Here is a 57,671-nt window from a genome sequence, read left to right on the forward strand (position 1 = left end):
AACCATTATGAACCCGGGCCTGATTCACATAAGAGGCCCTCTGCATCGCATCACTTTCCTTCTCGACGATCAAAACCTTTTTATTTAACTTTGCAAAATACTCTGCGATATAAAGCCCAAAAAAGCCACCACCAATAATTGTAATATCTACCGTTTTATCCATTTTAATTTTTTTCAATTTGCAGTCAGGGCAACAACGCCCAAAATAATCAACCCTATACCGACTATATTAATCAATGCGAGATGCTCACCAAAAATAAGGACAGATGAAATTGCAACCACAGCAATAGCACCACTGGTTAGAACTGGGTGTGCAATACTGAGGGGTAAATATGTTAATGCAACGGCGTACAAAACAAAAGCAATACCATAAAGAGCGACTCCGCTTATCAATGGTAAGTTCAGCAGAATACTCAACGGATGACTTAATTGTATGGGCTTCTCTTTTGATGACATGGCCACTTTAATCAGGACGCTTGCCGAAGCATTCGATAAAATACCTAAAACAAGAATCAGCCACTTCATTTCGATAATCCCAGATAAATCGTTTTTATCAACAGCACGGCCTGCTCAATTTCAGTGAGTGCATTTTCCCGTGATGAAGTCAGCATCTCGATCGCCAGTGGATAATCCGGTAAATAACGCTGAATCGCTTTGGCTGCCTGTAAATGATAGCGATTGTCCTGATTCAAAGGTGCCAGCTGAGGTTCGCTGATATGAATATGATGAACCCAGGGCGCAACTTGTTGGAGCACTTCATCAGGAGATTCCTGATTAATACACATCGCACCAACATCTAATTGCATCCGGATATTTGGATGATCAATAGCTGCCACGACCTGTGCTGTTTCCAGACTGTCAGTCATGAAATTGGCGTGATAGCAGACCGGATTGGGTTCCAGACAAATCGTGACATCATGCTGCTTCGCAATATCTCCTAAACTACGGAAAAAGTGTCTGGCAATACAAGATGTATCGGCATCATTCAGATGCGAACGATCCCGGTTCCGAGGAGAACCAAAGACTAATTTCCTCGCCCCTAATCCATCACCAATCCGGCAGATATGCCCCAAATGCGCCAGCATTTTTTCCTGTACCTCTTCACCGGCAAATACATTCAATCCCTGCGTTCCGAAAAGTAAAGATTGCATCCCCAACGGGGATATATTTTTTTTCTGCCAGTATTGTCTGACCTCATCTAACGACTGGTCTGTCACCAGAGCGGGTTCAGGGAAATACTTCGGTGGTGCAATATCAATATAACTAACATCGTGTGTGTGCATCAGACTGGCAATATCATGATCAATCGCAATATCCCAGGCAATATTAGAAATAGAAATCATCAATCATCCTGCTTATTTTTTAGGCTCAGACTGGGCATATGCCCGAATAGCTAACAACGCTTCTTGTTTTGAATACTGATATGGCAGGTCAGTATGATTATATAATGCATGATGCTCAGTTCTGAAATCATAAACCGCTGGCGTATCGACGATATGTTGCTCAAATTCAAAACCAAACCCGTCTTTGGCAATATCATGCACTGATAAAGGTTCAGCCGTCAGGTGAATTAAAGATAAATTTTCTGATAAAGCAATCTGAATATCAGGCCATAAATTCACCATGGGATAAAACTGAAAAATGCCCCGGCTATCAATAGCATTTAAATTATTATCATTCAGAAAATCATAGATAACATTCTTCTTCAGTCCGGGACCAACCAGTCCGGGTAAACGAACGATCAGATGGTTCTCAAAATGTTTTTTAACAAATTCTTCAAGCTGATAACGATGCAGGCCGTAAGGGTGCAGGTTTTCTGTATCAACCGGCGTTGATTCAACCGCCCCTCCCGGCTCTTTAAATACATCAACCGTACTGATGAGAATAAACTGCCGGCACTGAATGGCAGATAAATGTTCAATCAAAGCATCAATAGACGCTTTATCCTGCTCCGGCTCTTTATTCGCTAACCATTTTACAGCAGAGACACCGGCGCAGACGATTGTATTAAATGACTTACCTCTAATCTCAGAAATATTTGTTGACCGGTACAGGTCTTCAAATGGTGCTTGTTTTAACAAAGTTTGCCCAACAAAGCCCGAAAATCCAATCAGTGCATTTCTTTCCATCATATTTCAACTCTTCATCACCCAAGACAGGATCATATAAAAAGACAACTCAAAAGCTGCCTCAATATGTACATGATGCGAATCATACACGTTTGTCAGAGTATTTTCACTTGATGGACCAGGGTCAAACCACTTCATATTGACAAAGAAATCCAGATAAATGAGTCAAAAACTTTGCTAAGAGCTCAATATGATTTAATAAATTCTACTCATGTGTTTTTTTAAGCCTTTAATGATATTATATATATATAACCAATATAAGTGGATAATTATTCATCAGCAAAAGAACTGATGATTACTTTTTAAACATTCATTTTTATCTTTTAAATCATCATCTTTTAAACAAATCACAGAAAATTATTATTGATATTATTATGTCACAAAAAATTGTCACAAAAATGTTATAAAACATGTAAGACACTGTTTTTAAATAATTTAATCTTTTAATTAATGTTAAAATTGTATCGATTACATATAATTCTACGTCAATTAAACTAAACATCGATTAAAAACTATTTTCCCTGAAGCTCTGGATCATTTCTCCGATGTCATGGATGGTTATTTCCGCGAATGATCGCATTTGGTGTTAATTACTGTTTTGTCAGAAATTAACTGTAAAAAATAATCTCCAGGATTGAGAAATGAATAAAACACAACGTCATATCAACTGGCTTCTTGCCGTAAGTGCAATGGTTACACTGCCAGCAACAGCAGCAGAAAAAGTAACAGTTAATGATTCAGTCATGCTTGAGCAAGCGCTTGCATTGCAGTCTCTGAGTATTGCACCGACAGAAACCGGTTTTAAAGCAGTAACGCACGCCACATTACCAAACGGTAAAAAGAAAATTCGTTATCAGCAGACCTATCATGGTATTCCTGTTTTTGATACTTCAGTTGTTGCGACAGAAACAAAAACCGGAAAAAGAGATGTCTATGGTGTTATGGCAAAAGGCATCGCTAATGATGTCTCAACAATCACGCCAACAATCGATCAAAAACAAGCGCTGTCGATTGCCAAAGAACATTTCAGACGCGATAAAAGCCTTTTATCTACACCAAAATCTGAGCATGAAAACGCTAAACTGATGGTTCGTCTTGATAAAAATAATCAGGCACAATTGGTGTATATGGTTGATTTTTTTGTGGCTGATGATCACCCAACCCGTCCATTTTTCTTTATTGATGCTGAAAGTGGAGACATTCTCAAGTCATGGGAAGGTTTGAATCATTCTGAAGCAGAAGGTGAAGGCCCGGGTGGAAACGGAAGAACAGGTAAATATGTCTATGGCGAGAATGGAAAATCTAAGTTTGCCATCGATAAAACCGGCACAACCTGTACGATGAATACTGACGAAGTCAAAACCGTCAATCTGAATGGTGGCAGCTCAGGTACAACTGCATATAGCTATAAGTGCTCAGATTCAACAAACTACAATGACTATAAAGAGGTCAATGGTGCTTACTCGCCTCTCAATGATGCTCAGTATTACGGGCATATGATTGTTGATATGTACAACGACTGGCTGAATACCGATCCCCTGAGCTTTCAGTTGGTCATGCGGGTCCACTATGGCAGCAGCTATGAAAATGCCTTCTGGGATGGTTCAACCATGAGCTTTGGTGACGGTGCCAGCTATTTTTATCCACTGGTTGATATCAACGTCAGTGCACACGAAGTCAGCCATGGATTTACCGAGCAAAACTCAGGGCTTGTATACAGTGGTCAGTCCGGCGGTATTAATGAAGCATACTCTGACATTGCAGGGGAAGCGATGGAGTATTACGACCGCGGTAAAGTTGACTGGCTGGTTGGTGCCGATATTATGAAATCCGGTGATGCTTTACGTTATTTTGAAAAACCTTCTAAAGATGGCAGCTCTATTGATAACGCATCACAATACACCAGCAGCCTGAATGTTCACTACTCAAGTGGTGTTTTCAACCGTGCCTACTACCTGTTGTCTACAACATCAGGCTGGAATCCGAAGAAAGGCTTCCAGGCATTTGCCTATGCCAACAAGCTTTACTGGACATCCAACGCAACGTTTGATTCTGCAGCTTGTGGTGTCGCAAAAGCAGCTAAAGATTTGGGCTATTCAGAAAGCGATGTCGTCAGTGCATTTAAAACCGTTGGCGTCAATGCAGATTGCGATTCTACAACCAGCAGCAATGTGTTAGTGAAAGGAACACCAATTACAGGCTTATCCGGCTCAACCGGCTCCGCTAAATACTACACATTTACGGTTGATTCACTCACATATTCAACAGTATCCACTTCAGGTGGCAGTGGTGATGTTGATCTCTATGTGAAAGCAGGAAGCCAGCCAACAACCAGCTCTTATGACTGCCGTCCATATAAGACCGGTAATAGTGAATCCTGTCAAATTCTGACTAAGTCAGGTGAAACATATCATGTCATGCTTCGTGCTTACAGTTCGTATTCTGGTGTAACATTAAGCCTTAAATAAATCAGCTTGTGTTTCAACAAACAAGAGCCACCGCTTCAGGCGGTGGCTCTTTGAAAATAACGGGTAAAAGGCACTTCATGTGCTTTTTATTCGTTTGAAAGTTTCTTCTGCCATGGCAGGGGCAGATGAATATATACTTTTATTTTTCTCTCTGAGTTTACTTGTGCATTTTGTAGCCCGGTGATGACGTCAATCTCTTTACCGGAAACACCATCGGCTCCGACAATGACAGCAATATCCGGATCAAAGGCACGCTGGTTCGCCTCATTTCTGTCAGCTTCTTCAATCAGTTCAGATAAAAACCAATACGATACAGAAACCACTATATCCGGGCGCAGTTTATTTAACTGCGACATCAACTTTTCATTTCCTTTCAGATCGGTATCCAATGGAATGGTCAAAGGTGATGCTATACATTCCTGCCATCCTCTTTCTCCGGAGAGAGACTGACCATCCGGATGCTGTTCATCCCCGCTCAACATCATCCGAATGCCTTGTATTCTCTTTTCAGACAGTAAATCATTTGCTGTTGCAAGCAAACAAACTGTTCCTCCATCCGGTAAAACACGCTGAATCAGCTCTCCGAGATGTATGCCAAAGCCAAGATTTTTGATAGCGGCTTTCTCTGACGCAGAATTGCGGTAATACTGATCAATATCATCACTCACCGCGATCATCGGTATATTCATCATCCGGAAGTGTTCAATCATTGTATCAGGATCATGGACTGATACAGATTTAACATCCGGACGGTGAGCGCTGCTGACATCAGCCGGGGACGTGGCATCAAGGTGAATACAGCGGACTTTATCCGGATCACTGCCCTGACAACCCTGTGTTGTCGTCACGACACTTTCCTCATTCACCGTCGGGCCAACAGACAGATGACTGGCTCGGGCAACACTGACGCCTGCTATCGCAGGAAATAAAAAAAGGCTGACCGGCAGCAATGAATAAACGTAGCTTTTTACGAAATAACTTTTTGTAAGATGGCAGACCATATGCACACTGTCACTAAGTTGTCAGAATGCCTCAAGCATAACGAAAGAAGCATAATTTTTTTCGCCAGAATCTCACAAAATACTCAAACAACCATAATCATGAAAAGACACAAAATATCCTGACATAATGCATGTTTTAAGCACCTCAGAAGTATGGACAAAAAACTTTTCACTATACTTAAGTAACTTATGCAGAGACAGGCAAATTATTCAAGTTATGCAAGCAGAAAAACATAACGATATTCAAGTGCTTAACCCTTTGAAAAGTTATCTGGGACGACGAATTATTCAGATCCTGGTACTACTGAGTGGCTCGATCACACTTTTAGTCACATTAGTTCAGCTCTTCTTTGACTACAACCAACAGTTCAGTGAAGTGGATAAACGGCACCATGAGATCCAAACTGTTCATACAAAATTAATTGCATCTTCGCTTTGGGATCTTGATTTGCTCGAACTCCAGCGAAATATGGACGGGTTGATCCGGTTACCTCATATTGATTATCTCCAAATCAAGTCAAATAAGTATAAATTCGAATCAGGAACGCCGGTCACTGGCAGTACCGTCAGAGCAACCTATCCTCTGACATATACCGATCCTTATGGCATGGTCGAAACGGTTGGTTCAATTTATGTAGAATCGAACGCTTCCGCGATTTACGACACCCTCATCCATAATTTTCTCACCACATTAGCGACGAACATGGTGAAAACAGTGATTGTCTGTTACGTCATTCTGGTCATCTTTAACCGGAGTATTAACCAAAGAATATTCACGATTGTTCACTATCTCAGGCAGTACAATCCAAGCCATGAAAATAAACAACTGGAACTGAAAAACATTCGCTGGATTACCAGTGATGAAGACGAGCTGTCCTGGCTGGCAAACGAAGTCAATAAGCTGACACATGACCTGACAACCAATATCCGTGGATTACACGATACCCGCCTTGAACTTGAAGATTTAAACAAGAATCTGGAGCAAACCGTTGTAGACAGGACAAAAGATTTAGAACAAAGTCTGGAGCAATTAAAACGAACTCAAAATCAGCTGATCGAATCAGAAAAACTTGCGGCCTTAGGTGGTTTGGTTGCAGGTGTGGCCCATGAAGTCAATACCCCTCTGGGGATTTCAACGACTGCGGCATCGATGGTTACAGAAGTGATTACAGAGTTGAATCAGGCGTTCGAATCACAGAGCCTGACCAGCACCCAGTTTGCCGATTTGATGCAAAAAATGGCAACAAGCAGTGAACTGCTGGAAAATAACCTGAGCCGTGCCAGTAAACTGATTAAAGACTTTAAGCAGACAGCTGTTGATCAGGTTTCTGAGAGTCGTAATCATTTTAATATCTCTCAGGTATTGCACTCTTTACTCTCAAGTCTTCATCCGGAAACCAGAAAAATTCCGGTTCACCCGGTGATATCCGGTGATACAACACTGGAAATGAACAGCCTGCCCGGCGTTCTGACGCAAGTGATATCCAATCTGGTTCTCAATAGTGTTAATCATGCTTTTGAACATTGTGAACAGCCGGAGATTCATATCAGATTCCATGAAGAGAATGAAAATATTATCTTTGTCTACACAGACAACGGTGCGGGTATTCCTAAAGAATTACATCAAAAGATTTTTGAACCATTTTTCACCACGAAACGCGGCAAAGGCGGTTCAGGGCTTGGATTAAATCTGGTATTTAACCTCATCAGACAAAAACTGAAGGGACAACTCGATTTTGAATCAGAACCAGGGGAAGGCGTACAATATACATTAACTATCCCAAAAGAATTAACCATCCCAAAAGAATTGAATCACTAACCTGATGACAAAAAAGAATGCCTTCGTTCAGAAAAACAATGAGAGCAAAACAACCTGACAGGAACCGGGCCGGGTATAAGCGCAAGTAAAGCAGATCTGTCATACACCAAAATGTCAGACAAGCAGTGTGACATCATCGTCAGCGTAAGAAGCGTCGCTCGTCTCATTGTCAGACCGGGAAACAACCTTGTGGGAGTAGACTTCCCCAATCCGGCTCACAGCAGCACAACCCGCTGAAATTGCAGTATTGACAGCACTCGTCTCCCCTTCAAACTTCACTGTAATCACACCATTGCTCTTAGTGAGTTCATACCCTATCAGGACGATATTCGCTGATTTAATCGCTGCATCAGCCGCTTCAATTGCGGCGGTTAATCCTACCGTTTCAATCATACCCAAACTTTGTACAGACATATGTTTTTCCTGTTTATATACTCAATTCCTTCACTTCCTGATTCGGTCCTGTCCAGCATCAAAACCACCCGAAAAGTGAGCCACTACCAGTGTTCAGGGCTTTTAAACTATCATGGTTATTTTTGTTTACCCTATGCGCATTTATATATTCAACAGACCAACAGATTGACCTCTGCTGAAAACAGATCATCACCGCAAGACACAAAACACATAAACTATTAGTCGAAAAGTTCCTCCGTCGCCAACTTTCATCCTACGTCAGAACAAATGTGTTTCATTTTATTAACTTAAATCAAAATCAGAGCGGATAAGCATCTGTTTTTGAATGAATTCAATCCACAGAAGCAATACATTCATCACGTTGAATCAGAATCAGTCAGGTCTGTTAATCTTTGGTTTCAGTTTCCGGCCGGAATCAGCGATGCAAGGCATTAGACGAAATACTGTGAAATCACAATATTGAGCTGAAATCAGTTTTTACCAGTACATGCAAAGTAAGCACTCTGAAAGGCTTGTACCAGTATGTATATCCTGTAGCAATACGCATGTCATTTAATATATATCTAACCTATTGCAGATGAAATAATAAATCTCTTTCTAATTACTGATTTTTTGTATGTCATCACACTATTACAACCCGTTACATACAATATCGTGTCGGGTATAGATAAATTCGTGAATAAGTTTGTAAGAGCATCTTGTTAGGCTTTGACTTAATGGACCTGTTTGATTATTCTCATAGGATTATACCTTTTATTGGTATAACAAATTATCACTATCACTTCGGGAGCGGAGCCATTATGGATACAAGCTGTAAGCTATATCACAAGATTGCTAACGTATTTAAGCAGGAAATTCAGGAAGGCAAATATCAGGTTGGTGATATGTTACCCGCTGAAAGAGTCATCTCTGAACAAATGAGTGTCAGCCGTACAGTTGTCCGTGAAGCCATGATCATGCTCGAAGTTGAAGGTTTTGTTGAAGTCAGAAAAGGTTCTGGTATCCGTGTAAAAAATCAGCGCGGGAATATGAGCGTCCCGGCGGAAGATGTGACATCAAGTTTCTTCCTGAGTTGTGGTCCTTTTGAATTACTTCAGGCAAGACAGCTTATCGAAAGCAATATTGCTGAGTTTGCAGCCATTCAGGCCAGTAAGCAGGATCTGGTGTCCCTGATGCGAATTCAGGAACAGGCGAAAGGCGAAGACAGAGCCAGAGACTCGCACTGGGATAAAGAATTTCACATTCAGCTTGCCCGTTGCACACAAAATTCTGCCTTGGTGCATATTGCAGAATTACTCTGTGAACAACGGGAAAATAATCCTTACTGGAAAAAAATGCATGAACACATTCATGATGAATCTATCAAAAGTTGGTGTGATGAGCATGATGAAATTCTGAAAGCTTTGATTCAGCGTGATCCAAAAGCAGCTAAACTGGCCATGTGGAAACATCTTGAAAATACCAAAGAGATGCTGTTTAACGCAACCAATGATGATTACGATCGCTTCCTTTATTCTGAAAGCCCGATTCTGGATATCACCGAATAATCCAAACCAGAGTCAAAAACACTAACCAGCGAGAAAAGCACTCAGGAAACCACATCACAGCGGGTTAACTCATTCTTCTGTCCCGGTCACCAGCACTCATCCTGTAATGATGCCGGCAAAATGCAAAACGTCATTTTTACATACAAAATAAAAACACCCTGCCTGTCATACCGGATATACCTGTATGACCGCAGAGTGTCATATTAAATAAAACATCAGTTCCAATGAAGGCCCTTAAAGTGTTACACCACTTTTGAACACTGCAATTTCACGGAAATTGTTTTTCTCATTACGTGTTGGTTCACCGTTCACATGCGTGACAACGACCTCAATGAAACGGTTGAGCAGCGCATCCATCGACTCGCCTTCTACCAGTGTGCCAGCATTAAAGTCAATCCAGTGTGGTTTACGCCCGGCCAGATTGCTATTGGTTGCAATTTTCATTGTCGGAACCGGCCCGCCATAAGGTGTTCCCCGCCCGGTCGTAAATAAAACCATATGACATCCGGACATAGCCAAAGCACTGGTGGCAATCGCATCATTGCCCGGTGCACTGAGCAGATTCAGCCCCGGTTTCCGCAGGCGTTCCCCATAGCGAAGCACATCAATCACATTACTTTGACCTGCTTTTTGTGTACAGCCTAACGATTTCTCTTCCAGCGTTGAAATTCCCCCGGCTTTATTCCCCGGAGAAGGATTCTCATAAATCGGCTGACGGTGGTCGATAAAGTACTGTTTAAAATCATTGACCATCGAGACTGTATGATGGAAAACCTCTTCATTTTCACACCGGCTCATCAGAATTCTTTCCGCACCAAACATTTCAGGGACTTCGGTCAGGACACTGGTTCCGCCATGGGTGATCAGATAATCCGAGAACTGCCCCAGAAGCGGATTCGCTGTGATTCCGGAAAAACCATCAGAACCACCACACTCAAGACCAAATTTCACTTCACTCAGTGTGCCAGGCTCGCGCTGATCTGTTTTCATCACAGCCAGCAACTCTTTCATTAACGCGATACCATGCTCTGCTTCATCATCATGCTTCTGGCACACCATGAAACGAACCCGTTCACGGTCAAATTCACCCAGTGTTTCTTCGAACACAGATACCTGATTATTCTCACAACCCAGTCCGACAACTAAAATTCCGCCGGCATTCGGATGTTTCACCAGATTCTGTAACAGTGTCCGGGTATTCAGATGATCATCTCCCAGCTGGGAACAACCGTATTGGTGTGTAAAAACATGGATACCGTCAATGGCTGAGAGATCTTCTTCCTGCTCCAGCTCACGCTTCATCATATTCGCGATGGCGTTCACACAGCCTACCGTCGGAATAATCCATAGCTCATTACGAATACCAATATCACCATTCTTCCGCCGGTATATTGAAACCGGCGCATTCTCTATTTCAGAAGAAACAGACTGGAAATCAGGCTGGTATTCATACTCATCAAGATCATTCAGATTCGTTTTTATATTATGGGGTGAAACATGTTCACCCACACTAACAGAGGAAGTTGCATGTGCAATTGGTGAACCATATTTGATCACCAAATCACCCTCACTGAAATCCTTCAGAGCCACCTTATGGGCCTGTGGAATATCCTGCTTCAGATGAACTAATTCACCTTCAACGGTTATCTCTTCTCCGGCTTTCAAATCACATAATGCAACTGCAACATTATCGCCGGGATGAATTTTAAATAATGATGCCACAATCAATCCTCAATCTGACTTAAAGCCTGACGAACACCAGACTGCCTGATCGCTTCGATATTCGCAGTCACCTGTTCTGTCAGCCCTTCAATTAATGACAAATTTTGTCCCCAGTGTGATGTATTTGCCAGAACCTGCTCCACTAAAGCTTTCACTTTCAGATCACCTGCATTTACTTTCGCCCAGATATCTGCATAAAAATCCAGCCAGTGTTGGTCATCAGCAAGAGGAAACTCTCCATCTTCCCGCTGACCATTATAGAAACTGATAAGTGCAGCCAAAGCGAAAGTCAGACGTGCAGGCAAGCGGTTATATTTCTGCTGGAACGACACAAGCTGAGGCAGAATACGTGTCTTATATTTGGTCATACTGTTCAGAGCAATCGACAACAGCTGATGCTTAATATATGGATTACGGAACCGGTTCAGTACATCATTCGCAAATCCTTTCAATTCATCTTCAGGCAGAGATAATGTTGGAATAATCTCATCAAAAATGAGTGACTGAAGGTAAGCTTCCATCTGTTCATCCGCCAGACTCTCACCAACCGTATCAATACCAGCCAGAAATGCCACAGGGACCAAAGCAGTGTGCGCACCATTCAGGATCGCAACTTTTCGCTCTTTGTATGGTTTAATGTCATCAACAACTTTGATATTTAATGCCTGTGATTCATTCAGCTGATCAAGACAAAGCATCTGATTCAGTTCCTGTGGTCCCTGAATCACAAACAGATAAAAGTGCTCCGCACAAACCATAAAGGTATCCTGATAGCCAATCTGTGCTGTCAGTGCTTCACTTTCATCTCTTGGATAGCCTGTCACAATCCGATCAACCAGTGTTGAACAAAATGTATTGGCTTCGTTGACCCATACGGCAAACGCAGCAGGCAGATCCCATAATTCAATATATTGATGAATGATTGCTTTTAATGCATCGCCATTGTAGTCAATCAGTTCACATGGCACGATGATCCAGCCTTTGTCTTCTGCGCCATCAAAATGAGTAAAACGCTCAAACAACATTTTTGTCAGTTTAGCCGGGAAACTGCTTGGTGGTGTATCTGCCAGCTTATCAGAATCGACATAAGCAATACCCGCTTCCGTCGTATTAGAAAAGATAAAACGAATCTCTTCATTCTTAGCCAGATCCAGCAAGGTATCAAAATTTTTATACGCTGAAATTTCCCGCGTAACACTTGAGATAATCCGGGTATCAGAAACAGCTTTGCCCTGTTCATTCAACCCGCGGATAAATGTGGTATACAACCCATCCTGTGTATCCAGGCTTGGTGGAAAATCACTATCAATCGGACGAACAACAACAACACCGGCATTCAAATCTGTCAGTTCATTGAGGTGGTCGATTTGCCAGTCAAGGAAAGCCCGTAAAAAGTTACCTTCCCCGAACTGGATAATTTTTTCAGGATAATTGCGATTTTCAAAATCGGTTCTGTTCAATTGCTTCATTTGTGTTATTCCAATCAGGTTAAGGTTACTTTTTATTTTGAATACCAAAGTACTGTTTTGCATTGTGGTAACAGATATCTGAAACCATCTTGCTTAATAAATCGAAGTCATTCGGCGCTTCACCATTTGCAACCCAGTTACCAATCATTTCACACAAGATACGACGGAAATATTCGTGACGGGTATAAGACAAGAAGCTACGGCTGTCCGTCAGCATACCGACAAACCGGCTCAGCAGTCCCAGCTGCGCAAGCTGTGTCATCTGACGTTCCATGCCATCTTTTTGATCATTAAACCACCAGCCGGAGCCAAACTGAATTTTCCCTGGTGTGCCACCGCCCTGGAAGTTACCGCACATCGTAGCCAGTACTTCGTTATCACGCGGATTCAGGCAGTAAAGAATGGTTTTAGGCAGCAGGTCTTCACGATCAAGCGCATTCAGCAGTTTTGCCAGCGGCTGAGCAACCAGTCCATCATTAATCGAGTCAAAACCAGTATCCGGGCCCAGCAAGTCAAACATGCGCTGATTGTTATTTCGCATTGCACCGATGTGATACTGCTGTACCCAACCCCGTTTCGCGTATTCTTTACCAAGGAAAACCAGTACAGCCGTCTTAAACTGAGCCGCTTCAAACTCAGATACATCACCACCAGCCAAACGCTTCTTCAGAATCGTATCCAGTTCTTTATCTGTCGCTTCTTCATAAACAACCGTATCCAGTGCATGATCAGAAATACAGCATCCATGCGCCGCAAAATGCTCCAGACGTTTTGTCAGCGCATCACACAGACTGTCAAAGGAATCGATTTCAACATCCGCGACCGAACCCAGCTGATGCATATAATCGGCAAAAGTATCCAGATGGATGTTGAATGCTTTGTCAGGACGCCAGCTTGGTAACATCTGCACTGAAAATGCCTTATCAGCAGCAACGGTTTTATGTGCAGACAGATCATCCACCGGATCATCCGTGGTGCCCACCATTTCCACATTCATTTTCTGCATGATAGAACGGGCTGAAAACTCAGGCGTTGCCAGCATTTCATTACATTCATTCCAGATGCGCCCGGCTGTATTTTCGTTCAGGTTTACACCTGTTATACCAAATGGTCGACGCAACTCAAGATGAGTCCAGTGATAAATTGGATTTCCTAAAGTTGCAGGCACTGTTTTTGCGAATGCAAAGAACTTCTCTTTGTCACTGGCATCCCCGGTACAAAAGCGCTCATCAACACCATTACTACGCATCGCCCGCCATTTATAATGGTCACCACGCAGCCAAATATCAGTCAGATTTGTAAACTTGTAATCATCTGCGACCTGAAAAGGTGGTAAATGACAGTGATAGTCAATAATTGGAAGGTCAGCAGCAACATCGTGATAAAGACGCTGCGCTAAATCAGTTGTGAGTAAGAAATCAGAACAAAGAAAAGGTTTCATAATCTACAGGCCCATTTGTCATACCAATAGTGTTAATTTACAATCAAAGGGATAATTAATCAAATATCTTTAAAATTAAAACAAACACTTAAAAACCATATAGTTAGAATAACAATCAAGTTTTTGTATGTTTTATAAGCACAAATCTGTTAATCTGATCATATATATTTTTATCAAAATTCTACCGGGATCTCATAATTTGATAAGAAAGAAGCACGAAGTTATCACACCAATGATTTATTAAAATGAAAGTACGTTCTTTTTTGTATACCGAAAGGTGAAAATAAGAAAAGGATATGATCTTTTGCCTGATTGCAGATAAATACGCCCCAGGCAAAAAGTAAAGACATGCATCCCGCCGACGTAAGATGAGGATGAATCAAAAAGAAAGGATTACTTCCAGAGCTGCCTTGACACAGGGGCAACAGGTTTTTCTGCAGCTAAGCTACAGCGAGTGAGCGCTTCATAATTTGCAATCTGACTTTCAGTGTCTGCGTTTATATCAACAGTCATTATCCCAGAGTTAGCATATGCAACAAAAGCACGGATGCAACACGATTGATCGTTCTGACGCACCGTCGCCAGAAACGGGGGAAACATCCCTTGCACTGACAGCAAATACCGCCCCTCAGAATCAGTCAGGACCTTTGTTGTTTTGCCGCAACTATCAGTCACAACGACATGGGCAGGAAAGCTCAGATCGGGCAAAGAAACGGTACCTTGCAGCACATATTGATCTTCAGCCTGACTTTCTGGATGCCATCCAGACAAAATCGTATCAGCAGTATAGCGTTTCATCTGATCAGGGCTGAGCTGAGGACGCCCCTTATCAGAAACCACACCGGGCCCGGTATTTCCGTACTCCCAAAAACGGGAGTCTTCAGGATAGAACCAAATCGTCTCCTGATTTTTATTCCGTCCGCCCATTTTATCCCAGCCGTATAAATGCTTATCGACATCACAGCAGAGAAAAGCAGCATGACCTACTGCATCCGGGTCAGCATAGTGACCATCATCAAACTGAGTGGTCGGATGCCATGGGCGGCCCAAACCATAACTTCCATCAGGCACCCGCTCTTCTCTGGAAAGACAGCAGCCTTTAAATACAAAACCAAATTCCTGATCAATAGATGTACAAGGTGCGACAAGATAACCATATGGCTCGTCAGAGCTCACATCATCCCGGTTTCTGGCGACGATTTGACAATCTTCAAATAACGCCGTTCCACCGCCAAAAATGAAATCTACAGTGCCTGTGATGAATGATTGATGAATATATGTCCGGCCGGCATAAAGGTATAAAGTGTCGTGATAACTCACCAAGCGAATATTGTGTAAATGAACTCTGTCTCCCCTGTGTGCAACGAGTAAAGCAACGGCTTGAGTATGCGTCAGCTTCGTCGGATCACCATCTGATTTTTTCTGATTCCCCGGAAAATCAAACCCATTTTCAATCGTCAGTGTACGGGCTGAAAAATCTGGCGCATTGACACTGATGGTCCGGCTGCCAAAGGTCGCAAATTTTCTTCCGGACGAGTCAATCATACCATTCGCAACCGATGCCGTAATAATGGTCCGGTCGCGATCTTCTCCCACTAAAACAACACGGGGACGGTTAATTTCAAAGCTTTCCTGATAAATCCCTTTGCGGATAAAAATGACATATTCAGAACTATCCTGAGGCGCATGTTCAAGGGCTTGCCGGACAGAAGAAAAGTCACCTTCTCCATCCTGAGAAACAATCACATCATAAAATGAAAATAAGCTCATAGACTATCCGGTTTTGTTATTTTTGAGTGAAGTGATGACAGAACATCACGCTCTAAACAGCTATTACGCGCCACGCTGGTAACGAGGCAGATTTCGATAAGCAGACCTTCCGCGCCGTGAGGACGCGGCGGAGCCTCAGGGTTGGGGTCATGCGTGCAGTGTTCGATATCTGCCGGAGTACAATCAGGAACAGGTATTAGTGGAAATAATCCACCTGCATCTTCAGATCTTCGGCATCCTTCTCCAGAGACTCAGCACTTTCTGAAGTTTTCAGGCTGATATCCCGGCTTTCCTGATTCAGCTGGCTAATTGCTGAAGCACTATTTGAAACCTGCACAGAGACCTGAGCCTGTTGGTCGACAATGGTCGTGATCTCTTCAGCCTGAGAGGCGATCGCATTGACCTGCATCGCAATTGACTCAAGTGCAGTGCCGGCTTCCCGGGATTCTTCCAGCACTTTATTCGCCTGCATCTGACTTTGTTCAGTGGATGCAACAGCATCACTGGTTGAAGTTTTAAGCTGATTAATGATATCAACAACATTTTGCACTGATGTCTGTGTCCGCATCGCCAGAGTTCTGACTTCATCTGCAACAACAGCGAACCCCCTTCCCTGATCTCCGGCTCTTGCCGCTTCTATTGCTGCATTCAGTGCCAGTAAGTTGGTCTGCTCAGCAATTTCATCGATCATTTGTGTCACACTATGAATACTCTCACTTTCTTCACTCAGTTTTTGAATGACCTGAGATGAACGCGTGAGCTGTTCATTCAATGCGGCAACGTTATCACAAACAGAACCAACAACCGAAAGACCGGACTGCGTATCCTGATTCGCTTCCCGGACATTTTCAGCTATGGATTCAACCTGTTGGGAGACAGATTCAGCCGATGCAGCCATCTCTTCAATCGCAGTGACAACCTGTTCCACCTGTTGCTGCTGAACATCCAGCTGTTTTAAGCTTGCACCCGCATCATGGGCGACACTCAGTGACTGCTGGCTGACTCTGCCACTGGTTTCCCGTATTTGTGCCACAAGCTGATTGAGATGAGCCGCCATCCCTCTGACGCCCTGAGATAAAATCGTCATCTCATTATCAGACGGTTTTTCATCAACAGCGATGTTTAAACTGACCTCACCTTCACCAAGTCGCTCCATATATTGAGTTAATTTTTTCAGAGGTCTTAATGTCCGGTGAATAATCAGGGTCATCAGGATATAGGTTGCAAATCCAACGCCAACTGAAATTGCAGCAATAATAATGAGCAGTGTCCGGCTATCCTGCGTAATTTCGCTGGTCCATGTGCCGCCAAGCAACACCCAGTTCCAGCCCGGAACCTGCCGGTAAACCATGTATCTTTCTTTTTGTTCTCCGTTGATTGCAACCGGAAAACGTAAAATACCTTCCTGAGACCCCTGAATCGAGGTAAATGGTCTTTTTCCATCGGCATCAATAAAGTCTGTCATCTTCTTCTGAGTCCCCGTCCCGTCAACAGAGCCCAGTAAATAGGTACCAAATCGCGCAGTATGATTGTCAGCAACAACCGTCTCACCGGTGTCTCCCCAACGCACATTTTTCAATGAATTCAAAATCGCTTCGGTTGCTTTTTGAACCGGTAATGCAATCATGACAATTGCACCAACAGTATTATCTTCGTCCACAATCGGATCATAATAAGTCATATAGGTATGACCAAACATTGACACCTGCGTAATATATGGCTGGCCACTCTTCAGCTTTTGATACCCCGGATAAGATGAATCTAAAATTTTATTAATATTTCTTTTGTCTTCACCATCCTTCTGCGAACTGGCAATACTGAACCATGCATCGCCGGTTGAAGAGTACAAAGTAACGAAAGCGCCGGTGTCTTCGGTAAAGATATCAACTAAATCAGTATTATTGACTAGTGGCAAACCATATAAATCGATGTTTCTTATTTTCTGGCCGGCATAATCAATGATCTCTTTCTGGACTTCAAAACCAGCCAGATAACCATTCTCAAATGTTGAGCTCAAAATCCGGGTGGTTTCAACATAAGCATTAAACTGTCCGCTGACAGTTTCAGCGACTGCGTTCAGTTTGGATTGTTGTTCACTGAGAGAGGATTGCAGCAGGATTTTCGATGCGTTCTGGTAAACAATTGTCGCGGTGAAACTGAAACCAATGAGTAAGCAAAAAATAATAGCAAGCTTAAGCTGAAGACCAACACTTCTGTTCTGGTAAGATGAAATCATAAATTGCCTCCATAATTCAATTTCGACACATCACACCAACTGCTCACCTGTAAAACTTCATTCCATGAAGTGACAGATGATTCTTGTATCCTCACCCCGGAAAGTACAACAATCATTTCCTGTATTACAGGCACATAATGCATCATTTATGACTTAAATTTCAGTAAACTCTGTTTTTTTTATTATCAGCAAAGGGCTACTTCAAGTCATTGAAGCAGCCCCCAGATCTACAATGACTTAATTGAGATCGCTATCATTTTCGATAATTTTTTCTATCTTCTGTACCGCTTTGCTGTAAGCAGATGCAGTGCCGGATGAAACATACGCTGCTTTTTTCAGCTTATTCAGTTTCATTGCCGGAATTTCGTGGCCGTTTTCATCTGTGGTATGACCTTTAGAAATAAAGTGGTTGTGCTCTTTCTTAAACGCATTCACAACATCACTATACTGGCTGGTCACATAGAAACGATAAGAACGGTTGTTCTCAAACGTACCCTGTTTAACTTTGCTTGAATAAGGACTCTTACGGAACAGGAAGTTGAAACGCTTGTTATCGATTGAAACGTTGTCATCGACAGTAAACGTCCCTGGGTTAAAGTTATCTGTAAATCCGTCCATGCTGTTATGGAATGACAGATTACCTTTCACCACATGTGGTACAGGCAGACCTTCCCCACCGAGTTTGAAACCGTTTCCTCTCGTTCCGCCTTTTTTGTTCTTCATCTTCATGGTTTGACCATTCATATAAGCAACAGAGTCAATAATAGTCACCGCACCATTCGGACCATCTTCCACTTTGTTGAATAAATCATAACCATCATCGATGTTATGGTGTGAGACACAGCGAATCAGTGTATTACCTTCACCCACACGCATTTTCACAGCAAAACCATCAGCGTTGATTTGTGGTTTATCCATGTTGTTATAGCTTTCACTGTCACGAACCACGTTGTAACTCGCCCACAATGCTTTACCGACCTTCTTCGTGGAAGAAATCTGAAAACCTGTATCCGGTGAGTTATGTGTCAGCATGTGATCAAAGTTGTTATGACTGCCATGGACGATTGTTCTGGCACCATCAACCTCGAGTTCAGATACATTCCAGTAGTTCCCTTCATGCATGTAAGTCCCGGTTAGTTTTACACCTTTCCGGGCTTTCAGGGTTTTACGGGCATTGGCTGTCCCACTGGCAGAAACAGGAATAGTCAGTTCATCAGTATAAACACCAGGCTCCATAACAATGGTGCCACCCGGAGGTAACAACTTCACGGCGGTGGCCAGGTCCAGACGACCTTTGGTTCCTTTTGGATTTACGACCAAACGCATTGGATTAGCAATCACTTTTCTGACAACCGTATATTCATCTGTGATAGTTTTATCAGAAGGCCCTTCCGATGGTGTAAACGTCACAGCGACTTTCGTTTTTGTCCGGGTCAGCTTCGTCGGATAACTAAACATTTCTCCGGCTTTAACTGCCTGATCTTTTACCAGCACCTTGCCATTTTGAGTCGCAGAGAATGAACCTGAATAATTTGCACGAGCCTGAATAACATATTGATTCACTGTAGAAACAGAAGATGAGGCACGTTGCATTAATGGCGCAACCGCTTTAGGCACATACCGGGGAGTCTCAACAGTATGTGCTTCGGAAAGCTTCAGTTTCACATCACTGACATGAATTTTTGCATTCCGGGAAGCAAAGAAGCCGACATATTGATAATCCGGATCCTGCATCTCAACAATGTTTGCATCTGCGCCTTTCACATTGTAACTTTTGTTTACCGTACCATTATCATAAGTCACTTGATAACCGGTATCAGTCCGGGTCAGCGTCATGTGATATGGTTTATTTTCTCCATAAGTGACGCCTTTGATGAACTCTTTTTTGCTCATCTTGTTATGCGCAGTTCCCCATGGTTGGTAAATTCCCTCACGATAGGCAGCGTTAATATTGATTAAGCCATTATTCGCTTTTTTGTTGGCCCGCAGCAGGTTCATCACCATATTGGATGCGGCAGGAAATTCTTCCAGTCCTTCTGGTTGAGGATTAAGTCTTGGCTTACCCAAAATATCACGCACCATCAGACCTGCACCTTCCTGACGGTTCGGTCTTGAACCGGTTTCAGGCCCGAATTGCTCCAGAACAACCGTTGCAGATAATGTAAAATTCACATCCGTAGGCAATTTGGTGTAATAGAAAGTTACACCTTCATGAGAGTTGGCGATTTTTCCGCCACGACTTTCAATGGTAAATTGGTTCGCAACCGGACCAGCCTGTACCGGCTTACCATTGACAGTCACCTGATTTGTCCCGACTTTTTCAGGCAAAATCGTTGAACCGAAGTTTAAATCCGTTGATTGCCCGAATGTGATTGCCTGCCAGGTCAGGTTATCACTGTTTTTGATATAGTCCGCTGTTGATTGATGAGTACTACATGCTGCTACAACAAGAACAGATGAAAGTACTAATGGGACTTGTGCTATTTTCATAATCAGCCACCTTGATGAGAACTGGCTTATTCCGGAAATCAACCAGAATAAGCCATGAAGAAATGAGAAAAAGAGGTTTGCTTATCAGAAGTTATATTTCACACCGACACGGAAACGAGGACGCCATTTGTCATTCGCACTAACCATATCACCGTTGAACTCATATTTATCGCCAGATTTATAGGGTTTGAAACCAATCTCGGCATATGGACGCCAGCCACTCTCAAGACCTTTATATTCCCCTTTGAAGTTCAGCTCAGAGAACCAGGATTTTTTGTCTTCCCAACGAGGACCAGAGGCATCTTCGTTAAATGTGTAATCAAGAGATGCACCAAATTTCCAGTTTTCAACACCACCGTAACCCGCGCCAAATGTCCAGCGGTTGTAATGACCGTTACGTGCATCGACTTTGTTTTCATAGTGGTAACGGTGACGGAACGAAACTGACCAGTCGCTGTTGACTTTATAGCCCAACGTTAAGTTAAACTGATGACCCACACGATCAGACTTAGATTCCCATTTATACTGAGGCTTCAATGACCACTTATCATTAATTTTGTAAACGTAACTGACATTGGCCTGGTTACCATTACCTTTTTGTTCACCAAAAGCATCTTCATTACCGCTTGACCACTTTGCTTCAAGCCCAAACCCAATCCCGTTTTTAAAACGATGAGTAACCTGAAAACGATCAGCATGTGATGCTTTCTGGCCATCATATCTCGGCACAAATTCATGACGAACATCTAAAGTTGCAGCCTGAGCAGCTAAACTAGTTAAACCGAGTAACACTGCGGACACTAAAATTTTTCTTTTCATAATGAAACACCATTTCACTTTATCGGATTCGAGATTTCAATTTAATTAAATTCTTAAAAAATCAAACACCCGGAGACAAAATATGTGATCCAGAGTTCATTGTCAGAATTAAAAAAAAGTTGAATTGTGATCAACCTTAAATACAGCTCGGGATGATATAAAACATATGGCATATATTATATATAAATTACATTCATTCAGATGATTTCATTTTTAGTGATGTTGATAGTAAAAAAACAACGTAAGTCAGACTAAGCTATAAAGACAAATAAAGCAGGGGATGTGATATTTAATAATAATATCAATAAAAACAGAAGATTAGGATAAAAACCATGACGTTGCAATACGTGGATTTAGTTGTTATTTTACAACGTTTTTCATGGTTATTAATAATTCAATCACTAAAAATTTGATTAATTTTTTTGATTTCAATCAAGTTATTTATATTTTTAATATCTATGTCGATATTAGAAAAACACACCTTGTTCTTTTGAAAAGACCTTGATATGCAACCACATTATAATTAATAAATTGACCTGAATCACTATTGGTTTTCATTTTTATATGAGACCAATATAAAAAGATAAAACTGCGTTTCATTATTTTTATTGATAATTTAAAAAAAATATAATTATCGATCACAATTATTACATGAATCAGTGGAAGTTAATATTTCATCCTAGTTTAATGAACACAGAAACTGAAATGTGACCCGGTATTTGTTTCCTACTTTTCAGTAAGTAATCTTTAATTAATCGAGGATAAGAAAATGTATGAAAGTCGCAAGCTGGGATTGGCATACTTATCACCCTTCATAATAGGGTTGGTATTGTTTACTGCCTTTCCATTTGTGTCATCGTTTTTGATGAGTTTTACCAATTACGATCTGATGACAACCCCGGATTTTATTGGTCTCGAAAACTACCAATATATGCTTTTTGAAGATGATGTCTTCTGGAAATCAATGAGTGTGACGTTCATGTACGTTTTCTTAACGATTCCGGTCAAACTCGCATTTGCTCTGTTTATTGCGTTTCTTTTGAACTTCAATCTCAAAGGTATTGGTTTTTTCCGGACTGCATATTACATCCCGTCTATTCTGGGAAGTAGTATTGCAATCGCCGTTTTATGGCGCGCCCTGTTCGCCATTGATGGTGTCCTCAACCAGTTTTTGGGCTTCTTCGGTGTTGACCCGATTAGCTGGCTGGGTGAGCCGTCTTTTGCACTGTTTACAATTACGTTGTTACGTGCGTGGCAGTTTGGCTCTGCGATGGTGATCTTCCTGGCAGCATTACAAAATGTCCCGAAATCACAATACGAAGCAGCCATGATTGATGGTGCAAGTAAATGGCAAATGTTCATGAAAGTAACAGTGCCACTGATCACACCGGTTATCTTCTTTAACTTTATCATGCAAACGACTCAGGCTTTCCAGGAGTTCACCGCACCATATGTTGTCACTGGTGGTGGTCCGATGAAATCCACCTATCTGATTTCACTCTATATTTATGAAACTGCCTTTAAGTTCTTTGATATGGGCTACGGTAGTGCGCTTGCATGGTCGCTGTTTGTTGTTGTGGCAATATTTACTGCCATCACATTCCGGTCATCCAAATATTGGGTGTTCTACTCTGGCGACAAAGGAGGTAAATAATCATGACTTCAACTACAGTTTCCTCAAATCAGGCTGTCATTGAGCGCAACCTGGAAAATGAACGAACAATACGCCGCGAGAAAATTAATGCTTTTGTTCGTTATACAGTTCTTCTGATTGTTGGTCTTCTGATGTTATATCCGCTTTTATGGATGTTCTCAGCTTCAATGAAGCCCAATCATGAAATATTTTCGTCCATGAGTTTAATTCCGGAACATATCAGCTGGGAAGGTTTTATCAACGGCTGGAAAACCGGAACGGAATTTACTTTCGGACACTACATCATTAACACGTTTGCCTATGTAATCCCTAAAGTCGTATTGACGGTAATTTCTTCAACAATTGTTGGTTATGCTTTTGCACGATTTGAAATTCCCTGGAAAGGATTTTGGTTTGCAACACTGGTTGCCACTATCCTGCTTCCACAGTCAGTATTATTGATTCCTCAATATCTGATGTTCCGTGAAATGGGTCTGTTAGATAGTTATCTGCCACTTTATTTGCCAATGGCATTTGCAACACAAGGCTTCTTTGTCTTCATGCTGGTTCAGTTCCTCCGGGGTGTACCAACAGATATGGAAGAAGCTGCCATGATCGACGGGTGTAACTCATTCCAGGTACTTTGGTATGTGATTGTTCCTGTGATTCGTCCTGCAATCATTTCCGTTGCATTGTTCCAGTTCATGTGGTCAGTCAATGACTTCCTCGGTCCGTTGATTTATGTCTCCAGTGTAGAGAAGTATCCAATTGCTCTTGCACTGAAAATGTCTATCGACGTCACAGAGGGCGCAAAATGGAACGAGATTCTGGCAATGGCCTCTATAGCAATTATTCCTTCAATCATGGTGTTCTTCATGTCACAGAAATATTTTGTTGAAGGTGTCACTAGCAGCGGTATTAAAGGTTAATTTTGGGGAGATAACACAATGGCTGAAGTAAAATTTAATAAACTAGAGAAAACATATTCAAACGGATTTAAAGCAGTTCACGGTATTGATTTAACCATCAACGATGGTGAGTTCCTGGTCATCGTCGGACCATCTGGCTGTGCAAAATCGACAACATTACGGATGTTAGCCGGGCTGGAAAATATCACAGGTGGTGAGATTCTGATTGGCGGGCGTGTCGTGAATAACCTGCCGCCGAAAGATCGGGGTATTGCCATGGTATTCCAGAACTACGCACTTTACCCACACATGACTGTGCGTCAAAACCTGGGCTTTGGTCTGAAGTTACAAAAGCTGCCGAAAGAAGAAATTAACCAGCGAGTCACTGATGCGGCAAAAATTCTTGAGATTGAAGAGCTGCTGGATCGTCTGCCAAGACAACTTTCCGGTGGTCAGGCACAACGGGTTGCTGTAGGACGAGCTATCGTCAAAAAACCAGAAGTCTTCCTGTTTGATGAACCACTATCCAACCTCGACGCAAAACTTCGGGCTTCAATGCGGATTCGGATTTCAGATCTGCACAAGCACCTGAAAGCAGAAAAACGTCCGGCAACAGCTGTTTATGTGACACATGACCAGACAGAAGCCATGACAATGGGTGATCGTATCTGTGTGATGAAACTTGGCGAAATTATGCAGGTTGATACTCCGGAAGAACTCTACAATAACCCGGTTAACATGTTTGTTGCAGGATTTATCGGTGCGCCTGAAATGAACATGAGTGATGTAAACCTGATCGAGGAAGATGGTGACTTAGCCATTGATATTGCCGGGCAAAAGCTGCATTTACCCGCAGATAAAGTACAAAACATCCGCAATAATGGATTCGGTAAAACCGTCTTAGGTATCCGCCCTGACAACATCACACTGTCATTAGCAGAAGAAACTCACCACGAGTCAGTACAAACGATTCAGGGTGACGTCATCCGGATGGAAAACATGGGACATGAAGTTTTTGTTTACTTTGGTATTGGACAAAATGAGTTCACGGCCCGTGTACCAATTGACGATGTGAAAGAAAAACTGAACATGGAGCTACGTAAAAATGTAACTTTCATGATCGATATGAACAAAGCGCATATTTTTGACAAAGAAACAGAAGTGAACATCTCTCTACCTATTCAAAAATAATAAATAGCTTGGAGGCTATCTCATGATTAAGAAAAGACTGTTAACAACACTCACCATGGTTGCACTCGGCACAATGACAGCGACGGCTGCTACTGCACAAACTGAGCTGCGTATGTCTTGGTGGGGGGGAAGCTCTCGTCACCAGGCAACATTAAAAGCTCTTGAAAAATTCCATGAGAAATATCCGGATATTGTCGTTAAAGGTGAATATACAGGCTGGAACGGTCACCTTTCCCGTCTGACCACTCAGGTCGCCGGGAATACAGAACCAGATGTCATGCAAACCAACTGGAACTGGCTGCCAATCTTCTCCCGGGATGGTAAAGGCTTCTATGATATGAGCCAAAAAGCGGATGTTTTGCATATCGGCAACTTCCCTAAACAGCCAATGAATATGGTTACAGTAAAAGGTAAGGTCAATGGGTTGCCAGTCAGTATTACTTCCCGTGTGTTTTACTATAACAAGGACAGCTGGGCAAAAGCTGGCGTGAAATATCCAACAACCTGGGAAGATTTCAACAAAGCTGGTCAGGCATTTAAAGCCAAGCTGGGCGATGGTTACTATCCATTGGTTGTAGAAGCTCGTGATGTTTTTGCAATTAACCGTTCTATCTTTATCCAGAAATATGGAAAGGATGTCATTAATCACAAGACAAATATGCTGAATCTGTCACCGAAAGAAATGACGGAATTCTTCCAGATTTATGTGGATATGGTGAACAATCATGTCTTTCCTTCAACCAAAGAGTTTGCTTCTTACGGTAAAGGAAACATGAACGAAATGCGTCCATGGATTGATGGTCACTTTGGTGGTCTGTATATGTGGAACACATCGATTAAAAAATATGCGGATAACCTTGAACCACCTCAGTCAATGGAGTTAGGTCCTTACCCAATGGCTCCGGGTGCAACTGATTCAGGTCTGCTGGCCCGCCCATCAATGATGTTCTCTATGGGTCGTAACACTAAGCACCCTGAAGCTGCAGCAAAACTGGTTAACTTCCTGCTGAACGATCCTGATGGTGTGGTTGCAATGGGACTGGCACGTGGTGTTCCATTGAGTTCAAGCGGTCTGGCTGCTTTGAAAAAAGCAGGAGAACTGGATGAAACAAGCTTACCATTCCAGGGCTACAAAATGGCACAATCACTGCCTCAGGTTATTCTGCCAACAGCCTACACTGATAATGCTCAGTTAATGGAACTGTTTGAAGAAGAGATGCAGCATCTGGATTATGGTCAGTCTGATGCCGCTAAATCTGCGAAAAACTTCATTCGCCGGGGTAACCGTGTACTACGCCGCATCGCTAAATAATTAGTCATGCGATAACCAACAGCACCCTCAACTGCCGGGGTGCTGTTTTATATCACTTTTTATATACCCATGACTGGCGTTACAGCCAGTGAAGATGAACACAAATTTATTCATTGAAGTCTTCAATTGCAGAAACGAAAGTCATTGCACCAACAATCTGAAATGAGACAAAAACCGATCAATATAAAAACCCAGGGTCTGTTGCCCCTGACAACAAAACAATAATTTCAGGAAAAAATAGAACCTCAATCATATAAGAAAAATATTAACTGACCATCTGTTATACCCTGCTCCCTGCACTATGTATGTTTTACGCTGAACGATCCGGAGAAAACCATGAACACACAAGCGTCTTTTCTGCCATTACTCACAGAATATTATCAACGAATTTATGCACGGGCACAGGCGAGCTCATCCCCTCTGCTTGCAGATGGTATTGATAGTTTAAATGACACCCCCGTATACTGGACCTATCCCGATGGTCAACAGGTTCCGATGAGTAATTTTGCCAGCCAGCAAAATTTTATGCGTGGATTATCAGCCATGAGTCTGATTACCGGGGACGAGCAATATCAGGCGCAGGCCAACCAGACCACGGAGTACTTCCTGACCCATTACACCGATAAAGAGAGTGGATTATTTCATTGGGGAGGGCACCGGTTTGTTCACCGGGATACAGGAAATATCGAAGGTCCGGCCAGTAAAGAATGTGTCCACGAACTCAAACACCATTTTCCTTATTACGAACTCTTACATCAGGTTGCCCCTGAAACCACCAGAAAATATCTGCAGGGATTCTGGGCAGCACATGTTCTTGACTGGCGTAAACTGGACCTCAGCCGCCATGGTGAATATGGGAAATCTTTCCCCGAAAATATATTCGGACAAACAGAACCCCAGCCAGTCGTCAACCCCAACCGTTGGCCGGAATTGCCCGAAACCATTGGCTTAACATTCGTGAATGCATCCACAGATCTGATTTATGCGGCATGTCACTACTATAAATACAGTGGGGACCAAAATGCGATCAAGTGGGCTAAACATTTATATCATCAGTTTGTTCTGGCACGACATCCAAAGACACGGATGCCGGTCTATCAGTTTTCATCACCGCTCCAGCGCGAACCAATCCCGGATGACGACCGGAACACATTCTCCTGGTTTGGTGACAGGGCAAAACGTCAGTTTGGACCAGAGTTTGGCGAAATTGCGCGCGAGGCTAATGTGTTGTTCAGAGACAGCTGGCCGGTTGTCGTTGACAACCCACTCGCTATTCTTGAATGTGCCCGTTTTCTGGCAGATGAAGAACTGACAGAATGGGCCATTGAAGGTATTAATGCCTATTTCCGTTATGCATGGGATGAATCGACCAATGAAATTATCCCGATGTGGAATAGTGGTCAGGATATGACAGGATATGTTTTCCCGAGAGATGGCTACTATGGTGATAAAGGAACCGAACTGAAACGGCAACCAACCGATCCTGCATATTTACTGACACTGGTGAGAGCCAGTGCTTTAAGTGAAAATGCAGATTTACGGACCCTGACAGCAAAAATGTTCTCCTGCTTTAAACTGGGGAAACTCGATTTACAAACACTGGAACCTGTCAGCCTCACTCCGAAAACTGAGCTTTGCTCACCTTATCTGGTATTTGCTTTACTGGAACTTGAACGCCTGACGAATAATAAGGCGCTGAGAAAACTGGCAGAACAGGTTGGTCACAATCTGGTGGAAAAACATTATCACCGCGGATATTTCCTGCCGGATTCACATCATCGTTACACCCGTCTGGATGATCCAACACCTTATGCATTAGTCGCACTGGAAGCGGCCCGTCAGGGCATTTATCACAAAATCCCTGTTGCAATATCAACCGGTGGCTATTTGCATGGCGATCAAAAGATCAACGGGGAAATTAAAGTTGTTTACGATCTTGACGTTATTTATAACCAAACCGTCAGTGATGAAGAAATTCATGCCGTAACAGAAAGGAATTAATGTGCCAGAAGACCCTCACGAATCAAACAATTCTTCTCATCCTGAGCATCAGTCTCAAACAGAGCCGGCACCCTCCCGGCTCCATTCTCTCCGTTTTCGCTACCGGCATAAAGTTCTGCTGAAACGCGACATCGCCCCCTTCGCATGGCCCATCACTATCGAACTCACCTGTGTTGTACTGATGGGAATGGTCAGCACGATCCTCGTCAGCCGGATTGGTAAAGCTGATACCGCAGCCGTCGGAGTCAGCGATAGTATTACATTTATCGTCATCTCTTTATTAAGCGCAACGGCACTCGGCGGCTCGGTTTTTATTGCTCAGAGTTTCGCCAAACATAACAGAAAACAATCAGTTCAGGGCGCTGTACACGCCATCAACCTGAATATCGTGTTCAGTTTATTTGCTTGCCTGCTAATCCATCTGTTTGCCCGGTCAATGCTTGCTGTGGTGGCGTATGGCGCAGAACATGAAGTCATTCAGCTAACTGAAATGTACTTAAAAACGATTTCATTCAGTTATCCGGCACTGGCGATTCTTTTTGCCGGAAGTGGAGTTCTGAGGGCTGTTGGTAACTCTCGTTTACCTGCTATCAGTAATATTTTGATGAATGTGTTCAATATCCTTATCAGTTATCCGCTGATTTATGGTTTCAGCGAATGGGGAATCGGAACATGGCAGGGCATGGGACTTCAGGGAGCCGGGGTTGGTATCACAATCGCCCGGTGGATTGGTGCCATGATGATTCTGACCTCTCTGGCGCGAAACCATACTTTAAATGTATCTTTTAAAGCTTATTTCCAGCCCTTTCAGCGCACGGTTTTAAAAGAGATTCTGAGTATCGGAATTCCGGCCAGTATCGAGTCGATCATGTTTAATTTCGGAAAACTGCTGACTCAAATGATGGTCGCCGGGATGGGTACCGCTGCCATGGCCGGGAATTTTATTACCTTCTCAATCACACTATTGCTTAACATTCCCGGCAATACACTGTCCATGACTTCAACAGTGCTTGTGGGTAAACGTTTGGGGCAAGACCGTCCAAAAACAGCCACGCAGGAAATGCGTCTGATTTTTTGGGTCGCAACAGGTTTACTGGCAATCATTGGTGTGCTCAGTATTCCTTTGGCGGAATCGATAGCCCGCTGTTATACCAGTGATCCGGAAGTCATCGAAGTCGTTGTCAGGCTATTGTATCTGAATGGGGCAATGCTGCCTGTATGGGCCGCTTCTTTTGTCTTGCCTTCAGCCTTTAAAGGTGCAAAAGACGTTAAATATAGTATGTATGTGGCGATTGCCAGTATGTGGGGTTGCCGGGTTGTGATTGGGTATTTACTGGGCATTATCTTTGAACTCGGTGTTTATGGTGTCTGGCTTGGGATGTTTGCTGATTGGTGGCTCCGTGGCGGGCTTTACTTCTGCCGTATGCTGAATCAAAGATGGCTGCTCAATTACCGTAAACAAAAAGCAAAAACAGCTATCCCCAAATAATCTGATAGTGCATGATTCATGTGTACAGGAATATAATCACTCTCTGGTGATGCATCACAAGCCACCAGAGAGTGTTTCACTTTAAATCATGTTTTTCATAAGAAAAAAAACAATAAACTACATATAAAAACCATGAACTTTTATTATCAGGAATACAATCAAATTCACTATGAATTTTTATTTTCAGGAATACAACCCATCTTGTTTTATTTAGTTATCACAGATATAAACCATTAATACCTGAATCATCCCTCAAATATACTCCTGTAAAATATAAAAACTGATTCAGAGGTATACTCATGACTCACTTTCCCCGAGCCACACCTTTCAACTGATACTGAGTCATCTACCTTCAGATCGTTTGGCGATCTCTGAAAACCCCACACAAGGCTATGTTTTAACGAAAAAATCACATCAATCATTCTGATAAAGTCATTCAGATAATTTGTTCAAGTACAAAACACTTATACGCTATACATCCCTTCACCCACTGAAATTTGCGATCAATGGCAAAAACTTACTTATATTTAATTGATAAAAATATATTTATATTATTTTACAGACTATTTTCCCGTTTAATGATATCGAAAAATAAAAATCATGAATATTGCTCTTTAAAATAGTTTGATATATTTTTCTGAATATCACCACACAAGTATAATAAATAAAAAGTCATAATAATTAATACGCCAGAACAACCAGAAGCAATGGGGTATAAACCATACTCTGTTAAAATAAATAAAATTTATTTTAATTTGAATAAAAAGTTCATAAACAGCGTCATAAAAGGATCACAGAGATGAGTAAAAAAAAGCAAGAATTCCAAATTAGCCGCCGGAATTTTCTGGCCTCTTCAGTTGGAGCATCTGTTGCTTTAAGTACCAGCAAAGTCTTTGGCTACAGCAACCTGATTTCAACACAAAGTGCTGAGCAGGAAACCAGAACACTGGATGAAATATATCAGGCAGCACTGGCAGAAGGCGGCAACCTGACAATCTACGCCGGCGGAGATTATGACGGGCAACAAGATTTCGTCCGTAATGCATTTAAAGCGCGTTTCCCTGATATCAATCTGAATATCGTGGTGGACTACAGTAAATATCATAACGTCAGATATGATAATCAATTCGAAACGGGCAATGTGATCCCCGATGTCGTTCAGCTTCAGCTCCTGGAAGAATTTGAACGCTGGAAATATCTGGACCGGCTTCATTGCTACAAACCTGCTGGTTTTGACAAAGTTTATCCGACTTTAAAAGATTGTGATGGTGCATGGACTGCCGCCATGATTATTGCCTTCAGTTTTGTTGTCGACAAAGATGCTCTTGGCTCAAACGCCCCGGCATCACCGGAAGTGCTGGCAAGTGGTGCATGGTCCGGCAGCATTGCCTCTGCCTATCCACATGATGATGATGCTGTCGCCTACCTGTATAAATGTTATACAGAAACTTATGGCCGGGAATGGCTGGCTGCCATGGCGGAGCAGGATATCTCGTTTAAACGTGGTTCACATACACCTGGCGTTGCCATTCGCCAAAAAGAAAAACTCGTGGGTATCGGCACGTCAGGGTCTCCTGTCACCAGTGCTGACAGCAACCTTCAATGGGTTTTACCTGAATCTGCGCCATTTATGGCCTGGGGCCAACGCGCAGCCATCGTGAAAAATGCCCGGAATATGGAAGCTGCCAAACTATATATGAACTGGATCATCTCTGAAGAGTTCCAGAGTAACAGAACATGGTCGGTACGAACCGATATCAAACCATCAAATGGTTTAGTTCCGATTTGGGATTACCCGAATGCCAATTTTGAGGGCTTCCCGGCCTTCATGCGTGACAGAGAAGAAGTTGAACTCTGGCGTCAAACATTTGCACTTTACTTTGGTGAAGTCAAAGGCGATCCGACACCGGGGTGGCTGGGTTTATACCCCGGTGCGTGAACAGCAACAAACACATAAGGGTATGCATTTATTCTCTCAACAGGTACAGTAAGTTCACTCTTTACTGATATTCCCGGAGACGATGTGAAAACCATTCCCTGCAAGGGGTGCCTGTTTGATCTTGACGGCACCCTGATTGATTCAATGGCCGCGGTTAACCGAAGCTGGTCAGCTTTAGCTCTCAGACACGGTCTGGTTCCTGATGAGGTTTTAAGTGTGATTCATGGCCGTCCGGCCAGTGAGTCAGTCGCAGAATTACTGGCCGGTAAACCGGACATCATCCAGAGTGAGATTGAATGGCTGAAGAAACAGGAAACAGAGGATACAGCAGGAATTACACCGCTGCCCGGCGCCATTTCAATGTTAAACAACCTGACAGAAAAACAGATCCCATGGGCTATCGTTACCTCCGGGAGTGAGCCGGTTGCACAGGCAAGAATTGCAGCAGCGGGAATCCCCCGGCCACAGATATTAATTACAGCTGATCAAATTAAACAGGGAAAACCCAACCCTGAACCTTATCTGTTGGGAGCTTCGCGGCTGAACCTGCAACCCGCAGAATGTCTTGTCTTTGAAGATGCGATTGCGGGCGTAAAATCGGGACTGGCCGCCCAAAGCACAGTCATCGGCTTATTAACCCATGCAACACCCGATATGCTAATGAATGTCGAATGTATTCAGGATTACCGGCAGGTGACAATTCACAAAACTGAACACGGCGCAGATATTCTGATTCAGTAAAATCCCAGAGCGTGTTTATCTTTCATAGCCTCCAGCAGGAACGGCGATGAAAGATAAACACGCTCTAGCCCAACATAATCATAGTTTGTTATCAAAGACAGCCCGGCAATGAACGGGCTGTCCTCAGTCCAGAGATTTCTTAAACCGGGCAGACGCAACTAACAGGCCAATCACCGTAAAACAGGCCATCCAAACTGCATCTTTCCACAAGTCAGCCAATGAAGCACCACGAAGGACAATACCGCGGATCATTCGCATAAAATGCGTTGCCGGTAAGACTTCGGCTATCCACTGCGCTTCTGTCGGCATGCCTTCGTAAGGAAACATAAAACCGGATAACAAAATGGATGGCAGCAAAATAAAAACGGTCATTTGCATTGCCTGTAATTGTGTACTTGCTATGGTTGAAATCACCAGTCCAAGTGTCAGGCTGGCTGAAATAAACAGCAATGTTCCCCACAAGACCTGGCTCAAAGCACCGTTCACCGGTACATCAAAAATCAGGTATCCTAATCCAAGAATAATGATGACCTGAATCAGACCGATGAAAATATAAGGGACGATTTTCGCAACCATCAGCTCAATCGAATGTACAGGTGTTGTGATCAGCAATTCAAGGTTTCCCCGTTCCCGTTCCCTGACAATTGCAGCACTGGTGAAGAGGATCATCGTCATCGTCAGAATGACACCTAACAATCCCGGAACAATATTAACTGCAGAGCGGCGGCTGGGATTGTAGTAAAGAGCGACATCAAATGTTTTCTGCTGATCTGAATTTGTAGCAACACCATCCTGCGATATTGGTACACTTTGCAGCCGCATAATCGCAGAGCTGATCATGGTATCAGAGCCATCAACAATCCACTGGCCTAAAGTTCGCTGTTGATCGACCCGGTGGGAAAGGTCTTCAGGCAAAATCAGTGCAGCCCGGACAGTTCCCTGATGAATCGCCAGCTCAGCCTCTTGTGTCGTTGCATAATACGCTTTAACATCAACAACCTGCGTGACACTGATTGTCTGAGTAATCAGGCGGCCAATCTGGCTTCCACTTTGATCAACAACAGCAACCGGCACATGCCTTACATTAGTATTGATGGCAAATCCAAACAAAAGCAGCTGAATTAAAGGGATCATCACAACCATCCCGAAAGTGATTCTGTCCCGCGAGAGTTGACGAAATTCTTTCATCATCACAGCTTTCATCCGCAATAACTGACTCACTGGCGTCCCTCCCCTGTTACAGTAACAAATACATCTTCAAGGCTGGGCCGGGCCATAGATATTTCCGCATTCAATAACTCAGAACATGATTGCCGGAGCCATGAGACAGGCTCTGTCACATCCTGATAGATCAAAACCCGAAGGCGCACACCTAACTGAGCGGCTGAACGAACCTGTGGAAAAGAAATCAGCTTCTCTTTCAGACGACGAAGTTCCGGTGCCTGCACTTCCAGCACATTGACCCCCATATCAGCCATCAGTTTTTCTGGTTCACCATCAGCCCGGATAAATCCTGAATCCATAATGGCCAGCCGGTGACAACGCTCAGCTTCATCCATATAGTGCGTCGTGACCAGAATGGTTGTCCCCTGCGCAGACAAATCAAACAACTGCTCCCAAAACTCGCGGCGGTTTTCCGGATCGACGGCAGAGGTTGGTTCATCAAGAAATAACAATTCAGGACGATGCATTGTCGCAGCAGCCAGTGAAAGTCTCTGCTTCTGCCCGCCGCTCATACCGGAAACACGCTGCTTTCTGCGTTGATCCAGTCCATATGTATGTGATTGCTCACTTACCCGGCGGTTCAGTTCATTTGTTCGCATACCGAAAATCTGCCCCATAAACTGCAAATTCTCTTCAACCGTTAAGTCATCGTATAAAGAAAACTTTTGCGTCATATATCCGATTTTCAGCCTTAGCTGCTCAGCCTCGCCTGGTATATTCAGCCCAAGAACATTCACCCGCCCGGATGTGGGGCGAAGCAATCCGGTCAGGACTCTGATCGTCGTTGATTTACCACATCCATTGGGGCCGAGAAAGCCGTAAATACAACCTTTGGGGACAGATAGATTAATGTCATCAATCGCAGTAAAGTTGCCAAACTGCTTCACAACATTTTCAGCCATAATTGCCGGTAACGTCATCACTCACGCTCCTTCCCGGTCAAATCCACCTGAACAGGTAACCCGGACGGTAAATCTGCTGCGGATTCATCCAAATCCACCTTAGCCAGATACATGAGCCTGGCTCTCTCGTCTTCTGTCAGTGCAAAGTAAGGAGTGAATGAGGCTTCATGAGCCACCCAGCGAACTGTTCCCTGATATACAACCGAACTTCCATCAACATGAACATCGACCCGCTTACCGGGAACAAACTGAATCCGGTGACGGGCCGGGACATAGATTCGTGCATAAGGAATACGATTGGCCTGAATAACTGCTAACGTACTGTTCACACTCACCCGTTCTCCGAGATAATGAGGTAATGAATCAATAATGCCATCCCGGGTCGCGACAATGGTCAGTTCCTGTAATTTTTGCGTCTGTAACGTCACTTCGGCTTTTGTTGCTGCCAGCGAAGCCTTCGCTTGCTCAATGTCTTCAATCCGGGCTCCGGCAGTCAGCTTTGCAAATGATTCTCTGGCTGAACGCAATGATGCCTGAGCGGAATCTTTCGTTGCTTGTGCCGCATCTTTTTCCGACTGACTAATGAGTTTTTTTCTGACCAGTTCTTTCTTGCGCTGATAATTTTTTTCAGCTTCCAGATAAATCGCTCTGGTCTGAAATACTTTGGCCTGTGCAGCAGCAACATCTTCCGGACGTTCACCATTAGTAAGCTTTTGCAAATAAGCTGTAGCCCTCGCTTGTTCAGCTTTTGCCTGATCTAAAACAGCTAATTGATTTCTTGTATCCAACCGGACCAGAACCTGACCTTTTTTTACGGTCTGCCCTTCTTTTACCGGCAAACTTCTGATGATTTCAGCAGCGGTTGCTTTCAGGGTTATCCGGTCACGTTCCAGCATTCCGAGCGCCAGGCTCCCGGACTCTGACCGGCATCCGGTCAGCCATATGATAAATAGCAGAGAACATAACACATATCGATTCATATAAAGCTCCCGGTATTTACAAAATTAATAATTCACAAAAATTATATGCTTGAACTGAAATATAAAAAAAGACGAATAATCAACCAATACTAATCATTTGATTAATTACCTGACTCTGCTGACTTTTAATCCGGTTTTTTTGCATTTATCAGTCACTCAGGCCAACTTGTATACCGCCAATAACCCATTGAATATTAATGCAAAAAATATGAATTAAAATTTCAAAGTGGTCTTAAAAAGGTTCAAAAACCCGTTTTTAATCACACAATAATCCTCCAATGAAATCCTTTGCATTAGAGCAGTTCAACTAACACAAGCAACAAATAAAGATTAAGAAACCACCAAGAAACAAAATATCGGAACATAACACCAATCAATGGAGTGAAAATAGTAAATTGGCCTGATAATTGTTAGTATACCGTGATCTTTTATTCGCGATTCAATAAGATTATAGTGGCATAATCATTATGCTTTATATTAATTGAGTCCGGATAACAAATTCAGGGATACAACAAATAAAAATTGGAGTTTTTAAATGCGCAAAAACAACATTTCTAAGGGGCTTCTTTTAAGCACCTGCATCTCGGCTGCGATTGCTTCTGTTTCAGTACAGGCAGCCCATGTTCCGGCAGGAACAAAACTGGCACCCGTACAGGAACTGGTGCGTGGTAACGGTTCTGAAGTCGCTTCAATTGACCCACATAAAGTTGAAGGTGTACCCGAATCTCATGTCATCAGGGATGTACTTGAAGGCCTGGTGAATTCAGATGCTGAAGGAAATATTGTTCCCGGTGTCGCCGAAAGCTGGGAAACAAAAGATAATAAAACTTTTACTTTTCATTTAAGAAAAGATGCCAAGTGGTCCAATGGCGACCCTGTCACAGCTGAAGATTTTGTATATAGTTTTGAGCGTGTTGTTGATCCTGCGACCGCTTCTCCTTATTCATGGTATATGGAAATCGCAAACATTGTGAATGCGTCCGATATCATCGCTGGAAAAAAAGATAAATCGACACTGGGTGTGAAAGCCATCGATGCCTATACATTCCAGGTCACACTGGATAAACCGACCTCTTATTTTGTTAAAATGATGGCACACACCACAGTCAAGCCTGTACATAGAGCTACGGTTGAAAAATGGGGTAGCAAGTGGACACGTCCGGAGCATTTTGTTGGCAACGGCGCCTACGTGCCAGACACATGGGTCGTCAACGAACGTTTGGTTCTCAAACGTAATCCGAAATACTGGGATAATGCACATACCGTCATTAATAAAGTCACTTTCCTGCCAATTGAAAGTCAGGTTTCAGAAATGAACCGTTTCCTTGCCGGCGAAATGGACTTTACTTATGAGATTCCGGTTGAGCACTTCAAACGTCTGAAAAAAGAACATCCTGAATCTGTTTCTGTCACGGGTAACCTCTGTAGTTATTACTATGATTTCAACAATAAACAGAAACCATTTGATGATGTTCGTGTCCGTAAAGCACTGTCTTATGCCATCGACAGAGATATCATTGCTAAGGCCATTATGGGACAGGGTGAAAAACCAGCGTATTTCTTTACACCAGAAATCATTGCAGGATTTACTCCAGTCATGCCAGCCTATGGCAAAATGACACAAAAAGAGCGGAACAAAAAAGCAAAAGAATTGCTGGCAGAAGCCGGGTATTCAAAACAGAACCCGTTGAATTTCACCTTGATTTACAACACCTCAGATAACCACAAAAAAGTCGCGACGGCGATTCAGTCCATGTGGAAACGGACTCTTGGTGTCAATATCCAGCTGGAAAACCAGGAATGGAAAACGTTCATTACCAAACGCCGTGAAGGTGACTATCAGGTTGCACGTGATGGATGGTGCGGTGACTACAACGAAGCTTCGACTTTCCTCTCTCTGATGCAATCGAACAATACTTCAAACAATGCGAAGTATAATAGTAAAGAATATGATGAAACCATGGATCAGGCCATTCTCAGTTCATCAGATGCAGAAAGAAATAAACTGTATGAGCACGCAGAAGAACTGCTGACCAGAGATATGCCAATTGCCCCGATTTATCAGTATGTAAAATCCCGCCTGCTTTCTCCACGTGTTGGCGGTTACCCATATCATAATGCCGAAGAAAAAATCTATACCAAGGATTTATATATCAAGGCAAAATAATATCCGCTTAAAACTATAATCAGATAATCAGGCGTGCATGTAATTGATACATGCACGGCCTTTTTAATCTATATTTTTCAAAAAGAAGAGTGAGTTTATGTTTAAATTCATCGCCAAAAGGATTTTGGAGGCGATTCCGACTTTGTTGGTTTTAATCACCGTATCCTTTTTTTTAATGCGTTTTGCACCCGGAAGCCCTTTTTCCAGTGAGCGCGGACTGCCGCCACAGGTCATGGCAAATATCAATGCTGAATATGGTTTGGATAAACCTGTCAGCAGCCAGTATTTCACTTATCTGACCAACATTTTACAGGGAAATTTTGGCCCTTCATTTAAATACAAAGATTACACGGTTAATGAGTTGATTGCCGGCGCATTACCAGTTTCAGCAAAAGTCGGTGCCGTCGCATTTGTATTTACAGTTTTTTTTGGTGTTGCTATCGGGACGATCTCAGCACTCAAACAAAATACCTGGATCGATTATACGGTCATGGCCACAACCATGCTGGGAATCGTGATTCCCTCATTTGTATTTGCTCCGGTCTTGATTTACGTATTTGCAATCAATCTGGAATGGTTCCCGGCCGGCGGCTGGAATGACGGCTCATTCTACTATATGACGCTTCCGGTACTGGGCATGTCCATGCTTTACATTGCGACTTTTGCCCGGATTACGCGTGGTTCAATGATTGAAACACTTAACAGTAACTTTATCCGGACTGCCCGGGCCAAAGGATTAAGCTATCGCTATATCATCATAAAGCATGCTTTGAAACCCGCTTTGTTACCTGTCGTTTCCTATATGGGCCCTGCATTTGTCGGGATTATTACCGGATCAGTCGTGATTGAAACAATTTTTGGTCTGCCGGGTATCGGTAAACTCTTCGTCAATGCTGCATTTAACCGCGACTATTCACTGGTACTCGGAATTACCATTTTAATTGGCTTCCTGTTCATTCTGTTCAATATGATTGTCGATATCCTGCTGGCTTATATCGACCCTAAAATCCGCTATTAGGGAGATAAAGATGATAGCGAAAAAAGATAATCTGGAAGCAATAGAAAAATTTGCTGATCAGCTCGAGATTGAAGGTCGCAGCCTGTGGCAGGATGCAAGAATCCGGTTTATGAAAAATAAAGCGGCCATGACAAGTTTGGTCATTCTGGTATTCATTACACTGGCTGTACTCATACTGCCACATTTTGCGCAATTTGAATTTGACGAAACAGACTGGTACGCAATGAATGCCGCACCTTCTGCAGAGCATTTATTTGGTACAGATGCTCTGGGGCGTGATCTTTACGTCAGAACATTAACCGGTGGTCAGATTTCACTCGCAGTGGGCGTGATGGGTGCCTTTGTTGCTGTGATTATAGGCACTTTATATGGGGCAACCTCTGGGTTTATCGGTGGCAGAACTGACCGGGTGATGATGCGGATTCTGGAAATTCTGTACGCCATCCCATTTATGTTTTTTGTCATTGTATTAGTGACCTTTTTCGGCCGGAATATTATGTTGATATTCGTTGCAATAGGGGCGATTTCCTGGCTGGATATGGCGCGGATCGTCCGGGGTCAGACACTCAGCCTTCGCAGCAAAGAATTCATCGAAGCTGCCCACGTTTGTGGGGTCAGTAACCGGTACATTATCACCCGTCACATCGTCCCAAATGTCTTGGGTGTCGTTGTGGTTTATGCAACCTTGCTGATTCCGAATATGATTTTGATTGAATCATTTCTATCTTTCCTTGGCTTAGGGGTTCAGGAACCGAATACCAGCTGGGGAGCATTGTTACAAGAAGGTGCAAATACAATGGATCTGGCGGTATGGCAGCTTGCTTTCCCGGCAGCATTCATGGTGGTTACCCTCTTCTGTTTCAACTATGTGGGTGACGGATTACGTGACGCACTCGACCCGAAAGACAGATAAGCACAGGAGCAAAGAATGAATCTACTCGAAGTGAAAGATCTGCGCGTTGAGTTCACCACACCCGACGGAATCGTCACCGCAGTCAATGACCTGAATTTTGCACTCAATCAGGGAGAGACACTGGGCATTGTCGGTGAGTCCGGCTCAGGTAAATCTCAGACGGTATTTGCCATGATGGGATTACTGGCAAAAAACGGAAAAATCAGTGGCAGCGCCCAGTTTGAAGGGAAAGAAATTTTAAATTTACCGGAAAAACAGCTGAACAAAATCCGTGCTTCGCAAATGTCGATGATTTTTCAGGATCCGATGACATCACTAAATCCTTATATGAAAGTCAGCGATCAGCTTACTGAGGTATTGATTAAGCATAAAGGCATCAGCAAGGCTGCCGCACTGGAAGAATCGGTTCAGATGCTCGAAGCAGTCAAAATTCCGGAAGCCCGTAAACGGGTGACGATGTATCCGCATGAATTCTCCGGTGGTATGCGCCAGCGGGTCATGATCGCAATGTCTCTTCTCTGCCGCCCGAAACTTTTAATTGCGGATGAGCCAACGACAGCACTTGATGTCACAGTTCAGGCTCAGATCATGGATCTGCTCAATGAACTGAAAAAAGAGTTTAATACAGCCATTATCATGATCACCCATGATCTTGGCGTTGTTGCTGGTTCCTGTGATAAGGTTCTGGTCATGTACGCAGGCAGAACCATGGAATATGGCAATGTTGACGATATCTTCTATCATCCGAGCCATCCTTACACTGAAGGTCTGTTAAAAGCGATTCCACGTCTGGATACCGAAGGGGAAATATTGCCAACCATTTCCGGCAACCCACCCAACCTGCTCCATCTTCCACCAGGCTGCCCGTATCAGGAACGTTGTCACCGGGCAACGGAAGACTGTACGTATAAAGCACCTTTGCTGACGCCATTTGGTGAGAATCGCCAACGGGCTTGTTTTTCTGACTGGGAGACATGGGAAAAATGAACGATAAACCACTGATTTTAGATGTAAAGTCACTCAAAGTTCACTTTCAGATTTCTTCTTCATCTGCATGGCCATGGGCGAAACCGTCAGCACTCAAAGCCGTTGATGGTGTCAATGTACAACTTTATGAAGGTGAAACCTTAGGTGTGGTTGGTGAATCCGGCTGTGGTAAATCAACATTTGCCCGCGCAATTATCGGGCTGGTTCAAGCCACTGAAGGGGAAATTCTGTGGCTTGGGCAGGATTTGACCCGGATGAAAGAAGTCCGGCGGCGGGATACCCGTAAAGAAATACAGATGATTTTCCAGGATCCACTGGCCTCCCTGAACCCGCGGATGACGATTGGTGATATCATTGCTGAACCGTTGAAAACGTTTTATCCGGAATTATCTAAAATTGAGGTAAAAGACCGGGTGAAAGAGATGATGATGCGGGTTGGTTTATTACCGAACCTGATTAACCGGTATCCCCATGAATTCTCTGGCGGACAATGCCAAAGGATCGGTATCGCAAGAGCACTGATCCTGAAGCCTAAAATGATTATCTGTGATGAACCCGTCTCGGCTCTGGATGTTTCCATTCAGGCTCAGGTAGTCAACCTGCTGAAAGAATTACAGAAAGAGCTCGGTTTAAGCCTGGTATTTATTGCACATGATTTATCCGTCGTGAAACATATCTCAGATCGGGTGATGGTGATGTACCTGGGGAATGTCGTCGAGGTTGGTGAAACAAAAGCCTTGTTTGCTAACCCGAAACATCCCTATACCAAAGCTCTTATGTCAGCAGTTCCTATTCCTGATCCAAAGCTGGAACGTGAGAAGCAAATTCAGATGCTGGAAGGCGATTTACCTTCTCCAATGAATCCGCCTTCCGGGTGCGTGTTCCGGACCCGTTGTCCGGTCGCAACAAGCAATTGTGCTCAGACAAAGCCGGTTTTAAAAGGTGAAGACATTCATTCGGCATCATGCTTGCTGATTGATTAACTCAGATCATCAGACATGAACAACGGCTTGATTGTTTGACTACAGGCAGAAGCTTAAGTGCTTCTGCCTGTTTTTTTGTTGAGTTTCTGTAAAGAATCGAGTTGAATAAATCTTCTGTGCTATCAGCTAAAAGGAATTATCATGGGGCGTCCCAAAATACCACGCACAATTTGCGGTAAGCCTGCAAGTACCTGTTTCAAACCCAATGGAAGACCAATGAGTGAACTTGCCCGGATATGGCTGGATCCTGATGAATTCGAAGCTTTACGGCTGGTCGATTATGAAAAGATGTTGCAGCAGGACGCAGCTGCAAAAATGCAGGTTTCCCGTCAAACATTAGCAAATCTTGTCAAATCCGCCCGGCAAAAAGTGACTGACTGCCTCATCAATGGGAAAGCATTAATGATGTCAGGAGAAGAACATCCCATGCATATCAATGGTGATGAATAAAAGGGCAAACGCTGTGATGGTTTACCCTGAAACATAAAACCGTACTATTTTAATTTATAAACAACATCAACCCGATCATTAAAAATAATACTTTTATCATTATATGTTGGTACAGAAGGTACTGCCGTCTTCATTGATGCCGTAAACATCCTGTTCTCCAGCATAACATTGTCATTGTTAACATTTTCTACATAGTTAATTGACCATACCCGATCTAATTCTGCTCCGAACTCACTGGCCAGCTCCAAAGCCTTTTTAGCTGCATCATCTGCGGCAAGTCTTCTGGCTTCTTCCTGATATTCTTTGTGCTTACTGGAAATCAAACGAATATTACTTAAATCCGTTGCACCTTCAATCAGCATCTGATCAAGGTACGCTCCCAGTTCATCTAACTTTTTGACAGTGACTTCAATATCACGTTCGGCCGCATAGCCTTTAAAGGTCGTATTTCCATTTTGATCTCTTCGGTGAACCGGACGAAGCCATAGCTGAGCACTGGAAACCGCTTTTCGATCAAGTCCGGCCTTTTTTAAGCTTGTCAAAATATTAGCTACTTTTTTATCTACATCCTGTTTACAGTCAATCGCTTTTTTACTTTCAGCTCTGACTTTCACTGAAAATTTTGCCCGATCGGGCGTGGCAACAACGGTTGAATATCCAGATAAAGAGATATAGGGACTTTCAGATAAATTAAAATTATCCTGAGTATTTGCCGCCGCGAAACCAGACAGACCTGAACTCAAAAATAGCAAACAAGCCTTACTTACAAATTTGGTATAGATTTTATTCATTCATCATATCCTCTTCATATTCAGTCATTGCATAGACAGCAAATTCAGTCACTACCCAAGATACAACGTTAAGTTCACCGGGTACATAAAAACAGGTATGAAACTCTCACTTCATCCAAAGTAAAGCAGCCTCCCATGGAGGCTGCAAAAAAATAACTTCGTCTTTGTTTTAAAGTGAACGGCATTGTGCGTTTGGTGTTGAGTTAACCACATCAGAGATATGAGAAAGATAATCATCCGGAATCGGCTGTGTACCGGATTCACCAGCATGTTTACCTATGATATAGGTCTCTGCTTTTGGGATACCGGCGAGTTCATATGCCTCAATATCGGTTGTTGCATTACCGTAAACCCGGATAATATCCACGCCATGACTGATTAACTGCTTAATATAGCCAGCTTTATAGTCTGCTTTACCCGTTGGCTCAAGTAACTCACCATTGGCGTCCAGGTGCATGTGAAAGACCGGAAGACCTTCTGCTGTCAGCCAGCTACGGGAACCTTTTGCTAACCAATATGGACGTGCGGTCAGATAAATAATCCGGTAGTTTTTCGCCTGATACGCTTTCACCATATCAGCCGCACCCGCATACGCCTTAGCTTTTGAAAAACCCAGATAATCACCAACAGCTTCAGAATCACTTTGTGTCAATGTGCCATCGATATCGAACAGAACCGCTTTTTCATTCTCTTGCACAACACTTAAATAACCGGTTGTCGAAGATAAATCTCCGGCAACAACCATATAAACCCGGTAATCTCCGGCTGGCCGACGACCTAAGTTTACATAGATTTTACCGTCAGAATCGGTTGTATAATCACCCAGATATTCCCAGTCAGACATACCTGTACCAAAGATATAAGCATGGATGCTCTCATCCTCCAAATCTTTATGCAGGGCAAAATCATAATCGAATTTACCGACCATTACTGCAGTATCACCTTCAGAAACCAGAACATCATGCGCCATATGATATGGTGTATAAAATTTTGATAATAAACGGTTTTTAATATGATCGAACTGAACTTTTTCAGGGGCAGGTTCCTGGGGTGAATGATTAACCGGGGAAAGATCCGGACAAACAGCCGAATATGCACTACTACAAACAACCAGTGCACATACAGAGACCACCACTAACCATAAACGTTGCATATAAACTCCAAAATTAACCTTTGTACCCTGGCAACCTGACAAACAGGCTGAGTGGGCAAATATTTTTTATAACAATTCATTGATTAATAAATATTAAATTTGACATTATTTTAATATACTCTAATCAACACATATGAATATAGAATGACAATTATTCACATTTTTATCGTATCAACATTACAGAGTCATAGGAATGAGTAAATTTATTTAGACTCATTGTTTATTCATAAATCAGAAGCATATTCAAAATAATTTATCAGATAATGATATTAACAGAATTTTCAGTTCATAATTAAGTAAATATTAAGTTTCATAAGATACATTGATACCACATCATTCCATTTCTCAAATGAAGTCTGATACTAAGAATCATGAACCTGTATTCCAAACACCTTATCAAGACTTCGATCACAAAAATAACCACTAACATTCACATTCAAATCAACAAGCAATCATGTAACCGATTGATATTTCGGAAAAATAAAAGCATAATAATTACTGTCCCTCATTTACCTTTCAGGTATAACGAGTTTCAAATTATTCGAAACAGAACGAATAGAATTACATTGATATCAATAGAGTAACTGTTCTTATGAATACTATTAATAAAATTTATCAAGATGCAGAGCCAAACTTATCCACACTCGGATGGCTTGGTATATTCGGCTATCCTGTATATTATTTCATTTGGAACAGCTTATTCCACCAACCTTATGAAAATATGGAATTAAGATGTTTTGGCTCACTTTTATGCCTGATTCTTGTCTTACGAAATTTTATCCCTGAAAAATTAAAAAAATTCCTTCCTTATTATTATGTTTTTACAGTAACTTTTTGTCTTCCCTATTTCTTTAGTTTCATGATGTTTATGAATCATTGGTCAACCATATGGGTGATGTCTTTTATAACCTCTATCTTCTTAAACATTATATTAATACACAATACAAAAATTCTACTATTACAAAGTATAAGTTCTTATATTTTTTCCTATGCAACGGTTAACTATATTTCATCATATAATACAATATCTTTGATTAACTGGTCCTATATACCAATTATTTTATTTATCTATATATTCGGAAATATTTTTTATTATATGCATAAAAAATCGCATGAAGTAAAAGTATCCATCGCAAAATCTCTGGGGGCCGGGATCGCTCATGAGATGAGGAATCCTTTGAGTGCAATTCATACCTCATTCGAGCTTTTAAAATCATTGATTCCGGATAGTAATGCAGAAAACAGAACAATCTCCCCCCATGATTTACGCACAATCCATCAGCTTTTAAATGGTGTCAAAGATGTGCTTGGCTCCGCCGATGAAACGATTGATTTAATTTTGACCTCAATTGATCAACACCGGGTATCAACCTCAACATTTCGTCAGCATTCTGCGCTGGATATCTTACAACAAACTTTGTCATCATTCAGTTATCGTTGTCAGGGAGATCGCAACGCTATCAACCTTGAACAACATTCAGATTTTGATTTCTTTGGTAATGATACGCTGTTGAAATACGCATTATATAATTTACTTAAAAATGCTTTTTATTACAGAAAAAGTAATGACTTCAGCATCCGTATAAAATTTTCCAGAGATGATCAATGGAACCAGATTATTTTTGAAGATAATGGTGAGGGTATTGAACCCAAACAACTTGAGCATATATTTAAAGATTTTTATACCCATGGAAAACACGGTGGATTTGGTCTGGGGCTGCCTTTTTGCCGCAGGATTATGAACTCATTTGGTGGCAGTATTCAATGCGAGTCAAGTCTCGGAGAATGGACCCGGTTTACTTTAAGCTTTCCTGATTTCGCATCAAACAGAGTCACTCTGATGAAGCAGGAAATATTAAAAATGAAGTCAATGTTATACATTAAACATGATTCAACACAGACATTCGATACCTCCATTTTCAAGCTGTTATCTCAGGAAGAGTTCAATATTGATGAAATAGATTTAGATGATGCTTTAAATAAAAAAGATTATGAATTTGAATATGATATTATCTTTGTCAACCTTGAACAAGCAGATAAGGTGCAACAGAAATTTGCAGCTTTAGAGAAAATACTGGCTTTTACCCGCGCCCAAATATGTTGTTTTTTTAACCACAACCAGCAAGAGCTAATTCAGTCTGAAAAATATTTATCACTCTTTCCGATCAAAACAGAACAACTCAACGCCACATCTCTCAGAAATACGATAGAGCAAATCCTGTTTGGTACAAAACCCCTTCGGACTGAGAAAAAGCTCCCTCAACCAGTGAACAAGGAAAGCACTGGAAAGCATATTCTGGTTGTTGATGATAATCGTTCAGTCAGAATTTTTACGGCTTTACTACTGGAGAAACAAGGCTATAAAGTCCTGCAGGCCAATGATGGTACTGAGGCATTATCTTCGGTTGAACATCAGAAAGTTGACTTGATATTAATGGATATTGAAATGCCGGTCATGGACGGTATAGAAACAGCAAAACACATTCGTTCATCCAATAAACCTTACCGCCACATTCCGATCATTGGCCATACAGGGGATAGCCAGGCGAAGACTCTTGAACAAATTAAAGCGTCAGGTATGAATGATTACATGATTAAACCAGTCCAAAAAGAGCAATTGCTGGGTAAGGTCGCATATTTAATCTGAACCGGATCAACCATCGGAACCTTTACTGACCTTCTTTCCCTGACTCTTTCTCTTTTTAAAGGTTCTTCTGCGTTTCTGTTTTTGATAATTCTGGGGCATCGATTTTAAGCTGTCCGGCAAGGGCGATGACTGCACTTTATTCATCAGTGCTGTAACCTGTTCGGCTAATGAGTGCATAAATGGCTGATAAGGTTGCTTTTTCTCAGCAATATCCTGAAGCTGATGCTCCCAGTGAGCAGTCATATCCGGCAGTGTTGCTTCTGTAGGTAAAGCATGAATTAACCCCCGGCCAGCTGCAGTGCCATGTATCGTTTTACCACGACGAGTCAGCAGCTGGCGTTTCATTAAAATATCGATGATTCCGGCCCGTGTCGCTTCCGTACCCAACCCATCAGTTTCCCGAAGTATTTTTTTTAATTTTTTGTCTTCAATAAATCTGGCAATACCTGTCATTGCCTGAAGTAATGTTGCTTCAGAAAAAGGTTTAGGTGGCTCGGTTTTGTGTGATTTGATTTCACCTTCCCGGCAAATGAGTTGACATCCTTTTTCCAAAGGCGGAACGATGTCACAGATATCAACCGATTCTTCTTTATGCCCTGTCACTTGTTTCCACCCTGAATCAATCAATTGCTTCCCGCTGGCAATAAAAACGCCACCAGCTATCTCAAACACCAGCTTAGAGCCGGCATAAACTGCCGGAGGATAAAACTGTAATAAATATTGAGTTGCAACCAGCTGATAGATTTTGCGCTCATCAGACGAAAGGCGGGTGTTATTTCCTTGTTTAGGTGTTGGAATAATGGCATGGTGAGCCTCTACTTTCTTATCATTCCAGGCCTTCGTCCGGATAGATAAATCAGCATGATTAATGACAGATTGTAACTCAGGATCAGTTGCTGAGATTGCCTGAATCACCTGATGAATATCTTTTTGATGTTCAACAGGTAAATACCGGCAATCAGAGCGGGGATATGTAATTAATTTATGCTTTTCATACAGCGACTGACAAACTTGCAGAACTTGCTGTGCATTCATCGAATAGCGTCTGGATGCATCTATCTGTAATGCTGATAATGAATATGGTAAAGGGGGAGAATGCCGTGTTTGTTTCTGTTCAGACTCTGTGACAACGGCCGGCTGTCCGGCAATCCGGCGGGCTACATTTTCAGCCAGAGGAAGGTGAAGTAATCGTCTTTCTTCATCCAGCCAGGGCTCACAGGCCTCACTGGGTTTCCAGCGTGCCCGAATATCTAAAGTCCCCTTTTCAGAGTGATAAGGAATCAATGCATCCAGAGTGAAATAATCTTTAGAAACAAAGTTCTCAATCTGTTCATCACGTCTGACCACCAGTCCCAAAACCGGGGTCTGAACCCGCCCGACAGATAAAACCCCCTGATAACCAGAACGCTGGCCGAGCAAAGTATATGCACGGGACATATTCATGCCATATAACCAATCTGCTCTGGAACGGGCTAATGCGGAAACAGATAAAGCAATAAACTCTCTGTTTGGCCGCATTTGTTGGAGTGCTTTTTTGACAGCTGCCGGATTTAAATCATTGATTAACAGTCTTTCAACCGTACTTTTCACCACCTGACTCACACGACAGTGATCGATGACTTCATCAACCAGAAGCTGACCTTCTCTGTCAGGATCTCCGGCATGAATGATGTGCTGATGAGATTGAAGGAGTTTACGAATCACTTTCAGCTGCTGCGCTGAAGACTTTCGTGGTTTGAGCTGCCATTTATCCGGCACAATCGGCAGATCTTCCAATCGCCATTTCTTGTACCGCTCATCATAAGCATCTGGCTCAACCTGTTCCAGCAAATGGCCAATACACCATGTCACAATATCCCCATTACCACAACGGATAAAACCGCTGTCCCTGTGATGGGGAGAAGGAAGAACAGCCGCGATAGCTCGTCCTAAACCAGGTTTCTCTGCAATAAATAAACGGGACATTTCAAAATAAATCAGGCCACATAATCATGTGGCCTTAAGATAACAGGGTGAACTGTAAATTTATACAGTTAAATCTTATTTTTCTTCATGTGTACCAGCACGGACAGCAGCTTCCTTAATTAAAGGCTGCAGCTCACCTTTCTGATACATTTCCAGAATGATATCGCACCCTCCAATCAGTTCACCTTCAACCCAAAGCTGAGGAAATGTCGGCCACTGAGCGTATACCGGCAACTCGGTTCTGATATCCGGATTCTGAAGAATATCAACATAAGCGAATTTTTCTCCACAAGCGATTAACGCTTGTGAGGCCTGTGATGAAAAACCACAACTCGGTAACTTAGGGGAACCTTTCATGTAAAGCAGAATCGGATTTTCAGTAATCTGTTGCTTAATCTTGTCAATTGTTTCCATTGCATCCTCTTTGGCTGACAGCAAACTTTTTTACATTTTAAATCATTACTCCAGAATAAAAAGCCTATTATTAGTAAGGTTGATATCCATAGACACTTATCCTGTTGAAAAAATTGCATTTTACAGACTAAATATCAACTGAAACTATCCGTAATTCTTCAGCCTGTGATAAATAAATTTTATGAAATCCCTTTTAATAAAGTAAAAACTTGCTAAAATAACTTCCAGTCAGTCATATTGAAACAAAACAAAAGATAAATAACCGTATATCCTTAGACAGAAGGTAAAGAAAAAAACTAAGTATCCTGATATCACGGATATACACCGGAAGTAAAAACCTGAGGAGACAATTTTGAGCAATTGTCCCTGAAAACAATGGAGATTAAGCAATGTCATTTGAATTACCAGCACTTCCTTACGCAAAAGATGCTCTTGAACCTCACATCTCTGCAGAAACGCTCGACTTCCACCACGGAAAACATCACAACACCTATGTTGTTAAACTTAATGGTCTGATTCCGGGTACAGAATTTGAAGGTAAGTCTCTGGAAGATATCATCAAAACATCTTCTGGTGGCGTGTTTAATAATGCAGCTCAGATCTGGAACCACACTTTTTACTGGCACTGCCTGTCTCCAAATGGTGGTGGTGAACCAACTGGTGCTGTTGCTGATGCAATTGAAAAATCATTTGGTTCATTTGATGCATTCAAAGCACAGTTCACAGAATCAGCAATTAACAACTTTGGCTCATCCTGGACCTGGCTGGTCAAAAAATCAGACGGTTCTCTTGCGATTACCAATACATCAAATGCAGCAACACCACTGACCGAAGATGATGTGACACCTGTACTCACCGTAGATTTGTGGGAACACGCTTATTACATTGATTACCGTAATGTTCGTCCGGACTATATGGCTGCATTCTGGGCTCTGGTTAACTGGGAATTTGTTGCTGAAAATCTGGCAAAATAGATCCTGGTTAAAATATCCGAAAGCCTGTTAGGTCAACTAACAGGCTTTTTTTGTGGCATTCATTCTTGAAAAACACCGGGTCTGAACAATCTTCTCAAGTTTTCGTACCTCTTGTCGATAATGTTGTATCGTCAAGGAGAACGTGATGTCATTACAAACCGCTGAACTCATTCACTCACTGGATAAAGCCCACTTAATTAATGAATTACAGTGTGGCCAATCTGTCAATCAGGCGGTATCTCAAAACCGGCGAGCAGATTTTACGCTTCTTCTGGCAATGCTCTCTACTGATGCCAGAGAAAACACCATCTGTGAAGCACTCCCCGTTCCGGATAAGGCAGAAAATACTCTCAGGGATCAATTTGGTCTGAATTCACCGCAGCCTCTGAGTTCAAATCAGGATACCTATCACCTTGGAGCAAACATCGCTCATTATTTTCATCATGGCGGCTTGCCTTCAGCAAAACTTCAACACTATCTGGCACCGGACGCCTTGACTTACCAACCAGAAGCAACACATGAACTTGATGAAGATGTATATCATAACTTATCAGGTCATCAACGCAGACAGCTGGAAGATCAATTTGAAAGCCCGGTTATTGCCTCAGATCTCTATAATCAGTTAGTTAGCAACTACCGTCAGTCTCAAATTCAGGCAACTATCTGATTCTTAAATGGATTCAGTTTATATCAGACTACCGTAGTGTGAATTACGCCTCAAAACGACTCACAACTCTTCCCCTGAAAACTCATTCTATGACTTTTTTCACATCATCCTTCAATCTCTTCAACCATGCTAACGGAACAAAAAACATATCAGGATCTACCAATGCATGTAAAAAACTCGATTATTCTACTGACTTCAGCAGGAACGCTCTTTGGCAATGCATTGGCAGAACGTTTCGCACAATCAGGCGCCAGAATTATCCTGGCAGACAAAGACCATGAGCGTTTAATCTCCGTTTATGAACAAAGTAAATCCGTGTCAAACAACATTCACTATTTTTATATGGATGATTACAAACCTGAGTCAATCGAAGCTTTACTTAATTTTATTCAGGTTAAATTTAATCAGGCTCCGGATATTCTCATTAATCACTGGCCAGGAACGCCTCTGCCTTCAGTCACAGATGAACATCCTCTGGAACAGTTTACGCAAAATCTGACCGATATGATTTCCACACTTTTTTCATTCGGCCAGATGAGTGCGGAAAGAATGAGAAAAGAGGATCAGGAAGGTGTTATTATCAATATTATGTCGAGCAATGATCAGAATGGTATACAGGGATTCGAAAGCTCTGCCTCAATGATTTCGGGCATGACACAGAGCTGGTCAAAGGAGCTGACACCATTCAACATCCGGGTCGGTGCAGTTCTTCCCTCAGAAAAGATTCAGGATACCAGCTCAAACATGTCGATCCAGCTGGATGAATTGATCAGAAATACTGAATATATTGTTGAAAATGAATATTTTAGTGGCAGAACCATGTCAGCCTGACAATAAAAACGGATTACTCTGCTTCATCCAGATATTCATCAAACAGTTCTTCCTGATCGGGATCATATTCTTCTTTTTGCTCGACTTCAGCTTTATAGTTCTGGTGCTGAAAGTACATATCCCGGGCCAAAGCATATGGATCAGGGGAGTTTTGGAGCATAGACTCCTGATTTGCCAGAGCAGCACGGGTTTCAAGCCCTTCAAAGAAAGATTTTGTTAATACAGCCCATATATTCAAATATGACAAAGGTAAATAAGTACTATCAACAAAATCGGCGGTATCTCTGACTGAATACGGACCAAGCGCAGGTAACATCAGATAAGGACCATTACCGATTCCATAGTGTCCCAGCGCATCACCAAATTGTTTTTCATCATCTTTATGAATACCTGCAGCAGATGCTATATCAATCAACCCAAACAAACCAAAAGTACTGTTCATCCAAAAACGGTTTAAATGGTCAACAGCCTTTTCTCCATTTCCCATAATCAGGTTATTAACAACACTTGCAGGCTCATCTAAATTCGATAAAAAATTCGCAATTGCTCTCCGGAATGGATTTGGCACATAGTCAACATAAGCCAATGAAAGGGGTTTAAAAAAGTAAGGGTCCAGATAATCATAATTTAATGCCCACGATGTCCGGTTGATACTTTCCAGAGGGTCGCTTCCGTAGGCTGATTCAGAATTTTCAGGAACTGTGCTACATCCGCCTAACAAAATTATCATTAAAAACAAAAAAAACTGTCTTAGACGGTCATTCATCATATCTTTCCATTATAGAGTCTGAACACAAATCAAATAACAAGCGCGTCATTATATCAACACTTATGATGAATTTAACCATGTAATTACTTCACTACAGCGTGTTGATCTTTCTCCGTCCCTGCCGGAGGCTATTTTTGACTCTGGCAAGGCGGCAAATGTAGAGAACAGCAGTCTATATTCAACATTTGCCAACGTGGTCAGGGTAAAAACAGACTACTGGTCAGGCTGTGAAAGATAAACACGCTCTGGGCATAAATAAAAAGGAAGCCCTTTGAATGGACTTCCTCATAACTGAACCTGAACAGGACGTGATTTATGCATTTTTCTTAGCAGAGCGAGCCTTTTGTTGTTCTCTTGCATGCGATTTACTCAACGGTGGAACTTTCTCTTCTCCTGAAATTTTCTTTTTAAGTGAAAGCATAAGTTCAGCCTCAGCCTTCGGTAGTTCACACTCTTCAATTAATTCCTCAACATCAGCACCTAGCTGGACTAACTTAGATGCTCTTGAATAAAGCCGGGAATCAGTGTCCTGTACTTGCTGTTCAAGATCTTTTACTCTTTCATTCAGATGAAGTATCGTATCTTCCTGTTCGGTAATCTTTTGTCCTAAACCAACAACTGCCGACCTCAATTCATTTAACTGCTTGTTTGTCTTCTGCAAAGTTTTATCTAACATTCTGGTTTCCTGACGTCGGTTTTCAGAGTGCATCAATAAAATATGCTTTAAACGAAACAGCAGTACAAAAAACAACAGCACAAAAAATACAGCTCCCCCAATCAATGCAGCCGGGAAGCTAAAAAATACTTCACTATCAATCATAATTATAAATGAGCCATCTCATCCCACTCCTCATCACTGAGCAATTTGTTTAAATCAACCAGAATAAGAAGCTTGCCATCTCTGTTACTTACACCCTGTATAAACTTGGCACTTTCATCAGTACCAACACTTGGTGTTGTATCTATCTCTGATGAACGCAGATATACAACTTCGGCAACACTGTCTACCAAAATACCAATCACCTGGTGCTCAGACTCGATAACAATAATTCTTGTGTTATCAGTAACTTCACCATCAACCAATCCAAATCGTGAACGTGTATCAATCACAGTTACAACATTACCACGTAAGTTGATAATTCCTAACACATAGTCAGGTGCTCCAGGGACAGGTGCAATTTCGGTATAGCGAAGTACTTCTCTGACCTGCATAACATTAATGCCGTAAGTTTCTTCCTCTAACTGGAACGTCACCCACTGAAGCACTTCGTCATTAGACTGGTCTTTTTTCACTTCTACTTCATTTGTCTGAGACATACCTTATCCTCTCTAAGTCGAATTCGACACCAACGTATCTAATTATCGAGCGCTTTGACATCCAACCCGGCTTTCAGCATCTCGATTAATGCTTCAACATGGATTAAAGCACACATTCTTTCTTTTACCATACCAGCCAGCCAAGGGCGCTTTCCTGCTTTTTCACGCCACCGGACCTTCTCGCTATCGAGTAGTTCGGTTCCCTTCAGGTGATCGCAGGCCAATCCCCAGGAACTATCACCTAACATCACGATATACTGATATCCGGATTTGTAATTCTCATCGGTCAGTTTATCGGCCATTACCCAGCAAGCTGTATCGACAACATCAAGCTGATTATCCCGGTTTGTCTGTAACCCCAAATACCACGGGGGCCGGCCAATGAGATGATTTAATGTTTCCAGTCGATGAATACCACCCAACTCATCTAAAGGAACGGCAAACATAACACCATTCACTTCAAAATATAATATTTGAAAGCGCTCTTTGCGCTCAATACTCTTCCAGTGGTTCGCCTTGCCTTCAGCCTGAGTTTCAATATCCTGTGATGTGTCCTGAGCTGTTTCGGTCTCGTTTTCCTGACGATAAGATATTTCTTGTTCTTGCTCTGTTTCAACAGCAGGTTCAGCATAAAATGACTCAGTTTTTATTTCTGGCTCAGCCACGATTGCTTCTGGTTGAGAGTCTGTTACCGTCTCTGTTACTTCTGAAATTTCTGTTTTAACTTCAACAACATCATCAGACTGAACACTAATATCCCATTCCTGAATTTCTTCCACTGAAGGTGATAATGTTTCTTCAGCGACTTCAGCTAAAGCTGCAACAGTATTCTCACTCACCTGAATCTGTGATGCGATTTTATCTGTATTTTTATCAAGTAACTCTTCTATATCTTCTATCTGATCTACAGGGTTTGTCGATTCCAGCTGATTTAACAACCGCTGAACATCTTCAAGATTCGGTAACGTGTAAGAATCGCCTGTTTCTGCAACATGTTCAGCGACACGCTGCTTCTGTAATTGTGGTACAACCTCTGTCTCTTTAGAAAGTTGTGAGGGTGATTCTGGTTTTTTTTCTTGAACCAGCTCTAAATCACCACTCTCTTCATCCAGTAAAGCAGCGAAATAATCATCTAAAGCTTGTTCACTTGATAACACCATGTCACGACTCATCAATTGCTAACCTCTCCAAATAGATAAGCAACTGCTTATATGCAAATACTCCCCGACTCCCCTCAGCAAAATGAGAAGCAGGCAGACGTTTCAAACTCGCATCTCTGAATTTAGTATCAATGGGAACAGCGGAAGTCCAGACTCTTTCCGGGTAGTCTTTTTTTAATTGAGTCAGAGTCTGCAAAGATGCTTTCGTCCTCTTATCATACATTGTAGGAACGATAGTGACTCTGAATTCACTATGCCTGGACTTTTGCATGATAGCCAGTGTCCGGATCATACGTTCCAGACCTTTCATTGCAAGAAACTCAGTTTGAACAGGAATCAGAATACGATCACTGGCAGCAATTGCATTCACCATCATGACCCCCAGGATTGGGGGACAGTCAATTAAAACGTAATCATAAAGATCGTGAAGTTCAAATAGTGCTTTTTTTAAAATCAGCCCCATACCACTTCGGTTGCCCATAACGCGATCCAAGGTTGCCAAAGACATATGGGCAGGGATGATATCAATCCCTTCAATATCCGTTTTCATGACTAAAGGGCTGACTGAATCACGCGAGATTGTTGATAGCTGAAATAAATCAAAGAGACTATTCTTAACGCCATCTGAGTCATAACCAAGATAAGTAGTCAATGAAGCATGAGGATCAGTATCAACCAGCAAAACCCGCTTTCCCTGCTTACAAAGCAAGCCGGCAAGTGTTATTGTCGTTGTTGTTTTACCCACACCACCTTTTTGGTTGGCGACACTCCAAACAATCATTGATATTCCTTATGAAAGCCCCACTTCAACCAATATGCGTTCTGCAATGCGATCAAGCGGTAAATCTTCAGATGAGATACCTGCTTTTGCAACTGCCTGAGGCATACCATAAACAACGCACGTCTCTTCATCCTGAGCCCAGATCGTCGCTCCTTCCTTTTTCAGCATCCTGGCACCTTCACGCCCATCAGCCCCCATTCCGGTCAATATCATAGAAAGGACTTTACTTCCGTAAATTTTAGCAGCAGAGCCAAATGTCACATCAACACATGGCTTATAATTCATCCTGTCGCCACCATCGATAATCCGGATTTTTGCACTGCCAGGACGACCTTCGATCATCATCTGTTTACCGCCAGGTGCAAGGTATGCAACTCCCGCCCGCAGAATGTCACCATCCTCAGCTTCTTTCACAGTAATCTGGCATAAAGAGTTTAACCGGCTTGCAAATGCAGAGGTAAATGTAGCAGGCATGTGCTGGATAAGTAACACGGGATGAGGATAAGCCGCTGGGAGCTTAACTAATATTTTTTGCAAAGCTACAGGCCCGCCCGTTGAAGTACCAATCGCAGTAAGTTGATATTTTTTACCTGTAGGCTTAAAACGGACCGCCTGTGTTGTTGACGGCCGGGTGATTGACTGTAAACTTTTACGGTTCTCTGGCCGGGAAGGCGCAGCGGTCGACCGGGTTGTTCGCCCCGCGGCCGGAGCAGCAGGAGATGAAAAAGAGCGTCTGAGCAGAGATTTCTTCTTAGAAATCTCAATCACACGTTGCTGCAAAAGCGACACAGCTTCATCACGGTTACGGGCAATATCTTCAAACTTTTTCGGCAAAAAGTCCATTGCACCAGCATCTAATGCATCTAATGTCGCTTTGGCGCCATCATGAGTCAAGGAGGAAAACATCAAGATCGGCACGGGGTTTTCAGCCATAATTTCTTTCACGGCTGAAATACCATCCATCACTGGCATCTCAACATCCATCGTAATCACGTCAGGCTTTAATGTTCTGGCTTTATCAACGGCTTCTTTACCATTAACAGCGACATCAATCACTTCTAAACGCGATTCTGAATTAATGATTTCACTAACACGACGTCTGAAAAAACTGGAGTCATCAACCACTAATACTTTAATCGCCATATTTTCCCTTTTGATTTATAAGAATGATCAGATTCGAGATGCTGCTGCATAGTTCTTCAATAAGTCAGGCACATCTAATATCAATGCAATATGGCCGTCACTTGTAATTGTTGCTCCAGCCATCCCGGGAGTTCCCTGTAACAGATTATCCAGAGGTTTAATAACAACTTCCTCCTGACCAATTAATGTATCAACGACAAAACCAACTCTCTGACTTCCTATTTGAACAATCACAACATGTCCATGACCTTTACCACGCTCAACAGACTGATGTGGTGCAAGCCAGTTTTGTAAATAAAAGAGTGGGATTGATTTTTCTCTGACAATAATTGTCAACTGCCCGTCAACAACGTTCGTACGGCTCAGATCTAAATGGAAAATCTCATTCACACTTGCAAGTGGCAAAGCAAAAGGACTACCAGCCACACCAACCATCAAGGTCGGCAAAATCGCAAGTGTTAATGGTACTTTTATGGCAATTCTGGTTCCTTTTCCAATTTCAGAATCAATATCTATGGAACCATTTAAAGTGTTGATGGCTGTTTTTACAACATCCATCCCAACACCCCGTCCTGAGATATCAGAAATCTGCTCTTTACTGGAGAATCCCGGCATAAAGATCAGGTTGAAACATTCTTTATTCGACAAGCGGGATGCTGCGTCTTCATCCATTAAGCCACGCTTAACCGCAATGCCTCTCAATTTATCCGGATTCATTCCTGCACCATCATCGATAATGCAAAGTTCGATATGATCACCTTCCTGTGATGCGGACAAAATGACTTTACCGGTCCGGGGTTTGCCATTTTTTTCCCGTACATCAGGCATTTCGACACCGTGGTCAACCGAGTTTCGGACCAAGTGAATCAGTGGATCTGCAAGCGCTTCAACCAGAT

Annotated in this window: 48 protein-coding genes (2 of these 48 only partly in view); 21 read left to right on the forward strand and 27 right to left on the reverse strand. The window is 42.5% G+C overall.

Features of this window, described 5'->3' with window-relative positions; translation table 11 throughout:
- The 4 genes in view from OCV29_RS12975 to OCV29_RS12990 are tightly spaced (at most 12 nt apart) and all read right to left on the reverse strand, a layout consistent with a single transcriptional unit that may run on beyond the window.
- Positions 1–163 carry the start of an FAD-dependent oxidoreductase gene (locus tag OCV29_RS12975; protein ID WP_073605973.1) on the reverse strand. It extends 962 nt beyond the left edge of the window, so the window shows 163 of its 1,125 coding nt (coding positions 1–163); it begins with the start codon at positions 161–163; its stop codon lies off the left edge, out of view.
- Positions 164–174: 11 nt separating this feature from the next.
- On the reverse strand, positions 175–525 hold the full coding sequence (locus tag OCV29_RS12980; RefSeq protein WP_073605726.1) for a DMT family transporter: 351 nt from the start codon (positions 523–525) through the stop codon (positions 175–177).
- Positions 522–1,343, reverse strand: a complete 822-nt coding sequence (locus OCV29_RS12985; protein WP_073605725.1) for a sugar phosphate isomerase/epimerase family protein — start codon at positions 1,341–1,343, stop codon at positions 522–524. The genes OCV29_RS12980 and OCV29_RS12985 overlap by 4 nt, the downstream gene beginning before the upstream one ends.
- Before the next feature lie 12 nt (positions 1,344–1,355).
- Complete coding sequence (locus OCV29_RS12990; RefSeq protein ID WP_073605724.1) at positions 1,356–2,132, reverse strand: Rossmann-fold NAD(P)-binding domain-containing protein; 777 nt, start codon at positions 2,130–2,132, stop codon at positions 1,356–1,358.
- 638 nt (positions 2,133–2,770) lie between these two features.
- Between OCV29_RS12990 and OCV29_RS12995 the strand changes: the two genes are divergently transcribed.
- Entirely contained in the window at positions 2,771–4,597 is a 1,827-nt protein-coding gene (locus OCV29_RS12995; protein WP_073605723.1) for a M4 family metallopeptidase, read from the forward strand.
- A gap of 86 nt (positions 4,598–4,683) precedes the next feature.
- Here the strand turns inward: OCV29_RS12995 and OCV29_RS13000 are convergent, their stop codons facing one another.
- Complete coding sequence (locus OCV29_RS13000) at positions 4,684–5,598, reverse strand: type 1 periplasmic-binding domain-containing protein (protein WP_073605722.1); 915 nt, start codon at positions 5,596–5,598, stop codon at positions 4,684–4,686.
- Positions 5,599–5,815: 217 nt separating this feature from the next.
- On the opposite strand from OCV29_RS13000, the gene OCV29_RS13005 reads away from it, so the two are divergent.
- Entirely contained in the window at positions 5,816–7,417 is a 1,602-nt protein-coding gene (locus tag OCV29_RS13005; protein ID WP_073605721.1) for a sensor histidine kinase, read from the forward strand.
- A gap of 114 nt (positions 7,418–7,531) precedes the next feature.
- Here the strand turns inward: OCV29_RS13005 and OCV29_RS13010 are convergent, their stop codons facing one another.
- Positions 7,532–7,831, reverse strand: coding sequence for a BMC domain-containing protein (locus OCV29_RS13010; protein WP_073605720.1), 300 nt, complete (start codon positions 7,829–7,831; stop codon positions 7,532–7,534).
- Positions 7,832–8,631: 800 nt separating this feature from the next.
- Here OCV29_RS13010 and OCV29_RS13015 point away from each other — a divergent pair.
- Entirely contained in the window at positions 8,632–9,378 is a 747-nt protein-coding gene (locus OCV29_RS13015; RefSeq protein ID WP_073605719.1) for an FCD domain-containing protein, read from the forward strand.
- Between the two features lie 234 nt (positions 9,379–9,612).
- Here OCV29_RS13015 and OCV29_RS13020 read toward each other — a convergent pair whose 3' ends face one another.
- The 7 genes from OCV29_RS13020 to OCV29_RS13050 all read right to left on the reverse strand — a co-directional run bounded on the left by OCV29_RS13020 (position 9,613) and on the right by OCV29_RS13050 (position 21,325).
- Positions 9,613–11,100: a UxaA family hydrolase gene (locus OCV29_RS13020; protein ID WP_073605718.1), complete on the reverse strand. Its 1,488-nt coding sequence runs from the start codon at positions 11,098–11,100 to the stop codon at positions 9,613–9,615.
- A gap of 2 nt (positions 11,101–11,102) precedes the next feature.
- Positions 11,103–12,569, reverse strand: coding sequence for a tagaturonate reductase (locus tag OCV29_RS13025; protein WP_073605717.1), 1,467 nt, complete (start codon positions 12,567–12,569; stop codon positions 11,103–11,105).
- Between the two features lie 25 nt (positions 12,570–12,594).
- A complete protein-coding gene (gene uxaC / locus OCV29_RS13030; RefSeq protein ID WP_073605716.1) occupies positions 12,595–14,010 on the reverse strand; it encodes a glucuronate isomerase in 1,416 nt (471 codons plus the stop codon).
- Positions 14,011–14,403: 393 nt separating this feature from the next.
- Positions 14,404–15,780, reverse strand: a complete 1,377-nt coding sequence (locus OCV29_RS13035; protein ID WP_073605715.1) for a pectinesterase family protein — start codon at positions 15,778–15,780, stop codon at positions 14,404–14,406.
- A 196-nt stretch (positions 15,781–15,976) separates the two neighbouring features.
- Positions 15,977–18,016 (reverse strand): methyl-accepting chemotaxis protein, encoded by a 2,040-nt coding sequence (locus OCV29_RS13040; RefSeq protein ID WP_073605714.1) that lies wholly within the window; start codon positions 18,014–18,016, stop codon positions 15,977–15,979.
- 237 nt (positions 18,017–18,253) lie between these two features.
- Entirely contained in the window at positions 18,254–20,506 is a 2,253-nt protein-coding gene (locus OCV29_RS13045; protein WP_073605713.1) for an exopolygalacturonate lyase, read from the reverse strand.
- 84 nt (positions 20,507–20,590) lie between these two features.
- Positions 20,591–21,325, reverse strand: coding sequence for an oligogalacturonate-specific porin KdgM family protein (locus OCV29_RS13050; RefSeq protein ID WP_073605712.1), 735 nt, complete (start codon positions 21,323–21,325; stop codon positions 20,591–20,593).
- A 769-nt stretch (positions 21,326–22,094) separates the two neighbouring features.
- Between OCV29_RS13050 and OCV29_RS13055 the strand changes: the two genes are divergently transcribed.
- The 8 genes from OCV29_RS13055 to OCV29_RS13090 all read left to right on the forward strand — a co-directional run bounded on the left by OCV29_RS13055 (position 22,095) and on the right by OCV29_RS13090 (position 32,539).
- A complete protein-coding gene (locus OCV29_RS13055; RefSeq protein ID WP_261887332.1) occupies positions 22,095–22,979 on the forward strand; it encodes a carbohydrate ABC transporter permease in 885 nt (294 codons plus the stop codon).
- Between the two features lie 2 nt (positions 22,980–22,981).
- Positions 22,982–23,887 (forward strand): carbohydrate ABC transporter permease, encoded by a 906-nt coding sequence (locus OCV29_RS13060; RefSeq protein ID WP_073605710.1) that lies wholly within the window; start codon positions 22,982–22,984, stop codon positions 23,885–23,887.
- A gap of 18 nt (positions 23,888–23,905) precedes the next feature.
- Positions 23,906–25,057, forward strand: coding sequence for an ABC transporter ATP-binding protein (locus OCV29_RS13065; RefSeq protein ID WP_073605709.1), 1,152 nt, complete (start codon positions 23,906–23,908; stop codon positions 25,055–25,057).
- Positions 25,058–25,079: 22 nt separating this feature from the next.
- Positions 25,080–26,369 (forward strand): ABC transporter substrate-binding protein, encoded by a 1,290-nt coding sequence (locus OCV29_RS13070; protein WP_084193496.1) that lies wholly within the window; start codon positions 25,080–25,082, stop codon positions 26,367–26,369.
- A 336-nt stretch (positions 26,370–26,705) separates the two neighbouring features.
- Positions 26,706–28,370, forward strand: coding sequence for a pectate lyase (locus tag OCV29_RS13075; protein ID WP_073605708.1), 1,665 nt, complete (start codon positions 26,706–26,708; stop codon positions 28,368–28,370).
- Position 28,371: 1 nt separating this feature from the next.
- Positions 28,372–29,859: an EmmdR/YeeO family multidrug/toxin efflux MATE transporter gene (locus OCV29_RS13080; protein ID WP_084193495.1), complete on the forward strand. Its 1,488-nt coding sequence runs from the start codon at positions 28,372–28,374 to the stop codon at positions 29,857–29,859.
- A gap of 799 nt (positions 29,860–30,658) precedes the next feature.
- Positions 30,659–31,798 carry an ABC transporter substrate-binding protein gene (locus tag OCV29_RS13085; RefSeq protein WP_073605707.1) on the forward strand — a complete coding sequence of 380 codons (1,140 nt, stop codon included), beginning with the start codon at positions 30,659–30,661 and terminating at the stop codon, positions 31,796–31,798.
- A gap of 84 nt (positions 31,799–31,882) precedes the next feature.
- Entirely contained in the window at positions 31,883–32,539 is a 657-nt protein-coding gene (locus OCV29_RS13090; RefSeq protein WP_281250471.1) for an HAD-IA family hydrolase, read from the forward strand.
- 123 nt (positions 32,540–32,662) lie between these two features.
- On the opposite strand, the gene OCV29_RS13095 is transcribed toward OCV29_RS13090, so the two are convergent.
- From OCV29_RS13095 to OCV29_RS13105, 3 genes are read right to left on the reverse strand one after another with little or no spacing between them, the layout of a single operon-like run.
- On the reverse strand, positions 32,663–33,742 hold the full coding sequence (locus OCV29_RS13095) for an ABC transporter permease (RefSeq protein ID WP_073605969.1): 1,080 nt from the start codon (positions 33,740–33,742) through the stop codon (positions 32,663–32,665).
- Between the two features lie 14 nt (positions 33,743–33,756).
- Positions 33,757–34,683: an ABC transporter ATP-binding protein gene (locus OCV29_RS13100; RefSeq protein ID WP_073605706.1), complete on the reverse strand. Its 927-nt coding sequence runs from the start codon at positions 34,681–34,683 to the stop codon at positions 33,757–33,759.
- Positions 34,683–35,645, reverse strand: coding sequence for an HlyD family secretion protein (locus OCV29_RS13105; RefSeq protein WP_073605705.1), 963 nt, complete (start codon positions 35,643–35,645; stop codon positions 34,683–34,685). The genes OCV29_RS13100 and OCV29_RS13105 overlap by 1 nt, the downstream gene beginning before the upstream one ends.
- A 535-nt stretch (positions 35,646–36,180) precedes the next feature.
- Here OCV29_RS13105 and OCV29_RS13110 point away from each other — a divergent pair.
- The 6 genes from OCV29_RS13110 to OCV29_RS13135 all read left to right on the forward strand — a co-directional run bounded on the left by OCV29_RS13110 (position 36,181) and on the right by OCV29_RS13135 (position 42,163).
- The gene (locus tag OCV29_RS13110) at positions 36,181–37,812 is read left to right on the forward strand and encodes an ABC transporter substrate-binding protein (protein ID WP_073605704.1); all 1,632 of its coding nucleotides are present in this window, start codon (positions 36,181–36,183) and stop codon (positions 37,810–37,812) included.
- A gap of 97 nt (positions 37,813–37,909) precedes the next feature.
- Positions 37,910–38,830, forward strand: coding sequence for an oligopeptide ABC transporter permease OppB (gene oppB / locus OCV29_RS13115; RefSeq protein ID WP_073605703.1), 921 nt, complete (start codon positions 37,910–37,912; stop codon positions 38,828–38,830).
- 10 nt (positions 38,831–38,840) lie between these two features.
- Positions 38,841–39,743: an oligopeptide ABC transporter permease OppC gene (gene oppC, locus OCV29_RS13120; RefSeq protein ID WP_073605702.1), complete on the forward strand. Its 903-nt coding sequence runs from the start codon at positions 38,841–38,843 to the stop codon at positions 39,741–39,743.
- Positions 39,744–39,758: 15 nt separating this feature from the next.
- A complete protein-coding gene (gene oppD, locus OCV29_RS13125; protein WP_073605701.1) occupies positions 39,759–40,730 on the forward strand; it encodes an ABC transporter ATP-binding protein in 972 nt (323 codons plus the stop codon).
- Positions 40,718–41,713 (forward strand): murein tripeptide/oligopeptide ABC transporter ATP binding protein OppF, encoded by a 996-nt coding sequence (gene oppF / locus OCV29_RS13130; protein WP_073605700.1) that lies wholly within the window; start codon positions 40,718–40,720, stop codon positions 41,711–41,713. Before oppD ends, oppF begins: the two co-directional genes overlap by 13 nt.
- Positions 41,714–41,854: 141 nt before the next feature.
- Positions 41,855–42,163, forward strand: coding sequence for a DUF134 domain-containing protein (locus OCV29_RS13135; RefSeq protein WP_073605699.1), 309 nt, complete (start codon positions 41,855–41,857; stop codon positions 42,161–42,163).
- 44 nt (positions 42,164–42,207) lie between these two features.
- Here the strand turns inward: OCV29_RS13135 and OCV29_RS13140 are convergent, their stop codons facing one another.
- Together OCV29_RS13140 and OCV29_RS13145 are read right to left on the reverse strand one after the other, a co-directional pair.
- Positions 42,208–42,954 (reverse strand): SIMPL domain-containing protein, encoded by a 747-nt coding sequence (locus OCV29_RS13140; RefSeq protein WP_073605698.1) that lies wholly within the window; start codon positions 42,952–42,954, stop codon positions 42,208–42,210.
- A 169-nt stretch (positions 42,955–43,123) separates the two neighbouring features.
- Positions 43,124–44,107: a lipin/Ned1/Smp2 family protein gene (locus OCV29_RS13145; RefSeq protein WP_073605697.1), complete on the reverse strand. Its 984-nt coding sequence runs from the start codon at positions 44,105–44,107 to the stop codon at positions 43,124–43,126.
- A gap of 592 nt (positions 44,108–44,699) precedes the next feature.
- On the opposite strand from OCV29_RS13145, the gene OCV29_RS13150 reads away from it, so the two are divergent.
- Positions 44,700–46,754 carry an ATP-binding response regulator gene (locus tag OCV29_RS13150; RefSeq protein WP_073605696.1) on the forward strand — a complete coding sequence of 685 codons (2,055 nt, stop codon included), beginning with the start codon at positions 44,700–44,702 and terminating at the stop codon, positions 46,752–46,754.
- 6 nt (positions 46,755–46,760) lie between these two features.
- Here the strand turns inward: OCV29_RS13150 and OCV29_RS13155 are convergent, their stop codons facing one another.
- Entirely contained in the window at positions 46,761–48,719 is a 1,959-nt protein-coding gene (locus OCV29_RS13155; protein WP_073605695.1) for a DNA topoisomerase III, read from the reverse strand.
- 75 nt (positions 48,720–48,794) lie between these two features.
- Positions 48,795–49,133 carry a Grx4 family monothiol glutaredoxin gene (locus tag OCV29_RS13160; protein ID WP_073605968.1) on the reverse strand — a complete coding sequence of 113 codons (339 nt, stop codon included), beginning with the start codon at positions 49,131–49,133 and terminating at the stop codon, positions 48,795–48,797.
- A 389-nt stretch (positions 49,134–49,522) separates the two neighbouring features.
- On the opposite strand from OCV29_RS13160, the gene sodB reads away from it, so the two are divergent.
- From sodB to OCV29_RS13175, 3 genes are all read left to right on the forward strand, one after another.
- Positions 49,523–50,107: a superoxide dismutase [Fe] gene (gene sodB / locus OCV29_RS13165; protein WP_073605694.1), complete on the forward strand. Its 585-nt coding sequence runs from the start codon at positions 49,523–49,525 to the stop codon at positions 50,105–50,107.
- 145 nt (positions 50,108–50,252) lie between these two features.
- On the forward strand, positions 50,253–50,774 hold the full coding sequence (locus OCV29_RS13170) for a VC2046/SO_2500 family protein (RefSeq protein ID WP_073605693.1): 522 nt from the start codon (positions 50,253–50,255) through the stop codon (positions 50,772–50,774).
- 162 nt (positions 50,775–50,936) lie between these two features.
- A complete protein-coding gene (locus OCV29_RS13175) occupies positions 50,937–51,605 on the forward strand; it encodes an SDR family oxidoreductase (protein WP_073605692.1) in 669 nt (222 codons plus the stop codon).
- A gap of 13 nt (positions 51,606–51,618) precedes the next feature.
- Here the strand turns inward: OCV29_RS13175 and OCV29_RS13180 are convergent, their stop codons facing one another.
- The 7 genes from OCV29_RS13180 to OCV29_RS13210 form a co-directional block, all read right to left on the reverse strand.
- On the reverse strand, positions 51,619–52,371 hold the full coding sequence (locus tag OCV29_RS13180; protein ID WP_175561609.1) for an MlaA family lipoprotein: 753 nt from the start codon (positions 52,369–52,371) through the stop codon (positions 51,619–51,621).
- 316 nt (positions 52,372–52,687) lie between these two features.
- Positions 52,688–53,194: a DUF2802 domain-containing protein gene (locus OCV29_RS13185; protein ID WP_073605690.1), complete on the reverse strand. Its 507-nt coding sequence runs from the start codon at positions 53,192–53,194 to the stop codon at positions 52,688–52,690.
- Positions 53,195–53,196: 2 nt separating this feature from the next.
- Positions 53,197–53,691 carry a chemotaxis protein CheW gene (locus OCV29_RS13190; protein ID WP_073581419.1) on the reverse strand — a complete coding sequence of 165 codons (495 nt, stop codon included), beginning with the start codon at positions 53,689–53,691 and terminating at the stop codon, positions 53,197–53,199.
- 38 nt (positions 53,692–53,729) lie between these two features.
- Positions 53,730–54,863 (reverse strand): chemotaxis protein CheW, encoded by a 1,134-nt coding sequence (locus tag OCV29_RS13195; protein ID WP_139281690.1) that lies wholly within the window; start codon positions 54,861–54,863, stop codon positions 53,730–53,732.
- Entirely contained in the window at positions 54,853–55,632 is a 780-nt protein-coding gene (locus OCV29_RS13200; protein WP_073605688.1) for a ParA family protein, read from the reverse strand. The genes OCV29_RS13195 and OCV29_RS13200 overlap by 11 nt, the downstream gene beginning before the upstream one ends.
- A gap of 9 nt (positions 55,633–55,641) precedes the next feature.
- Positions 55,642–56,775 (reverse strand): protein-glutamate methylesterase/protein-glutamine glutaminase, encoded by a 1,134-nt coding sequence (locus OCV29_RS13205; RefSeq protein ID WP_073605687.1) that lies wholly within the window; start codon positions 56,773–56,775, stop codon positions 55,642–55,644.
- Between the two features lie 27 nt (positions 56,776–56,802).
- On the reverse strand, positions 56,803–57,671 hold the 3' portion of the coding sequence (locus OCV29_RS13210) for a chemotaxis protein CheA (RefSeq protein ID WP_073605686.1). Its footprint extends 1,417 nt past the window's final position; 869 of the gene's 2,286 nt are visible here — the last part of the coding sequence; its start codon lies beyond the right edge, outside the window; its stop codon occupies positions 56,803–56,805.

Source organism: Vibrio aerogenes (genome assembly GCF_024346755.1).
In the GTDB taxonomy this organism is placed as follows: Bacteria; Pseudomonadota; Gammaproteobacteria; order Enterobacterales; family Vibrionaceae; genus Vibrio; species Vibrio aerogenes.

Bases quoted from the DNA above. Each gene is read 5' to 3' on its own strand.
- OCV29_RS12980 (WP_073605726.1), bottom strand. From the start codon at position 525: ATGAAGTGGCTGATTCTTGTTTTAGGTATTTTATCGAATGCTTCGGCA.
- OCV29_RS12985 (WP_073605725.1), bottom strand. From the start codon at position 1,343: ATGATTTCTATTTCTAATATTGCCTGGGATATTGCGATTGATCATGAT.
- OCV29_RS12990 (WP_073605724.1), bottom strand. From the start codon at position 2,132: ATGATGGAAAGAAATGCACTGATTGGATTTTCGGGCTTTGTTGGGCAA.
- OCV29_RS12995 (WP_073605723.1), top strand. From the start codon at position 2,771: ATGAATAAAACACAACGTCATATCAACTGGCTTCTTGCCGTAAGTGCA.
- OCV29_RS13000 (WP_073605722.1), bottom strand. From the start codon at position 5,598: ATGGTCTGCCATCTTACAAAAAGTTATTTCGTAAAAAGCTACGTTTAT.
- OCV29_RS13005 (WP_073605721.1), top strand. From the start codon at position 5,816: ATGCAAGCAGAAAAACATAACGATATTCAAGTGCTTAACCCTTTGAAA.
- OCV29_RS13010 (WP_073605720.1), bottom strand. From the start codon at position 7,831: ATGTCTGTACAAAGTTTGGGTATGATTGAAACGGTAGGATTAACCGCC.
- OCV29_RS13015 (WP_073605719.1), top strand. From the start codon at position 8,632: ATGGATACAAGCTGTAAGCTATATCACAAGATTGCTAACGTATTTAAG.
- OCV29_RS13025 (WP_073605717.1), bottom strand. From the start codon at position 12,569: ATGAAGCAATTGAACAGAACCGATTTTGAAAATCGCAATTATCCTGAA.
- uxaC (WP_073605716.1), bottom strand. From the start codon at position 14,010: ATGAAACCTTTTCTTTGTTCTGATTTCTTACTCACAACTGATTTAGCG.
- OCV29_RS13035 (WP_073605715.1), bottom strand. From the start codon at position 15,780: ATGAGCTTATTTTCATTTTATGATGTGATTGTTTCTCAGGATGGAGAA.
- OCV29_RS13040 (WP_073605714.1), bottom strand. From the start codon at position 18,016: ATGATTTCATCTTACCAGAACAGAAGTGTTGGTCTTCAGCTTAAGCTT.
- OCV29_RS13045 (WP_073605713.1), bottom strand. From the start codon at position 20,506: ATGAAAATAGCACAAGTCCCATTAGTACTTTCATCTGTTCTTGTTGTA.
- OCV29_RS13050 (WP_073605712.1), bottom strand. From the start codon at position 21,325: ATGAAAAGAAAAATTTTAGTGTCCGCAGTGTTACTCGGTTTAACTAGT.
- OCV29_RS13055 (WP_261887332.1), top strand. From the start codon at position 22,095: ATGTATGAAAGTCGCAAGCTGGGATTGGCATACTTATCACCCTTCATA.
- OCV29_RS13060 (WP_073605710.1), top strand. From the start codon at position 22,982: ATGACTTCAACTACAGTTTCCTCAAATCAGGCTGTCATTGAGCGCAAC.
- OCV29_RS13065 (WP_073605709.1), top strand. From the start codon at position 23,906: ATGGCTGAAGTAAAATTTAATAAACTAGAGAAAACATATTCAAACGGA.
- OCV29_RS13070 (WP_084193496.1), top strand. From the start codon at position 25,080: ATGATTAAGAAAAGACTGTTAACAACACTCACCATGGTTGCACTCGGC.
- OCV29_RS13075 (WP_073605708.1), top strand. From the start codon at position 26,706: ATGAACACACAAGCGTCTTTTCTGCCATTACTCACAGAATATTATCAA.
- OCV29_RS13085 (WP_073605707.1), top strand. From the start codon at position 30,659: ATGAGTAAAAAAAAGCAAGAATTCCAAATTAGCCGCCGGAATTTTCTG.
- OCV29_RS13095 (WP_073605969.1), bottom strand. From the start codon at position 33,742: ATGAAAGCTGTGATGATGAAAGAATTTCGTCAACTCTCGCGGGACAGA.
- OCV29_RS13100 (WP_073605706.1), bottom strand. From the start codon at position 34,683: ATGACGTTACCGGCAATTATGGCTGAAAATGTTGTGAAGCAGTTTGGC.
- OCV29_RS13105 (WP_073605705.1), bottom strand. From the start codon at position 35,645: ATGAATCGATATGTGTTATGTTCTCTGCTATTTATCATATGGCTGACC.
- OCV29_RS13110 (WP_073605704.1), top strand. From the start codon at position 36,181: ATGCGCAAAAACAACATTTCTAAGGGGCTTCTTTTAAGCACCTGCATC.
- oppB (WP_073605703.1), top strand. From the start codon at position 37,910: ATGTTTAAATTCATCGCCAAAAGGATTTTGGAGGCGATTCCGACTTTG.
- oppC (WP_073605702.1), top strand. From the start codon at position 38,841: ATGATAGCGAAAAAAGATAATCTGGAAGCAATAGAAAAATTTGCTGAT.
- oppD (WP_073605701.1), top strand. From the start codon at position 39,759: ATGAATCTACTCGAAGTGAAAGATCTGCGCGTTGAGTTCACCACACCC.
- oppF (WP_073605700.1), top strand. From the start codon at position 40,718: ATGGGAAAAATGAACGATAAACCACTGATTTTAGATGTAAAGTCACTC.
- OCV29_RS13135 (WP_073605699.1), top strand. From the start codon at position 41,855: ATGGGGCGTCCCAAAATACCACGCACAATTTGCGGTAAGCCTGCAAGT.
- OCV29_RS13140 (WP_073605698.1), bottom strand. From the start codon at position 42,954: ATGAATAAAATCTATACCAAATTTGTAAGTAAGGCTTGTTTGCTATTT.
- OCV29_RS13145 (WP_073605697.1), bottom strand. From the start codon at position 44,107: ATGCAACGTTTATGGTTAGTGGTGGTCTCTGTATGTGCACTGGTTGTT.
- OCV29_RS13150 (WP_073605696.1), top strand. From the start codon at position 44,700: ATGAATACTATTAATAAAATTTATCAAGATGCAGAGCCAAACTTATCC.
- OCV29_RS13155 (WP_073605695.1), bottom strand. From the start codon at position 48,719: ATGTCCCGTTTATTTATTGCAGAGAAACCTGGTTTAGGACGAGCTATC.
- OCV29_RS13160 (WP_073605968.1), bottom strand. From the start codon at position 49,133: ATGGAAACAATTGACAAGATTAAGCAACAGATTACTGAAAATCCGATT.
- sodB (WP_073605694.1), top strand. From the start codon at position 49,523: ATGTCATTTGAATTACCAGCACTTCCTTACGCAAAAGATGCTCTTGAA.
- OCV29_RS13170 (WP_073605693.1), top strand. From the start codon at position 50,253: ATGTCATTACAAACCGCTGAACTCATTCACTCACTGGATAAAGCCCAC.
- OCV29_RS13175 (WP_073605692.1), top strand. From the start codon at position 50,937: ATGCATGTAAAAAACTCGATTATTCTACTGACTTCAGCAGGAACGCTC.
- OCV29_RS13180 (WP_175561609.1), bottom strand. From the start codon at position 52,371: ATGAATGACCGTCTAAGACAGTTTTTTTTGTTTTTAATGATAATTTTG.
- OCV29_RS13185 (WP_073605690.1), bottom strand. From the start codon at position 53,194: ATGATTGATAGTGAAGTATTTTTTAGCTTCCCGGCTGCATTGATTGGG.
- OCV29_RS13190 (WP_073581419.1), bottom strand. From the start codon at position 53,691: ATGTCTCAGACAAATGAAGTAGAAGTGAAAAAAGACCAGTCTAATGAC.
- OCV29_RS13195 (WP_139281690.1), bottom strand. From the start codon at position 54,863: ATGAGTCGTGACATGGTGTTATCAAGTGAACAAGCTTTAGATGATTAT.
- OCV29_RS13200 (WP_073605688.1), bottom strand. From the start codon at position 55,632: ATGATTGTTTGGAGTGTCGCCAACCAAAAAGGTGGTGTGGGTAAAACA.
- OCV29_RS13205 (WP_073605687.1), bottom strand. From the start codon at position 56,775: ATGGCGATTAAAGTATTAGTGGTTGATGACTCCAGTTTTTTCAGACGT.